General features: G+C 66.5%; 53 protein-coding genes. 15 read left to right on the forward strand and 38 right to left on the reverse strand.

The annotated features are described in order from the left end of the window. Positions 1-278 precede the first annotated feature (278 nt). Complete coding sequence (locus AB0J29_RS30145; protein ID WP_364793576.1) at positions 279-1,358, forward strand: aminoglycoside phosphotransferase family protein; 1,080 nt, start codon at positions 279-281, stop codon at positions 1,356-1,358. Between the two features lie 38 nt (positions 1,359-1,396). Here the strand turns inward: AB0J29_RS30145 and AB0J29_RS30150 are convergent, their stop codons facing one another. Further along, positions 1,397-1,753 (reverse strand): nitroreductase/quinone reductase family protein, encoded by a 357-nt coding sequence (locus AB0J29_RS30150; protein WP_364793578.1) that lies wholly within the window; start codon positions 1,751-1,753, stop codon positions 1,397-1,399. 311 nt (positions 1,754-2,064) lie between these two features. After that, positions 2,065-2,916, reverse strand: a complete 852-nt coding sequence (locus tag AB0J29_RS30155) for a GTP-binding protein (RefSeq protein WP_364793580.1) — start codon at positions 2,914-2,916, stop codon at positions 2,065-2,067. 97 nt (positions 2,917-3,013) lie between these two features. Between AB0J29_RS30155 and AB0J29_RS30160 the strand changes: the two genes are divergently transcribed. Beyond that, positions 3,014-3,436, forward strand: coding sequence for an OB-fold domain-containing protein (locus AB0J29_RS30160; RefSeq protein WP_364793670.1), 423 nt, complete (start codon positions 3,014-3,016; stop codon positions 3,434-3,436). After that, positions 3,429-4,631: a lipid-transfer protein gene (locus AB0J29_RS30165; protein WP_364793582.1), complete on the forward strand. Its 1,203-nt coding sequence runs from the start codon at positions 3,429-3,431 to the stop codon at positions 4,629-4,631. The genes AB0J29_RS30160 and AB0J29_RS30165 overlap by 8 nt, the downstream gene beginning before the upstream one ends. 63 nt (positions 4,632-4,694) lie before the next feature. On the opposite strand, the gene AB0J29_RS30170 is transcribed toward AB0J29_RS30165, so the two are convergent. Both AB0J29_RS30170 and AB0J29_RS30175 read right to left on the reverse strand, forming a co-directional pair. Further along, positions 4,695-6,695, reverse strand: coding sequence for a protein kinase (locus AB0J29_RS30170; RefSeq protein ID WP_364793584.1), 2,001 nt, complete (start codon positions 6,693-6,695; stop codon positions 4,695-4,697). A 526-nt stretch (positions 6,696-7,221) separates the two neighbouring features. Then, entirely contained in the window at positions 7,222-9,264 is a 2,043-nt protein-coding gene (locus AB0J29_RS30175) for a serine/threonine-protein kinase (protein WP_364793587.1), read from the reverse strand. A 262-nt stretch (positions 9,265-9,526) separates the two neighbouring features. Between AB0J29_RS30175 and AB0J29_RS30180 the strand changes: the two genes are divergently transcribed. Further along, positions 9,527-10,414, forward strand: a complete 888-nt coding sequence (locus AB0J29_RS30180) for a hypothetical protein (RefSeq protein WP_364793589.1) — start codon at positions 9,527-9,529, stop codon at positions 10,412-10,414. On the opposite strand, the gene AB0J29_RS30185 is transcribed toward AB0J29_RS30180, so the two are convergent. Next, on the reverse strand, positions 10,411-11,076 hold the full coding sequence (locus AB0J29_RS30185; RefSeq protein WP_364793591.1) for a response regulator transcription factor: 666 nt from the start codon (positions 11,074-11,076) through the stop codon (positions 10,411-10,413). The two genes, AB0J29_RS30180 and AB0J29_RS30185, sit on opposite strands and share 4 nt — an antisense overlap. 60 nt (positions 11,077-11,136) lie before the next feature. Further along, positions 11,137-12,327 (reverse strand): histidine kinase, encoded by a 1,191-nt coding sequence (locus AB0J29_RS30190; RefSeq protein ID WP_364793672.1) that lies wholly within the window; start codon positions 12,325-12,327, stop codon positions 11,137-11,139. A gap of 201 nt (positions 12,328-12,528) precedes the next feature. Here AB0J29_RS30190 and AB0J29_RS30195 point away from each other — a divergent pair, with 201 nt between their 5' ends. Genes AB0J29_RS30195 through AB0J29_RS30205 form a run of 3 tightly spaced genes read left to right on the forward strand, consistent with a single transcriptional unit; the run spans position 12,529 to position 15,245 of the window. Next, entirely contained in the window at positions 12,529-13,287 is a 759-nt protein-coding gene (locus AB0J29_RS30195) for a hypothetical protein (protein ID WP_364793593.1), read from the forward strand. After that, a complete protein-coding gene (locus AB0J29_RS30200) occupies positions 13,284-14,738 on the forward strand; it encodes an alpha/beta-hydrolase family protein (protein WP_364793595.1) in 1,455 nt (484 codons plus the stop codon). The genes AB0J29_RS30195 and AB0J29_RS30200 overlap by 4 nt, the downstream gene beginning before the upstream one ends. 60 nt (positions 14,739-14,798) lie before the next feature. After that, on the forward strand, positions 14,799-15,245 hold the full coding sequence (locus tag AB0J29_RS30205; RefSeq protein ID WP_364793597.1) for an SRPBCC domain-containing protein: 447 nt from the start codon (positions 14,799-14,801) through the stop codon (positions 15,243-15,245). 173 nt (positions 15,246-15,418) lie between these two features. On the opposite strand, the gene AB0J29_RS30210 is transcribed toward AB0J29_RS30205, so the two are convergent. Then, the gene (locus AB0J29_RS30210) at positions 15,419-16,006 is read right to left on the reverse strand and encodes a TetR/AcrR family transcriptional regulator (protein ID WP_364793600.1); all 588 of its coding nucleotides are present in this window, start codon (positions 16,004-16,006) and stop codon (positions 15,419-15,421) included. Between the two features lie 108 nt (positions 16,007-16,114). Between AB0J29_RS30210 and AB0J29_RS30215 the strand changes: the two genes are divergently transcribed. After that, positions 16,115-16,960 carry an SDR family NAD(P)-dependent oxidoreductase gene (locus AB0J29_RS30215; protein WP_364793602.1) on the forward strand — a complete coding sequence of 282 codons (846 nt, stop codon included), beginning with the start codon at positions 16,115-16,117 and terminating at the stop codon, positions 16,958-16,960. A gap of 57 nt (positions 16,961-17,017) precedes the next feature. Here AB0J29_RS30215 and gatA read toward each other — a convergent pair whose 3' ends face one another. Then, positions 17,018-18,544 (reverse strand): Asp-tRNA(Asn)/Glu-tRNA(Gln) amidotransferase subunit GatA, encoded by a 1,527-nt coding sequence (gatA, locus tag AB0J29_RS30220; protein WP_364793604.1) that lies wholly within the window; start codon positions 18,542-18,544, stop codon positions 17,018-17,020. Continuing rightward, the gene (gene gatC, locus AB0J29_RS30225; protein ID WP_364793606.1) at positions 18,541-18,840 is read right to left on the reverse strand and encodes an Asp-tRNA(Asn)/Glu-tRNA(Gln) amidotransferase subunit GatC; all 300 of its coding nucleotides are present in this window, start codon (positions 18,838-18,840) and stop codon (positions 18,541-18,543) included. The genes gatA and gatC overlap by 4 nt, the downstream gene beginning before the upstream one ends. A gap of 260 nt (positions 18,841-19,100) precedes the next feature. Here gatC and AB0J29_RS30230 point away from each other — a divergent pair, with 260 nt between their 5' ends. Beyond that, a complete protein-coding gene (locus tag AB0J29_RS30230) occupies positions 19,101-19,751 on the forward strand; it encodes an amino acid-binding protein (protein ID WP_364793608.1) in 651 nt (216 codons plus the stop codon). Positions 19,752-19,757: 6 nt separating this feature from the next. Here AB0J29_RS30230 and AB0J29_RS30235 read toward each other — a convergent pair whose 3' ends face one another. The 3 genes from AB0J29_RS30235 to AB0J29_RS30245 all read right to left on the reverse strand — a co-directional run bounded on the left by AB0J29_RS30235 (position 19,758) and on the right by AB0J29_RS30245 (position 22,197). Beyond that, on the reverse strand, positions 19,758-20,267 hold the full coding sequence (locus tag AB0J29_RS30235) for a GNAT family N-acetyltransferase (protein WP_364793610.1): 510 nt from the start codon (positions 20,265-20,267) through the stop codon (positions 19,758-19,760). A 254-nt stretch (positions 20,268-20,521) separates the two neighbouring features. Beyond that, positions 20,522-20,866 (reverse strand): hypothetical protein, encoded by a 345-nt coding sequence (locus AB0J29_RS30240; protein WP_364793612.1) that lies wholly within the window; start codon positions 20,864-20,866, stop codon positions 20,522-20,524. Between the two features lie 86 nt (positions 20,867-20,952). Continuing rightward, positions 20,953-22,197, reverse strand: coding sequence for an ATP-binding protein (locus tag AB0J29_RS30245; RefSeq protein WP_364793614.1), 1,245 nt, complete (start codon positions 22,195-22,197; stop codon positions 20,953-20,955). A gap of 177 nt (positions 22,198-22,374) precedes the next feature. Between AB0J29_RS30245 and AB0J29_RS30250 the strand changes: the two genes are divergently transcribed. Further along, complete coding sequence (locus AB0J29_RS30250) at positions 22,375-22,740, forward strand: hypothetical protein (RefSeq protein ID WP_364793616.1); 366 nt, start codon at positions 22,375-22,377, stop codon at positions 22,738-22,740. Here AB0J29_RS30250 and AB0J29_RS30255 read toward each other — a convergent pair. From AB0J29_RS30255 to AB0J29_RS30300, 10 genes are all read right to left on the reverse strand, one after another. After that, positions 22,727-23,872 (reverse strand): S-adenosylmethionine:tRNA ribosyltransferase-isomerase, encoded by a 1,146-nt coding sequence (locus AB0J29_RS30255; protein ID WP_364793618.1) that lies wholly within the window; start codon positions 23,870-23,872, stop codon positions 22,727-22,729. The genes AB0J29_RS30250 and AB0J29_RS30255 overlap by 14 nt on opposite strands. Next, positions 23,869-24,567: an SDR family oxidoreductase gene (locus AB0J29_RS30260; protein ID WP_364793620.1), complete on the reverse strand. Its 699-nt coding sequence runs from the start codon at positions 24,565-24,567 to the stop codon at positions 23,869-23,871. The genes AB0J29_RS30255 and AB0J29_RS30260 overlap by 4 nt, the downstream gene beginning before the upstream one ends. A gap of 85 nt (positions 24,568-24,652) precedes the next feature. Next, positions 24,653-26,752, reverse strand: a complete 2,100-nt coding sequence (gene ligA / locus AB0J29_RS30265) for an NAD-dependent DNA ligase LigA (RefSeq protein WP_364793674.1) — start codon at positions 26,750-26,752, stop codon at positions 24,653-24,655. A gap of 198 nt (positions 26,753-26,950) precedes the next feature. Next, positions 26,951-27,958, reverse strand: a complete 1,008-nt coding sequence (locus AB0J29_RS30270; RefSeq protein ID WP_364793676.1) for a methionine synthase — start codon at positions 27,956-27,958, stop codon at positions 26,951-26,953. Positions 27,959-28,002: 44 nt separating this feature from the next. After that, positions 28,003-29,118 carry a tRNA 2-thiouridine(34) synthase MnmA gene (mnmA, locus tag AB0J29_RS30275; RefSeq protein ID WP_364793622.1) on the reverse strand — a complete coding sequence of 372 codons (1,116 nt, stop codon included), beginning with the start codon at positions 29,116-29,118 and terminating at the stop codon, positions 28,003-28,005. Further along, complete coding sequence (locus AB0J29_RS30280) at positions 29,118-30,344, reverse strand: cysteine desulfurase family protein (protein WP_364793624.1); 1,227 nt, start codon at positions 30,342-30,344, stop codon at positions 29,118-29,120. Before AB0J29_RS30280 ends, mnmA begins: the two co-directional genes overlap by 1 nt. Positions 30,345-30,810: 466 nt before the next feature. Beyond that, entirely contained in the window at positions 30,811-32,280 is a 1,470-nt protein-coding gene (locus tag AB0J29_RS30285; RefSeq protein WP_364793626.1) for an alpha/beta hydrolase, read from the reverse strand. A gap of 266 nt (positions 32,281-32,546) precedes the next feature. Next, positions 32,547-33,554: a lysophospholipid acyltransferase family protein gene (locus tag AB0J29_RS30290; RefSeq protein WP_364793678.1), complete on the reverse strand. Its 1,008-nt coding sequence runs from the start codon at positions 33,552-33,554 to the stop codon at positions 32,547-32,549. A gap of 5 nt (positions 33,555-33,559) precedes the next feature. Continuing rightward, positions 33,560-34,387, reverse strand: coding sequence for a GNAT family N-acyltransferase (locus AB0J29_RS30295; protein WP_364793628.1), 828 nt, complete (start codon positions 34,385-34,387; stop codon positions 33,560-33,562). 180 nt (positions 34,388-34,567) lie between these two features. Beyond that, the gene (locus tag AB0J29_RS30300; protein WP_364793630.1) at positions 34,568-35,839 is read right to left on the reverse strand and encodes an NAD(P)/FAD-dependent oxidoreductase; all 1,272 of its coding nucleotides are present in this window, start codon (positions 35,837-35,839) and stop codon (positions 34,568-34,570) included. A 111-nt stretch (positions 35,840-35,950) separates the two neighbouring features. Between AB0J29_RS30300 and AB0J29_RS30305 the strand changes: the two genes are divergently transcribed. After that, a complete protein-coding gene (locus tag AB0J29_RS30305; protein WP_364498334.1) occupies positions 35,951-36,808 on the forward strand; it encodes a LysR family transcriptional regulator in 858 nt (285 codons plus the stop codon). 39 nt (positions 36,809-36,847) lie between these two features. Here AB0J29_RS30305 and AB0J29_RS30310 read toward each other — a convergent pair whose 3' ends face one another. From AB0J29_RS30310 to AB0J29_RS30340, 7 genes are all read right to left on the reverse strand, one after another. Next, positions 36,848-37,609, reverse strand: coding sequence for an ABC transporter permease (locus tag AB0J29_RS30310; RefSeq protein ID WP_364793633.1), 762 nt, complete (start codon positions 37,607-37,609; stop codon positions 36,848-36,850). Further along, the gene (locus AB0J29_RS30315) at positions 37,606-38,628 is read right to left on the reverse strand and encodes an ATP-binding cassette domain-containing protein (RefSeq protein WP_364793635.1); all 1,023 of its coding nucleotides are present in this window, start codon (positions 38,626-38,628) and stop codon (positions 37,606-37,608) included. The genes AB0J29_RS30310 and AB0J29_RS30315 overlap by 4 nt, the downstream gene beginning before the upstream one ends. Before the next feature lie 56 nt (positions 38,629-38,684). Further along, complete coding sequence (locus AB0J29_RS30320) at positions 38,685-39,305, reverse strand: PadR family transcriptional regulator (protein ID WP_364793637.1); 621 nt, start codon at positions 39,303-39,305, stop codon at positions 38,685-38,687. Positions 39,306-39,415: 110 nt separating this feature from the next. Then, on the reverse strand, positions 39,416-39,721 hold the full coding sequence (locus AB0J29_RS30325; RefSeq protein ID WP_364793639.1) for a hypothetical protein: 306 nt from the start codon (positions 39,719-39,721) through the stop codon (positions 39,416-39,418). Between the two features lie 623 nt (positions 39,722-40,344). After that, complete coding sequence (locus AB0J29_RS30330) at positions 40,345-40,995, reverse strand: Uma2 family endonuclease (protein ID WP_364793641.1); 651 nt, start codon at positions 40,993-40,995, stop codon at positions 40,345-40,347. A gap of 72 nt (positions 40,996-41,067) precedes the next feature. Continuing rightward, the gene (locus AB0J29_RS30335) at positions 41,068-42,024 is read right to left on the reverse strand and encodes an electron transfer flavoprotein subunit alpha/FixB family protein (protein WP_364498322.1); all 957 of its coding nucleotides are present in this window, start codon (positions 42,022-42,024) and stop codon (positions 41,068-41,070) included. A gap of 27 nt (positions 42,025-42,051) precedes the next feature. After that, positions 42,052-42,837, reverse strand: coding sequence for an electron transfer flavoprotein subunit beta/FixA family protein (locus AB0J29_RS30340; RefSeq protein WP_364793643.1), 786 nt, complete (start codon positions 42,835-42,837; stop codon positions 42,052-42,054). A 255-nt stretch (positions 42,838-43,092) separates the two neighbouring features. Between AB0J29_RS30340 and AB0J29_RS30345 the strand changes: the two genes are divergently transcribed. From AB0J29_RS30345 to AB0J29_RS30355, 3 genes are read left to right on the forward strand one after another with little or no spacing between them, the layout of a single operon-like run. Further along, complete coding sequence (locus tag AB0J29_RS30345; protein WP_364793680.1) at positions 43,093-43,833, forward strand: class I SAM-dependent methyltransferase; 741 nt, start codon at positions 43,093-43,095, stop codon at positions 43,831-43,833. Next, positions 43,830-45,353, forward strand: coding sequence for a glycoside hydrolase family 57 protein (locus AB0J29_RS30350; RefSeq protein WP_364793645.1), 1,524 nt, complete (start codon positions 43,830-43,832; stop codon positions 45,351-45,353). Before AB0J29_RS30345 ends, AB0J29_RS30350 begins: the two co-directional genes overlap by 4 nt. A gap of 11 nt (positions 45,354-45,364) precedes the next feature. Continuing rightward, entirely contained in the window at positions 45,365-46,618 is a 1,254-nt protein-coding gene (locus AB0J29_RS30355) for a glycosyltransferase family 4 protein (RefSeq protein ID WP_364793648.1), read from the forward strand. 5 nt (positions 46,619-46,623) lie between these two features. Here AB0J29_RS30355 and AB0J29_RS30360 read toward each other — a convergent pair whose 3' ends face one another. Further along, positions 46,624-47,169, reverse strand: coding sequence for a DUF1697 domain-containing protein (locus AB0J29_RS30360; protein WP_364793650.1), 546 nt, complete (start codon positions 47,167-47,169; stop codon positions 46,624-46,626). 124 nt (positions 47,170-47,293) lie between these two features. Further along, positions 47,294-48,043, reverse strand: a complete 750-nt coding sequence (locus tag AB0J29_RS30365; protein WP_364793652.1) for an acyltransferase — start codon at positions 48,041-48,043, stop codon at positions 47,294-47,296. Between the two features lie 246 nt (positions 48,044-48,289). Here AB0J29_RS30365 and AB0J29_RS30370 point away from each other — a divergent pair, with 246 nt between their 5' ends. Further along, positions 48,290-49,618, forward strand: coding sequence for a PQQ-binding-like beta-propeller repeat protein (locus AB0J29_RS30370; RefSeq protein WP_364793654.1), 1,329 nt, complete (start codon positions 48,290-48,292; stop codon positions 49,616-49,618). 43 nt (positions 49,619-49,661) lie between these two features. Here the strand turns inward: AB0J29_RS30370 and AB0J29_RS30375 are convergent, their stop codons facing one another. The 7 genes from AB0J29_RS30375 to serB all read right to left on the reverse strand — a co-directional run bounded on the left by AB0J29_RS30375 (position 49,662) and on the right by serB (position 57,429). Further along, complete coding sequence (locus AB0J29_RS30375; RefSeq protein WP_364793656.1) at positions 49,662-50,837, reverse strand: class I SAM-dependent methyltransferase; 1,176 nt, start codon at positions 50,835-50,837, stop codon at positions 49,662-49,664. Continuing rightward, the gene (locus tag AB0J29_RS30380) at positions 50,837-51,814 is read right to left on the reverse strand and encodes a methyltransferase domain-containing protein (protein ID WP_364793658.1); all 978 of its coding nucleotides are present in this window, start codon (positions 51,812-51,814) and stop codon (positions 50,837-50,839) included. Before AB0J29_RS30380 ends, AB0J29_RS30375 begins: the two co-directional genes overlap by 1 nt. Before the next feature lie 628 nt (positions 51,815-52,442). Beyond that, positions 52,443-53,219, reverse strand: coding sequence for an enoyl-CoA hydratase-related protein (locus tag AB0J29_RS30385; protein ID WP_364793660.1), 777 nt, complete (start codon positions 53,217-53,219; stop codon positions 52,443-52,445). Between the two features lie 18 nt (positions 53,220-53,237). Beyond that, a complete protein-coding gene (locus tag AB0J29_RS30390; protein WP_364793682.1) occupies positions 53,238-54,038 on the reverse strand; it encodes an NUDIX hydrolase in 801 nt (266 codons plus the stop codon). A gap of 85 nt (positions 54,039-54,123) precedes the next feature. Then, a complete protein-coding gene (locus AB0J29_RS30395; protein WP_364793662.1) occupies positions 54,124-54,957 on the reverse strand; it encodes an ABC transporter ATP-binding protein in 834 nt (277 codons plus the stop codon). Positions 54,958-55,352: 395 nt separating this feature from the next. Beyond that, complete coding sequence (locus tag AB0J29_RS30400; RefSeq protein ID WP_364793684.1) at positions 55,353-56,015, reverse strand: peptidyl-tRNA hydrolase; 663 nt, start codon at positions 56,013-56,015, stop codon at positions 55,353-55,355. A gap of 190 nt (positions 56,016-56,205) precedes the next feature. After that, on the reverse strand, positions 56,206-57,429 hold the full coding sequence (gene serB / locus AB0J29_RS30405; RefSeq protein WP_364498290.1) for a phosphoserine phosphatase SerB: 1,224 nt from the start codon (positions 57,427-57,429) through the stop codon (positions 56,206-56,208). Positions 57,430-57,528 lie beyond the last annotated feature (99 nt).

Raw genomic sequence — 57,528 nt, forward strand, 5'->3', positions numbered from 1 at the left:
GGTGGAACAGCGACCTCAGCAATCACTGAACTACCAGGAGTTCACTCAAATCTCGAGCGTCACACACGCGCAGCCGGAGTTCTCAGACGCTCACTAAGACGCCACCACTGCCGAATTCAGCCAATCGCCTAGCCACCCCGCTCACGATCTATCGGCCACGCACCAAACCAGCCCCTCGCAGCATACCCATGGCTCGCTGGCCACCGCCCGGTCCAGGAATGCTCGCCAATTCCCTTGGGATACCGAACCAACTGACAGCACCCACATCCGCAGGGAGTATGCGTTCAGTTCAGCGGTTGCCATGCCTGTCCATCACATGGTCGGCCGGTTTGGGCGAGTTCTGTTGGTGGCAAGCTCGACACCATGCAGAACGAACTGCAGCGATTGGTCGCTGCTTCGTCACGTCACCGGCGATTGAACGACATCGTGGAACTGCGCGAGGTCATCACCCGTCGATCTGCGGCGAAAGCATCGCTATGACCACCACGGCATCATCTGAGCAGGTACTCGCGAGGGCCGCCCGACGAGCTGGCCTTGACCTGAATAATCCAGAGGTTATCCGCGAGGGATCTCACGTCATCTACCGGCTTGGTGACATCGTGGCGCGGATGGGCAAGCCCGGCAGCCTGGAGAATGCCGAGCGGGAGCTGCGAGTGTCGAAGTGGCTCAACGGGTCCGGCATCCCGACGGTTGCCGCGGTATCGGAACTGCCTCAACCGATCGTTGTCGACGACCGCCCCGTCACCTGGTGGCATCTCATTCCGGACCATCGGCCGGCCACCCCTGCCGAACTGGGAGCAACGCTGCGCGCACTTCATTCCTTGGCGTCGCCAACCGATTTTGAGCTGCCGAGTTACGACCCGTTCGGTGATCTTCGCGAGCGGTTGGCGGACGCGGGTGCGGCGGACGACGATGACCGAATGTGGCTCCTGACCCGGTACTACGAGCTACGCCAGCAATATGACAAGCTGCCGGAACCGTTGCGGCTCTCGGTGATTCATGGTGATGCTTGGCAAGGCAATCTGGTCGTGCCGCCATCGGGTATCCCGACAGTGTTGGATCTCGATAAGGTGTCGCTTGGCCGACCGGAATGGGATCTCATCCAACTCGCCGTTGACTACACGGACTTCGCACGAGTCCCCGAGGCCGACTACCGGTCTTTCGTAAACGCCTATGGTGGCTACGACGTCACGACATGGTTGGCCTTCCGGCTCTTCGCCGATATCCAGGAGCTTCGGTGGGTGGGGTTCGCGTTGGGGCAAGCCGAAGCGAGCGCGGCAGCCGCAGAACAGTCGAAGCATCGGATTGAGTGCCTTCGCGGGGAGGTAACGCGGCCATGGCGGTGGGAGGCACTCTAGAGCGAAATCTGTTCATGCCATCACACCATTGCTACGGACTAATCGACCTCGTTCAAGTGCACAACGACACTGACATGACCCTGGTCATCGCGTCGGGCAACAGCATGCCCGGACCTTTCGACGCCGTCCAGCTTCAGCGAGATGGGGCCACCCGCGCCGAGAAAGTTGCGCCACCACCTCTTCTGGTCCGGCATACCGACCGCGATGGTGACCTCGTCGCCAGAGCGTCGAAAGCCCACCGGCGTGCTGATGGTGCGTCCAGAACGTCGGCCGACGTAAGTGATCTCGGTGATTGTCCGGCTCACCCGAGGACCGATCCATGGTGCCTTGGTCAACGCCGTGATGCCCGCGTTGAATCCGCGTGCAACTGGCCCGAGCACCGCTTTGAGCTCCATCGCATCTCCTGATCGCCGAACGACAGGTATCGACCACCAAACTAGCGGACCGCCGTGCGTTCGGCAGGCAGCGACGGCGGCTCGAACTCCCAAGGTTCGGTCAGCAGTGGGCCGGTTTCGGCCGCCACTTCGCTCGGCTTGCAAGAGCCGCAGCAGCATGTGGGCCATGCGTTCGGGTGTGCCGTCTGGTCGGCGAGCCGCTGTTCGTCATCGACGACGATTCGCTCGATGTGGCGGGCACGTACGCAGAGGCCCGACTATTGCTGTGTAGCTGCTGATCTCCGGAAGTCGTGGCCCTATGGCAGCGTCCGTCAATAGTCGAGGGCATGTTCCGGTTGACAGACGTGCATGGGAGACGGCAGATACCGGACGATGGCGTCCAGGAGCGGGGCGATGTCGTCACTCCATGGCACCGCATCACACAGGACTGGCACAGCGTCGCCGAGGCGCGTGCGGCCACGGATGCCCTCGTGCAACTGTTCGGGTGGGATCTCTCGCAGGCCGGGGACGGCGTCCGTATCTGCCGTGTCCCGTTCCATCACCGTGGCCACGAGGTTGCGGTACCACTGCTCGGCGACTTTCCAATGGCTGCCGTAGAACTCGACGGCCATCGGTTCGAGCGCCCACATCGAGACCAGATCGATGACGCCTTCGAACTCGGCGCCGATGCCGATAGGAATCTGCAGCGTCAACGGCACCGCCCCGCGTGTCTCGGTGATCGTGCGGACGCAGCGGTCGAAGTCGGCGGCGGGATGATCGAGTCCGGTCACCAGACACAGCCGTGCAACCTGATGGTCGTCGGCAAGCCGCAGTATCGTCCCGAGCCGCGGGGTGCTCTGCACGGCAGCGTTCACGACCGCGATCACCCCGTCGGCTACCCGGATGGACCGCTCCAAGTCCGCGATGGGCGCGTGGCTCGACAGCTCGGCGATATGGATAGTGTGATCGACGCGGCCCGTCACCCAATGGACCGTGGCCGCCGCGCCGGATCCGGTCCTGGCGAAACGGCGGAACAGGCGGTGGACGACCCGCGTCGTCTCGTCGGGGTCCCCGATGATCGTGACGTTGCGGATCGACTGCGGGTCAATGGCTTTGGTGCCCATCGGCGTTGTGGTACTCCAGGTCGACTCGAGGGTCTCGTCGCGTCCTCGATCCGCACTCACCGTACCTCCGCGCGTACATTGCCGGAGCGGATTTCCGCCCCAAAATAGAACGTGTTCCTATAGCGTCGGGTTTGTGCAGAAAGAACAACGCCCCGCGGTGGCAGATTGGTTCACTGCGGACGACGGCGCGGTACGTCTCGTGGGAAGTCGCTGCGATGTGTGCGGCACACCGTATTTCCCGCGGAACACGCTGGCCTGTCGCAACCCGCAGTGCGCGAGTCCGAAGGACGGCTCCGAGCTGGTCGAGTACCTGTTCTCCACGCGTGGCCGGATCTGGTCATATGCGGATGCCCGGTACAAGCCGCCCCCGCCCTATGTCTCGCCCGATCCGTTCGAGCCGTATGTCGTCGCGGCGGTGGAACTCGAGGTCGAGCAGATGGTGATTCTCGGGCAGGTCGTGCGCGGCCTCACGGTGGACGACCTGGCCGTCGGCATGCCGGTCGAACTGACCCTCGGCGTGCTGTACGAGGACGAGGAAGCGGAGCACACGGTGTGGATGTGGAGGCCGGTCGATGCCTGACACGAATGATCGCGACATTGCCGTCCTCGGTGCGGGCATGCACCAGTGGGGCAAGTGGGGACGCAATTTCGTCGAATACGGGCTGGTCGCGGCGCGCGCGGCGCTGGCCGATGCCGGGGTGGACCACCTCGACGTCGGCTACATCGCCGGTGCGGACACGATCCGCAACGGATACCCCGGTTTCGTCTCCGGCGCTACATTCGCCCAGGCGTTGGGCTGGTCGGGTGCGCGGATCTCGAGCAGCTACGCCGCCTGCGCCTCCGGTGCGCAGGCCATCGCCAATGCCCGTGCCCAGATCCTGGCCGGGTTGACCGATGTAGCGCTGGTGATCGGCGCGGATGCCGCCCCGAAGGGCTTCTTCCAGCCGGTCGGCGGTGAACGCCGCGACGATCCGGACTGGTTGCGCTTCCACCTGCTCGGTGCAACCAACCCCATCTATTTCGCGCTCTATGCCCGTCGCCGGATGGCGCTGCACGGTGCCACGCTCGACGATTTCGCCGCGGTCAAGGTGAAGAACGCCAAGCACGGCCTGAACAACCCGTACGCCCGCTACCGCAAGGAGGTTTCGGCCGAGGAGGTCGCGGCCTCGGCGATCGTCTCGGACCCGCTGCGGCTGCTCGACATCTGCGCGACCAGTGACGGCGGTGCGGCACTGGTGCTGACGTCGATGGAGTACGCCCGCCGCAACGGCGTCACCGACCCGGTCCGGATCCGGGCGCTGTCGACGGTCACGCCGACCTTCCCGAAAACCGTCCTCGACCTGCCCGATTTCGCGACGGACTCCGCCGTGGCCGTCGAGTCTCCGCCGCACACGTTCCGTTCCGCCATCGCGCACGCCGCGTACGAGGAGGCCGGGCTCGGGCCCGCCGACCTGTCCTTCGCGGAGGTCTACGACCTCTCAACCGCTCTGGAGTTGGACTGGTACGAGGACATCGGGCTCTGCGACACGGGCGGCGCCGAGGAACTATTGCGCAGCGGCGCAACAACTTTGGGTGGGCGTGTGCCGGTCAACCCCAGTGGTGGGCTGGCCTGCTTCGGTGAGGCGATCCCCGCGCAGGCGATCGCGCAGATCTGCGAGCTCACATGGCAATTGCGCGGCCAGGCCGACGGCCGCCAAGTGGAGAACGCCCGTGCGGGCATCGCGGTGAATCAGGGCCTCTTCGGTCACGGCTCGGCAATCATCGCCACCCGCTGAGCCGAGGCCGATCCACGCTGCGAACCCCGGGCACGGCCCGGGGTTTCGCAGCGCTTTGCTGTGTCAGTAGACGTAGACCACCGCGTTTTCGCCGCCGGTGCAGGTGACCAATTGGCCCTCTGGGATGCAGTTCATGGTGTAGGTCCGGCCGGTGACTGGGCTGGTCGCTACTACTGAGCGCGATGAGCGGGAGACGTTTGTGGCGGCGGATTCGGCGTAGGCCTTGCGGACGGCTTCGGCGAAACCGCAACTGGTGACCGCGGATCCGGTGGCGGATTGGGTGAAGCTGCCTGCGACGGGTTGGCCGTTCGCGCAGTTCGTCGCGCCGGCGGGCAGGGTGACCGAGGTCGGGGCGGCCTTGGTGGTGGAGGTCGACTGCGGGGTGGTCGCGCGGCCGGTGGTACCGGTGGCGGCCGTCGTGGTCACCTGCGCGCCCGCTTGAACATCCGCGGATTTGCCAGAACCGAGCACTTGCCAGCCGATGGCACCGCCGACCGCCAGCACCACGATGACGAAGACGGCGACCATGATCGGCAATAGGACCGATCGACCCCGATCCGCGGCGGAATCGTGTGCGTAGTAATCGTCTTCGTAGTCGGGCTCGGCATACTGCGGCGAGTATTCGGCCGGTTGTGGTGACCGGTAGGGGTTGGGCGCCGCATGGGCGGGACCACGCGGCGGTTCGAACGGCGGTGTGCCGGAGAAAGGTTGCGGTAACGGGACGCGTCGCGTTTCCGGATCGGGTGAATCCTGTTGCGCGCCATACTTTTCCGGATACCCGGCGTCTGGGTGATGCGACTCCGGATACCGCCGGGTCTGCTCGGCCCGCGACGCCTCCGGATACTGCTGCACCGCATCGGGGTACTGCGGTTGTTCCGGATAACGCCGGGTCGGCGGTGCCCCCGGATCACCCGGGTACTGCGATGACGGCAAGTGCTGCGGAACCTCCGGCGGTGACTCCTCGTACAGATGCGCATCCGGGAACGGCCGCACCGGCCGACCGGTCCGAGGCGTTCCAGGCGCCGGACCGGCGGGCCGCTGTGGCGGCAATGGCGTGAACTGTAGATCGGCGGCTGAGACCACGGTCGGCCCCGTCGGATGGATCACCGCCGGAATCGTGCCCGTCGACTCCGCGGGCGTCGACGCACTGCGGTGCACCACAGCCTGATCCGACGGTGGGCGCGATGGATCGGGCGGGCGCACGATCAATGTCGGCATATTCGCGGCCGGCGCGGTGCCGAGTGCGGCTCTGGCCGCGCGCGCAAGATCGCTCGCGGTCGGGAAGCGATCGGCGGCCGCCTTGGCCATACCGCGGGCGATCACCTCGTCCAGCGCCGCGGGAATTCCCGGTCGCTGCACGCTCGGTCGCGGCGGCGGCTCGGTGAGATGCGACCTGATCAGCACACTCATGCCCCCGGCCGGGAACGGTGTCACCCCGGTGAGGCATTCGTGCAGTACACAGGCGAGTGAGTAGATGTCGGCGCGACCGGTAACCGGTCCAGAACCGAATCGCTCCGGCGCCATGTAGGTGTAGGAGCCGATGGCCGTGCCCGCCTGGGTCATCGCGCTGTCGCCCTCGGTGTGGGCGATGCCGAAATCGACCAGATAGGCGAAATCCGCGTCGGTGACCAAGATATTGGCCGGTTTCACATCGCGGTGCACGAGACCGTCGGCGTGTGCGGCGTCCAGGGCGGCGGCGATCTGCTCGATGATGCCGATCGCGCGCTCGGCGCTCATCGGCCCCTGATGGCGGAGGATCTCGCGCAGATCGGTGCCGGGCACCAGCCGCATGTCGATGAACAGCACACCGTCGATCACGCCCCAATCGTGGATCGGGATGATGTGTGGTTCGGCCAGCCGGGCGGCCGCCTGCGATTCGCGACGGAAGCGCACCTGGTAGCTGGGATCTCTGGCGAGTTCCTCCGACAGCAGTTTGACCGCGACCACGCGGTCCTTCACCGTGTCGTACGCCTCGTAGACCTCGCCCATCCCCCCTTTGCCGAGCAGCGACCTGAGCTCATACGGCCCGAACCGACTACCGAATCTCCATCCAGGTCCGTCCACCCCGTCATTCCTCCACATCCGGGCACGATCGCCCATCACCAGCTCCGGTATGCGCGATCCGGCCGCCCGTCAATCCGTGGATTGTCCTGGTGCGACCACCCCGTGGTCAAACGCAAACACAATCGCGGCGGCTCGGTCCCGCAGCTCCAGTTTGCCGAATATTTGTCCGACATGATTCTCAACGGTGACGGGATTCCGCACCATCGGCAGCAGACCGTGTTATCACGCGCCCTCGCCACCACACCGTTGCGCCGCATATCACACACCGCACTCGCGGGAGGGCCTCCTGCTCATGTGGCGATATCGGTGGAATATTCCCGATGCTGCTGATCTACGGCACCGCCGCACTGGCATCGGCCCTGCTCGGATCAATTCCGCCCGCATTACGTGCGGCACGCTCGCCGATCGTGGAGGCGCTGGGGGTCGACTGAGTCCGGTTAGGCTGTCGCGTGGCATGCGGGCGCGACAAGTGCGCTTGTGGGCTGATTGTGCGCCAGGCGGATCCATGCAACCGTACGGCAAGTGACTACAGTGGCGCTGCGTCCCACCATGCAGTAAGTGCATCCTGGGCCGAGGGTGTCGGCGGCACGGTGTGCACCCCGCCGACGGTGCCGTGGTTGCTCACGTACACCAGGAAATTCGAGCGGACCGGATCGGCTTCGAAACTCACCACCAGTTCAGCTGTGTGATAGAAGGGCTGGAGGGAGCCGGGTGGGTCTTCCACGACCCAGCGGTGGGTGTTCATCGGGACGCCGCTCTTCTTACCAGCCGTCGCAACATTGGCAGGTAATGCCTGAACGGCGGCTCGGGCGTCGGCGGCGGAGGCGAATTCGAGGATGGTGTAGCTCATCTTCGTGGTGGTCTGGGTTTCGCGATGGCATTTCCATGCGGTGATCCATGCGCTGGATTTCAAGGGTTCGTCGTCGATCTCCAGCGGCTCACCGGCCTTTGATGCCATACAGCGCGCGTCCTGATAGGCCTCGCCGAAGTCGTCCTTGCCCTGCGGCACCAGACTCGGAAACAGCCTGCGGCTCTTGGCCAGCGCATCGGGCGGAGCGGCCACCGGTGTCGAGGTGACCGGTGGCGGTACGGCTGCATCGTGCGGGCCTTCCGAATCCCACCCTACAACCACGAGCGTCCCCACTAGGGCGAGCACCGCGACCACGATGCCGACGGCGATCCAACCGACCAGCACCGCTGTACTCCGCCCATGGTCCGGCCTCCGCTGCGGGGCAACGGTATTCGGCCCGAATGGGGGCGGCGCACCAGGCGGCAGCGCGGCCTGCGGCGATTGTGTCGGCCGGCCTTGTATCGGTGACCCCTGAGCCGGTTGGCCCGGAATCGGCGAACCCTGCGCCGGTGGTGCCTGCATCGGTTGGCCCTGCGCCGGTGCCCCCTGCTGCGGCGCAGCCGGATAGGCCGCAGCCAGGGGTGGCCCGTGCATCGCTGGTGCACCCGGCTGTGGTGCCGCCTGCTGTGCCGGTGCCGCCGGATACCCCGCAGCCTGCGCCGCCAGCGGCTGCTGTGGATAAGCCTGCGGCGCCGCGCCATATCCAGCCGGTCCGGCCGCCTGCGCGGCCTGCGCGAAGGCGGCCTGATCCGCGAATGCACCGAATCCCGGTGCGGGCGGCTCGGATCCAACGGCCTGTCCCGGATGCACCAGGGGGAAGCCGGGATTCACCTGCACGGTGGCAGTCGGCGGCGCGGTCAATGCCTTGCGGGCCGCCGCGGCGAATTCGACACAGGTCACGTACCGATGCTCGGGATGTTTGGCCATCGCCTTGGCCAGCACCCCGTCCAGCGCGGGATTCAGCCCCTGCCGCCGGGCCGCCAATGGCGCGGCGACATGCTGCAGATGCCCACGGATGATGTCGTTCGGATCGGGCGCGTCGAACGGCGCCATCCCGGTGAACAGCCAGTACAGCGCGCACGCCAGCGAATACTGATCGGTGCGGTTGTCCAGTTTGGCGCCGGTCATCTGCTCCGGCGAGGCATAGGACAGGGTCGCACTGAACATCCCGGTCTGGGTCAGGTGAGTGGAGTCCTCGCGCAGCCGCGCGATGCCGAAGTCGGTCAGGAAGACCCGCTCGCCCTGTCCGCCGCTGGACCGGGCCAGCAGGAAGTTGGCGGGCTTCACATCCCGATGCAGTATGCCGATGCCGTGCGCGTAGTCCAATGCCGCCGCGACACCCTCGATGATCTGCACCGCCCGCTCCGGCGGCAGCGTCATCGGGTCGACGGTCGCCGCGTCGACGCCGTCGATGTACTGCATGGAGATCCAGAGCTGATTGTCCTCGGAACCGCGGTCGTAGATGGCGACGATATTCGGATGGTCCAGATGCGCCGCTAGATCGGCCTCCCGCTCGAAGCGCGCACGCACCTCGGCATCGGTGAACAGCTCCCGATTCAGCAGCTTCAGCGCAGTCTGCTTACCGAGGCGGGGGTGTCTGGCCAGGTACACCGAGCCCATACCCCCCTGGCCGAGCAGCCGCTCCACAGTGAACCCGGCGAACACCTCACCGCTGTTCAGCAACGCGACCCCCTTCAGGTGACTGCGGCCCTCGGACATTGGTCGTCCGAGCGCGTAAACAGAGTTGTGAGCCTACCGGGTAGCCCTTTGGCCACGCCGTTTCGAATTCTTCGGGAAAATCGGCGAAACTATCATCAGGGCGTTAGTACCGTGTCAGCTCCTGGCAGGATCCGGTGCTGATCGCACGACGTCCGGTCACCGACCGGACGGATGTGACGAGGATGTTTTTCGCACCGCCGACGGAACACCGAGTGTCAGGTTGTGGTGGTGGGAGAACGCGGCGGTGAGGTCTACAAGAACGATGGTGAATTTTCGGGTGGCGCTGCGCGGCGCGGCACTCACGGTTTTGGTCACACTCACCTCCTGTTCCCTCCTTCCAAGCACCCACGACGCGCCCGCGCAACCGACGCTACCCGTCGAACGGCCCGGATCCTGGCACCCCGGCTGGTCGATCTCGCGGCCCGATTCGCTGGCCGCCGATTTCACCCAGGTGCAGCCGAATCTGCCGGGGCAGGTCGGGATGGCGATCATGCCGGTCGGCGGCGGCCGGATGACCATCTTCGGCGACTGGACCAGCGGTATCGCCTGGTCCACCATCAAGGTGCCGCTGGCCATCGCGGCGCTGCGGCACGACCCGATCGGTGTCGTTGGCTACGCGCACGAGGCAATCACCGTCTCGGATAACGATGCGGCCGAAGCACTCTGGGAGTCGCTCGGTGACGGCGAAGAGGCCGCGCGGGCCGTCCAGGAGGTCCTCGACGAGGCCGGCGACGCGCTGACCAATACGCACGGACCGAAAACCAGCATGGAATCCCTCGCATTCGGCGCGACCGAATGGACGCTGGCCAATCAGGTGCGCTTCGCCTCGCAGCTGCCGTGCCTGCCCGAGACCGGCACCGTGATCGGTCTGATGGAACAGATCACGCCGGAACAGCGCTGGGGCCTCGGCACTATCGAGGGCACCGAATTCAAGGGCGGCTGGGGGCCCGACGATGAAACCGGCGTCTATACGGTCCGCCAGTTCGGCATCGTGCCGACTCGGTCCGGCGGCGTCGCGGTCGCGCTTGCGGCACAGGCCGATTCGGGCACGTTCGAGGATGCGACCGCGCTGCTCGACCGGCTGGCCCGGCTGCTCTCGCGACACCTCGACGATCTCAACGGCGGTAAGTGCCAGCCGCAGCCGCGCTAACCCGGGGTGACCAGACCGGATTCGTAGGCGAGCACGACGGCCTGTGCGCGGTCGCGCAGATTCAACTTCGAAAACACCTTGGAAACATGGGTTTTCACGGTCTGCTCGGCGACGAACAGCGTACTGGCGATTTCGGTATTGGACATGCCCTTGGCAATCAACTCCAGCACCTCGCGTTCGCGCGGCGTCAGTGAGGCCAGCGCCGGTGTGGGTTTGACGCGGCTCGCGGTACGGCGGCGAGTCACATCCGCGATCAGGCGACGGGTGACCGTCGGGGCCAGCAGCGCCTGCCCGTCGGCGACCACGCGCACCGCACGCACCAGTTCCTCGGCGGGTGCGTCCTTGAGTAGGAATCCGCTTGCGCCGACGCTCAGCGCCTCGTACACGTAATCGTCGATGTCGAAAGTAGTCAGCATGAGCACCCGCACCGGTGGGTCGAAGCCGGCGGCGAGGATGGCGCGCGCGGCGTCGAGTCCGTTCATTTCCGGCATGCGCACATCCATCAGCACCACATCCGGGCGCAGTCGCTTGGCCTCGGCGACGGCGACCTTGCCGTCCGGCGCGTCACCGACCACGCTGATATCGGATTGGGCGGCGAGCAGAGCGCCGAAACCCTGACGCACCATGGCCTGGTCGTCGGCGATCAGAACAGTAATTGCCACCAGCACACCCTAATTGGGTGGCGAACGAGGCCGCAGCCCGACCACACCACACTCGGGCACTCAGACCTGGGTACCGGACCCGATCCCGGCCGTCGATATGGACCCGAGGTCGGATGAGCTGATGGGCAATCGGGCCCGGACCTCGAAGCCACCGTCCGCACGCGGGCCCGCCGATACCTCGCCGCCGACCGCGAGCGCCCGAGCCCGCATGCCGGCGAGGCCGTGACCGCCATTGCCGACCGGGCGGGCGACAGTGGCGCTCAGGGCATTGCCGACGGTCAAGTGCAGCGCGTCGGTGTCGACGACAATCGATACCTGCACCGGCGCGCCCGGAGCGTGCCGCGAGGCGTTGGACAGCGACTCCTGGATGATTCGGTACAGCGCGAGGCCGGCCGAATCCGGAACCGGATCCAGCAGTCCGTCGATGGTCCAGTCGATGCGGACACCGGCGCGGCGGGCGCCCTCGAACAGCCCGAGCACATCGGCGGCCTTCGGTTGTGGTGCGTGTTCGGGCAGTTGACCGTCACTGCGCAGTACGCCGAGCATGCCGCGGATCTCGTTCAATGCCTCGCGGGCGGTCGCACCGATGGACTCGAATTCCGCGCGGGCGGCGGGAGTCACCTCCGCGACCCGATAGGGCGCGGTCTGGGCCTGCACCACCACGAGGGACATGTGGTGGGCGATGACATCGTGCAGGTCACGGGCAATGCGGGCTTTCTCCTCCAGAATGGCGCGCCGGGCCCGCTCCAGTTCGTTCTCCTCCTCCTGGGCCAGCAACTTTTTGCGCGACTGCACCAGCCAGCGCACCAGCAGCGCGAACAGCACGACCGCGGCGAAGGCGATCGGCCAGGCCCACGCGGCGCTGGTAACAGCGCCATCGCTGGTCATCGTGGTGGCCAGCAGCAGCGAGGTCGCGCCCCAGGCGACCGCGACGATCGGGACCGCCGCGCGCAGAGCCACCGCGAACAGCAGCGCGAACAGGCACAGGATGTGCACGACCTGGATCGGGATCTCATTGCCCGGCTGATGCGGGATGGCCAGGGCGATGGGCAGCGCCGAGCCCGCTGATATCGCCCAGCCCAGCGCCGGGTTGAGCCGGATCAGCAGGATCGGGAATGCGGCGAGGGCGGCGATGAACGGCTGCACCGCGACCGGCACGTCATGGGTGACGTGCAGGGTCGGCCACGCGACGGCGTAGAAAATCACCGCGATCAGCACGGTGAACGCGTCGAACCACATTCGCGCGTTCATCCCCTTGGTCCAGCTACCACGTTTTTCCGGCATGGCTACAACAGTAGGAAGCGCAACGGTCGCGGTCCTCATACCCACGGGTGACTTCCGCTCCGATACCGGAGTGGGAGGACTCGCGCGCCCTCCCCCGGCGGCACGGGACGGGAAACCGCTCCGCGGCGTGAGGTGGCACAGCGGGATGGATTCCTAGCGTCGAGCACCATGAGCACACCGACCATCGATGCCGGCGCCCGAACCCGATCCATCCCACGACGTTGTGCCGCATTGACGGCGACCGCGCTGACCACCATGGCGGCCACCATCATGCTGGCACCCACGGCGCATGCCGGCACCGTCGGCCGGCCGGTGGAGAATGCTTCGGCCGGTGCCGCCGTGGTCGAGCTGACCTCGGGTGGGCCGGGGTCGGCCGCCGTGATTCCCGCCGATTTCGGGCAGCGGTTCGGTTATCGTCCCGCTGTTGTCGATGGGCTGCTGGTGAATCCCAAGGGGGACTGCTCGTCGCCGGTGACATTGCCGAGTGAATTCGAAACCGCCTGTAAGGCACACGATTTGGGGTATGACCTGCTGCGCTATGCGGGCGAGCGTTCGCAGCCGCTCGGCGGGTGGGCCAGGCAGGCGCTGGATACGACGCTTGCCGTGCATATGCACGAGGCGTGCGCGGCTCGCGAGGACGGGTTCTCGCGGGCTCGGTGCCATGCGATGGCGAGTATTGCCAATACGTTCGTCGATCTGAATTCGCGACGGCAGGACTATGGGGTGCCGGTCGTCGAACCGGCGCTCGAGGCAACGGGTTCCGGGGGTATCGGGTGGCTGGGTTGGGTCGTCGGCGCTGGCGCGATCGGACTGGGCGCGGCCGGGTTCCTGCCGTCGGTCCGGCGGCGGCTCGATGCGGGTGCGCGACGTCGTTGTCCGGCATCGGCGTCGAAGGTTTCGAATGGCGCTCTGGAGGTTCGGGTATGAGCACGTTGACCACGACCAGACCGGTGTCGGCCCGGGACAATGCGGGCACATCGTCCAGTCCGAGTTTTTCACCTGGTCGCGGGAATCAATGGAAGACGCTCGTCACCAAAGGGTTTCACCGTGCTGCGCATCCTCGGATCGGTACGACGCTCGGAATCGGCCTCGGCACTCTGATATCCCTTGCTCCCGGCTTACTTCCGCGCACACCGAGTGCGCAGGCCATGTTGACCGGGCTGCTTGCCGCTGCCGCGTTGGCCGGTGCGGGAATCCTTCGATTCGCGTTGCTGCGCTGGGATTTCGATATCAACCGTCGGTTGGATCGATTCCGCACACCTTTGCTCGGTTCGACTGCGCTCGTGGTCGTCGGCATGGTCGCGCAGGCAACCCATTGGCAGAACCGGTTGCGTACGGCGATGGATACGGCGCTGATCGGTCCGGATTATTGGCTGCGCTGGGCGCTCATCTCCATTGTGATCGTCGCCGTACTCACCGGGGTGGTCCGCGTGACCGGGTGGTTCGCGCGGAAGTTGGGTCCGGTGCGCAGTATCGCGGTGGGTGTCGTGGCGGCGTCGGCGCTCTACCTCGTCGGGATACCCGCGGCCGTCAACTGGCGGCAGAGTACCTATGCGGCCGCCAATGCGACGATCGATCCCGAACTGGTGCAACCGGTTTCCTACATTCGGTCCGGAAGCGCCGGATCCGCGATCAGCTGGCCGTCGCTGGGCGCCCAGGGCCGCAAGTTCGTTACCGGATCACCCTCCGGACCGATCCGGGTGTATGTCGGACTCGACTCCGCGACCGACATCGATTCCCGTGTGGCCCTCGCCATTCGAGAGCTGGAACGGTCCGGCGGATTCGAACGGTCGAATATCGTGCTCGCGGTGCCGACCGGGTCCGGATGGATCGATCCGGATGCGGCTCGCGGCTTCTACGAACGCTTCGGCAGCGATGTCGCTCTCGTCGGGATGCAGTACTCCTACGCCCCCAGTTGGGTGACCTTCGTCTTCGGACGCGACACTGCGGTCGCCTATGCGCGAGCGCTGTTCAATGCCGTGGAGCGCCGCATCGGCACGCTCGACCACAAGCCCGAGCTCTATGTCTACGGTCAGAGCCTCGGCGCGCTCGGCGGCAGCTCGATATTCGCCGACGACGCCGACCAGGACCGCCGGACCTGCGCGGCACTCTGGGCGGGTCCGCCGGCCGGTCAGGTGCATCACGCGGGGGCGACGGTATTGGCCAATAGTTCGGATCCGGTGGTGCACTGGTCGCCGTCGCTGCTGTGGCGCGCGCCCGAACTCCGCGATGTCCGGGTGGACGCCCCTGTGCCGCAATGGCTTCCGGTGGTCAGCTTCCTGCAGACCAGCGCCGATCTGCTCGCCGCGCTGAACGCGCCGGCGGGCCACGGCCACCGCTACGGCACCGATCAGGGCACCGCCATGGGCACCTGCTGAACGGCGATTTTGCTGCTGAGAGGCTTGATCAGCTATAGAACATGTTCTAATTTGCTAACCATGCCCTTTGTCATCGATGCCACCGTCGAGATCGACGCCCCCGCCGAACTGGTGTGGCAGGTGATCACCGACCTCCCCCGCTACGGCGAGTGGAACCCCTTCTGCATCGAATGCCGCAGCACCCTCGTCCCCGGCGAACCGATCGATATGCTGGTCGCGCTGTCCGGCTCCAAGCCACGCCGCCAGCGCGAATGGATCGTCTCGCACACCCCGGGCACCGAACTCGGCTACTCGATGAAGGCGGTCCCCCTCGGCACCCTGCACAGCCTGCGTACGCACCGCGTCACCCCGCTCGGCCCCGACCGCGCCCGGTACGAATCCCACTTCGAACTCGGCGGCTGGCTGCACCCGCTGGTAGTGGCCACTCTCGGCAAAAACCTCCAGCGCGGGTTCGCGGGTATGACCGAAGGCATCCAGAAGCAAGCCGAATCCCTCCGCGCCCACTGACCGCGAGCCGCGCCGGTCCGGAACCTGCCCGACTGCCGCACACCATGACACAGGCGACGAGCCACGCGATGGTCGGGACGTGCGGTGCGCCAGGGTGGTGGCGTCGGCGTACCGGCGAGGTCGAAGTCGTTCGAATACGACCGCGGTGCGGCCACCTACGACGAGGCACACGGTCAGGCCCGGAGGTGAGCCAGGGCGGCCTCGAGGGTGGCGTCGGCGTAGGAGTCGGTCAGGCCGGGCAGGCCCAGCGACCACCGGGATTGGATGGGGCCGAGGAGCAGATCGATGGCGAATTCCGGATCGAGGTCGGAGCGGAGCTGTCCGGCTCGGACACCGGCGGACAGGCGTTCGGCAATGGCGACCCGCTGCGGCAGCAGTAGTCGCTCACGGTAGGCGACGGCTAGTTCCCGGTCCTGTTGGATCTCGATGTACATCGCGCGCAGGAAGGCCTCGAAGCTCGGATCGGTGAGTTCGGCGATCGCACCGCGGAGCAATTCGCGCAGGTCCGCGCGGATGTCGCCGGTATCAGGAAGGACGAGACCGTCCGGACCCGAATGGAGCTCGAGCATCGCGTCGAAGACGACCGCACCCTTCGATGGCCACCAGCGGTAGATCGTCTGCTTGCCGACGCCGGCGCGGGACGCGATGGCCTCGACGCTCAACTTCGGGTAGGGCATCTCACGAATCAGTTCGGTGGCCGCGCCGAGAATCGCGGCACGGGCACGTTCGCTGCGCCTGGCTGCGCTGGGTGTTTCGGACATGACGAGACGATACCAAAAACGAGACGCAACGTCTCGTCTTGACAGGGCTGGATTCGATTGACATCCTCATCAAACGAGACGGAGCGTCTCGCGACGAAAGGATCGACAGTGACCAGAACCTGGTTCATCACCGGCGCGAACCGCGGGCTGGGGCGGGCGTTCACGCTCGCCGCACTCGCCTGCGGCGACCGCGTTGTCGCGACCGCTCGCGACCCGCAGTCGATGGCTGATATCGACGACGACCGATTGGCAGTGCTGCCCTTGGATGTTCGCGACCGTGACCGCGCGATCGCCACGGTGCGCGAGGCATTCGCGATCGCGGGCAGCATCGATGTGATCGTGAACAATGCCGGATACGGTTTGGTCGGCGCGGTCGAGGAACTGACCGAAGCCGAGATCCGCGCCCAGATGGACACCAATTTCTATGGTGCGCTGTGGATTTCGCAGGCCGCGGTGCCGCATTTACGCAAGCAGGGCTCGGGGCATATCGTGCAGATCTCCACCGTCGGCGCGGTCGGCAGCCTGCCGCTGTTCAGCATGTACAACGCAAGTAAATGGGCGCTAGAGGGTTTCGGTGCATCACTAGCGGATGAGCTGCGCCCCTTTGGAATTCACGTCACGCTGGCACAGCTCGGCGGGTTCGACACCGATTGGGCGAAGTCGAGCATGAAGTTCGCGACGGCACTGCCGGCGTACGACGAACTGCGCACCGGCATCCTGGGCAGGCCGGACTACCCGGACCCGACCGCCGCACCGCCGGTGACCGATGCCGAGCCCGAGTGGGCGGAAGCAGCCCCGGAAGTCGCCGCGGCGGAACTGATCGCGCTGGTGAATATGCCGAACCCACCGGTGCGCAAGGTAATCGGACCCGGTGCACACCAGATGGTCGCGATGGCGTTGGACCAGCGGCGCCAGGACTACCTCAGTGATCCGGAGTTCGTCTGGCCCGCATAGGGATGCCCTGAGCGCCCATTCCCGCATGACGGGGATGGGCGCTCAGGCCAACACTTCTCAGGCGATCGGCCCGCGCGCCGCCTCGTACGCCGCACCGACGCGGTACAGCCGATCATCGGCGAGCGCGGGAGCCATGATCTGCAGACCCACCGGCATCCCGTCGTCCTTGCTCAATCCCGACGGCACCGACATCGCCGCATGCCCCGCCAGATTCGTGGGCAGCGTGCACAGATCGGACAGGTACATCGCCAGCGGATCGTCGACCTTCTCCCCCAGCTTCCACGGGGTGAACGGGCTGGTCGGGGAGACCAGGACATCGACCTGCTCATAGGCATTGTCGAAGTCGCGGGCGATCAGCGTGCGCACCTTGAGCGCCTGACCGTAGTAGGCGTCGTAGTACCCGGCCGACAGCGCGTAGGTGCCGATCATGATGCGGCGCTTGACTTCCGGGCCGAATCCGGCGGCACGGGTCGCGGCCATGACCTGCTCCGCGCTGTGGCTGCCGTCGTCGTCGACGCGCAGTCCGTAGCGCATGGCGTCGAAGCGCGCCAGGTTGGAGGACACCTCGCTCGGCAGGATCAGGTAGTAGGAGGCGAGCGCGTATTCGAAGTGCGGACAAGACACTTCGACGACCTCGGCACCCAAATCCTTCAGCACGCCGACGGCCGCATCGAAGGATGCGATGACGCCCGGCTGATAGCTGTCGGAGCGCAGTTCCTTCACCACACCGACTTTCACGCCGCGCAGATCACCCTTGGCGCCCTCGTGCGCCGCGGCGACCACCGGCGGCACCGGCACATTGCGGGAGGTGGAATCGCGCGGGTCGTATCCGGCGATCACCTCGTGCAGCAGCGCGGTATCGAGCACGGTGCGGCCGCACGGTCCGCCTTGATCCAGCGAGGACGCGCACGCGACCAGACCGAACCGGGAGACGGTGCCGTAGGTCGGCTTGGTGCCGACGGTCGCGGTCACCGCGGCGGGCTGCCGAATCGAGCCGCCGGTGTCGGTACCGATCGCCAGCGGCGCCTGATGCGAAGCCAGCGCAGCCGCCGAGCCACCGCCCGAACCACCCGGAATCCTGGTGGTATCCCACGGATTCCGGGTCGGGCCGAAGGCCGAGTTCTCGGTGGAGGAGCCCATCGCGAACTCGTCCATATTGGTCTTGCCGAGAATCGGGATGCCCGCGGCCCGCAACCGAGCGGTCAGTGTCGCGTCGTACGGCGCGACCCAGCCATCGAGAATCTTCGAGGCACAGGTGGTCGGCATATCCGTGGTCGTGAAAACATCCTTGAGCGCCAACGGAACTCCGGCCAGCGGCGAGGCGGGCGCGTCGCCCGCGGCGAGCGCGGCATCCACCGCGGCGGCCGCGCCGAGCGCCTCGTTCCCGGCCACGTGCAGGAAGGCGTGGTACTCACCATCGACGGCGGCGATCCGATCCAAATGCGCCTGGGTGACCTCCACCGAGGTCACCTCGCGGCTGTGGATCTTCGCCGCCAATTCGGCGGCCGACAGCGCGGTCAGGTCGGGCTCACCCGTCGCCCGACCGCCGCCCCCTAGGGAATCGCTACGCGATGCTGAACTCATTCGCCCTCTCCCAGAATCTGCGGAACCAGGAACCGCTGGTCCTCGACCGCCGGAGCACCCGAGAGCGCCTCCTCCGGGGTGAGGCACGGGACGACCTGATCCGGACGCGTCACGTTGGTCGCCGGATTCGGCGAAGCGGTCGCCGGCACATCGGCGGCGGCGACCTCGGAGATGGTCCGCACGTGACTCAGGATCGAATCCAACTGACCGGCGAACTGATCCAGTTCGGCTTCGGACAGAGCGAGCCTGGACAGCCGGGCGAGGTGTGCGACCTCGTCGCGGGAGATGGCGGGCACCGCGGACCCCTTTCGGCATGATTGAGCTTGGTGAACGGCCACCGAATAGCCTAGCGACTCCCACCCAGGTACCTTGCACAGGAGCCACGGGAGCGACGACACACCCCATCCGCTAGCGCGACACGCCGCGCCCGCACAAATTCGCGCTGTGACATTCGTCACTGACCGGACTCCGAGTCGATAACCGGGACTCAGGGGTGTAAGTATTGCGTGACCCGGGTATCCGTTCATAACCTCGGCCGTCAAGGAAAGGAACGCGCGTGTCTTACCTGCTCCGCGTGCAACTTCCGGATCGACCGGGAAGCCTCGGTGCGCTCGCGCTCGCACTGGGCTCCGTCGGCGCCGACATCCTCTCCCTCGACGTGGTCGAGCGGGGTGCGGGATTCGCCGTCGACGATCTCGTCGTCGAAGTGCCGCAGGGTGCGTTACCGGACACCTTGATCACCGCCGCCGAATCGATCGGCGATGTGCACGTGGACTCCATCCGCCCGTACTCCGGCGTGCTGGATACCCATCGCGAACTCGAATTGATCGATCAGGTCGCCAGCGCCCGCGACGATCGGATGCAGGTGCTCGTGGATGGAGTGCCGCGAGTGCTGCGGGTCGGCTGGAGCACCATCATGAATTTGGGGCCGCAGGGCGCCTATCGCGTCGTCGGCAGCCAGAGTGCACCGCAGACGCAGGCGGGCTCGGCACCGTGGATGCCGCTGGAGAAGCCCGCCGTCCTGGACCCCGAGGGCGATTGGGTGCCGCAGATCTGGCGCGATATGGACACCAAACTGGCCGCCGCGCCGCTCGGCAATGCCGGCAAGGTGCTGCTGCTCGGACGACCCGGCGGCCCCGACTTCCGGCCCTCGGAGGTCGCGCGGCTCGGCTATCTCGCCGGTATCGTCGCAACCGTATTGGGCTGAGACCGATCAGTCGGTGAGATCCAGCCGGAGCACCGACAGCCACTCGCCCACCTCGGTCCGCCAATCCCGTTCCGGCGCAGGGACGAAACCGAATCGATCATAGATCCGCCGAGCATCGACCATGGCGGGCATCGTGGTGAGCACCACTGCGGCAAAGGATTCGGCGCGTGCGGTCTCGATGACGGTGCGCACCAACGCCGTTCCCGCACCGAGCCCGCGCGCCGACTTCGATACGGCGAGCATCCGGAACTCCAACTCCCCCGGTCGGGCGATCTCGGCATACGGCGTGCCGGGCCGGGCCACCGCCAGCGAGCCGACCACTCGATCGTCGTGCACGGCGACCAGCACCTGCGCCACACCCGCGCGATGGGTGATATCGGCGAGTTGGGTGACATACGGGCTGCCGGGGCGAACGTAGCCCTCGCCGACGTAGACCTCGACCGTCAAGTCACCGACCGCGTCGTATTCCTCCGGGCGAGCGTTCCGAATGACGACCTGGGAGTCCTGCAAAGCCATACCGGCATCCTCCCACCGCCCGAGTGGCCACTCCGCAACACCCGGTCGGTCGACCGACCGACGCGACTCGGCGCAGGGCCGCCGACTCGAGGCGTGCTCGCCGCCGAGACGGTCAGTCGGGTCGCTGCCGGGCGGGATGTCGTAGGTGGCGGCCTCAGGCGCGGACTCCGGTCACTCGGCCCATGGTCCGGCGCACGGCAGGGAGCTCCGGGGTGGACACTGCCCATGCGACCGTGTGCGGACATCGCGGCCGGTCAGGACCCGAGGCCCGGACGCGCGCCCGGGTTCGAGACCTGCCAGCGTTCCGGCCTACCGGAGGGGTAGACGACCGGGATCAGATCCCCGATGGCGGGCCAGTTGTGCACGTCCCACACCAGGCGGCCGTACACCACAGTGCCGGGCACCGACGGGCCGGTCAGATTGCCGGTGATGGTCACGTACTGCTCACCCATCGCGTCGGGCCGGGGGCTCACTCCGGTGACATACAGCGTCCCCGTCTCCGGATTCGCCAGCCGGACGCCACTGCGCCCACGCAGGTAGAGCATGACCATCGCCACCAGCGCGCCGACCATGATCACCAACATCCCGAACTGCACCATGGCACCCATGCTATTGGTCCAGGCCCGCATACCGCGGCGCCGCTCGGCACGACAGCGACCATGGCAAAGGTGGCCGATGCCGCGGACTACAGCGCGGCGAGTTCGCTGGTGCCGTGATCGGTGCGGCGGATCTGCCAGACGGCGGTGCGGGTGCGCTGCGAGCGGCCGTTCGTCCGATCGATCAGTGAGCGGCTATTCGTGGTGAAGATCAGTTGCGCGCCACGGGAGTTGGTCTCCGGATTCTGAAACAGCTGGATCAGCCGATCGGTCTCCTCGACCGGCAGGTGCGCGCCGATATCGTCGATCGCGAGTACCCGGCCGGAGTCCAGCGCGTCCAGCATGGTCGGCAGTAAGCGCAGCATCGAGAGGGTGGCGGCGGATTCGTCGGTGATATCGAAGGCGGAGTCGATTCCGGCGTGCACCAGGCCGAGACCGACACCGCGACGCTCGACCATCCGGGTGTAGAGGGCATCACGTGCCGCCTTCAGATTGCTCAGTTCGCGTTCGAGCATGACCTCGGTGATGCCGCTTTCTCGCAGCAACTGGTCAGCATGTCCTGGCGAGGTCGCACACAACTCCACCTGTTTGGCCGTCCCCGCGATATCGGCGTCGAGTTCGCGCAGATAGTCCGCGTACATCGGATCCGGGTCGGCGATCAGCAGATCGGTAATGCCGAGTTCGGCGGTGCGCAGCAGCATGAGCAGCCGCACCGCATGGTCCGGTGCCGCCGACAGATGACTGCCGAGGCGATGCGCGACGGCCGTCGCATCCGTCGCGCCGTGCTGCACCTCGAGCATCGCGGAGAACCACCGATATGCGGGCACCAGCGCCTCGGCATACATCTGCCCGGCGAGACTGAGCAGCAACGCATTCGGCCGCACCAGCGGCAACAGTGCCGCGATACCGTACCGCGCGGCCTCGAACATCGGACCGATCTTGATCTGTTCACCGTTGCGCTCGAACACAATTCGCTTGCGTGAGCGCGGATGTGTGTGGAGCCATTCGGCCGCCACATCCGCATTGTCCAGGCGGAACCCATAGGTGTACGGCACCCCCTCCGCGACGAAGTTTGCCACGAATTCCGAAGGGCGATCCGGGAATCCGCGGTGCGGCGCGCGCAGCGGTCCCGCGTAGGGATCCCAGCCGGTCACCGAATTCAGTACGGCATCGCGCATCTGCGCCAGCCCATCGATCAGGCTCGTCTTGCCCGCCGCACTCGCACCGTGCACCGCCGTCACCGGTACCGCGACCGGTCCGCTCCCCCGGCTCAAACGCAAGTCCTGCCGTTCGGCCAGCGATCTGTGATTCGTCACCTGAAAACTGCGCAGCATCCCGCCATCCTGTCGGTTCGCCCGCCGGACCGCGACACCGCACCCGCGGCACGGGCCGGAACCGGCACTGCCCGTGGGCTTCCGGCGGACAAATGCGCATGTCACGCGATACCATGCAGGCGCCGCGGCTATCCGCTGGCATCTGCCGGAAATGTTTTGATGAGGGATGGTTCACCGATGGAATCGACGATTCGTCGCCTAGTGGCCCGCAGCTCCGTAGCGGCCGCGCTCGCACTCGGCCCGCTGGTCGTACTCGGCCCGCCGCAGGCCACCGCCGAGGCGCCCTGTCCGGACGGCACCGCCCGGATCTTCTTCCACGACGAGACCAACACCTGCCAGAGTGGCGGCACCTACGGTTTCGACGGCAAGCCCGCGTTGGTGAAGGTGTGCTCGGTGGGCCGGGTCCAGGTCATCGTCGACACCACCATCCAGAAGAGCCGGACCAAGACCAGGACCGCCCATCTCGATCTCCGCAATGGTCAGTGCGGCCGGATCGAGGTCGGCGGCCAGCTCGACTCCACCGTGAACATCAGCCCCTCCTAGCGTCGGGACCGAACAGCAACGCGCTGTCGCCGAACTCGTGCCAGAGATAACCGGTACCGAGGGCGGTGATATACGCCTCGTGGACGGTGGCCTCACCCGCGACCGCGACGAGTAGATCCAGATGCGATGCGCCGGGTGCGTGCCAGCCGGTGATGATGCCGTCGACCACCCGGGCCGGATGTCGCGTTCCGAGGACCAGTTCGGTCCACCCCCGGGCCGGATGCACGACTCCGTGCTGATCGGCGGCGGTCTCCAACGCTCGCGTCACGGTGGTGCCGACCGCGATGATGCGCCCGCCCGCCGCCTTCGTGTCGTTCACCAGACGCGCGGTCGTCGCCGGTACCGCGAACCGCTCCGGGCTCGGGGGTTCGCCCGCCTCCGGTGAGGAGACCCCGGTGTGCAGGGTGATCGGTGCGATCGCGACGCCCGAGGTCACCAGATCGAGCACTAGTCTTTGAGTGAACGGGCGTGCCGCACTCGGCATTTCGGCGCTGCCGGGAATTCGACCGAAGACGGTCGTGTAGTACGACGGCGACCAGCGTTGTGGCACATACGCATAGGTGATCGGATAGCCGTGGGTCGCCAGCAGCCAAGTGGGATCCGCGCTGAGTTCGGCGATCCAGAGTCGGCGCGCACCCGGCAGCCAGGGTTCCCGCAGGGTGGCTGCGCCACGTCCCGGCAGCTGAATCTCGCGGCCCGGGTGCAGGTCACGCGGGTAGGGCATGCGTTCGCGGGTGCGCACCTCAACCACCCACAGTCCATCGCAACCGCCGAAGGTGTCCGGTGGACCGCTCGCCCCGTCGACGGACGCATTGAGCCAGGTGGACAGATGTAGCGTGACCGGCATGCCGTCGAGGGTGCCGTCGACCGCCGCGGCCAGGGTCGCCGAATTGTTGACCACCACAAGGTCACCCGCCTGCAATTGTTGTGGCAGTTCGCGGAATGTGTTGTGGGAGATGCGATCCGCTGCCACCAGCATCCGGACCTCGTCGCGAGCCAGGCCACGCGCTTCCGGTGGGGCGGCGGCATTGCGCTCGGGGGGCAGGATATCGACCCATTCGTTCAACGCGGTCGGCCCACCCGTCTCTCGGCCACCACCCCTGATCGAATCGCTTCGCGATACTGCCTTCATCTGCCGACCCCCGCGGCGAAATCGGCGACGGTATAACGGCCGTTCCTGGGTCGCTGCTCGATCAAACGCAGCAGCGCGGGCACGACGGTCTCGGGTTCGGGGCGATCGGAGATATCGTCGCCGGGAAATGCCGCCTGATGCATTTCGGTGCGCATATCGCCGGGATCGAAGGCGTAGATCGACAGCTCCGGATGTTCGGCGGCCAGGATGGCGGTGAGTTGATCCAGGGCCGCCTTCGAGGAGCCGTAGCCGCCCCAGTCCGGATACGGTTCGACGCCAGCGTCGGAGCTGATATTTACCGCAACACCATCTGGATCGAGCAGCGGCAGCGCGAACTGCAGGACCGCGAGCGGGGCAATGACATTGGTCCGATAGACCAGTTCGAGCTGATCGAGCGGATAATTCGCCAGGCGCGGCAGCGGACTGGGCCCGAGCCTGCTCGCATTGTTCACGACCAGGTCGAGGTGTCCGAATTCGCCCGCGGTCTCGGCCAGTTCGGCGCGGTGCGCCGGATCGGCGATGTCGCCCGGCACCGCGAGAAATGCTTCGCCGAGTTCGGATCCCGCCCGAACGAGCCGGTCGGCGCGGCGAGCGGTGCCGATCACCCGCCAGCCGCGCCCGATGAGCGAACGCGCAAGAGCCAGCCCGAATCCCGCCGAAGCACCGGTGAGCAGAGCGGTAGAGCGGTGAGTCATGTCGAATCTCCTGATAGTTACCTACCAGTCGATCGTCATACCTGAAGTTGGGTTCAGGTCAAGGGATCGTTCACCGACGGCATATCTACTCCTCGGCCTCGGCATCCCCCGCGGCTGTCTCCGGCGTCACCGCCGCCGGGCCCTCCTCGAGCAGCGTGCGGAATCCGTCCTCGTCGAGGATCGGCACACCGAGTTCCTCCGCCTTCGCGGCCTTGGAACCCGGCGCATCACCGATCACCACGAATGCCGTCTTCTTCGAGACCGAACCCGCGGCCTTACCGCCGCGCACCAGGATCGCCTCCTTGGCGCCGTCGCGGGAAAATCCTTCCAACGACCCGGTTACCACGATCGACAGCCCCTCGAGCGTGCGCTCGATGGACTCGTCGCGTTCATCGGCCATCCGCACGCCCGCGGCGCGCCATTTGTCGACGATCGCGCAATGCCAATCGACGGTGAACCATTCGGCGACGGCGGCGGCAATGGTCGGGCCGACACCGTCGGCGGCGGCCAGTTCCTCGACGGCGGCATCCTGGATCCGATCGATACTGCCGAATTCCCTGGCCAATACCCGCGCCGCGGTGGGCCCGACGTGCCGGATGGACAACCCGACCAGCACCCGCCACAGCGGCCGATCCTTGGCGATCTGCAGGTTCTCCAGCAGTCGCTTACCGTTCGCCGACAGGCCGCCGTCTTTATTGGCGAACAAAGTGGTGGTGAGCAGCCGCGCCTCGTCGAGGTCGAACAGATCACCCTCGTCGGTGATCGCGCCCGACTTCAGCAGATCATTGGCGGCCTCGTAGCCGAGCGATTCGATATCGAACGCACCGCGGCTGGCCACATGGAACACCCGCTCCCGCAGCTGCGCTGGGCAGAACTGCTGGTTGGGACAGCGGATATCGGCATCGCCCTCCTTCTGCGGCGCCAGTTCGGTGCCACATTCCGGACAGTGCGTTGGCATGACGAATTCGCGTTCGGCACCGGTCCGTGCGTCGACCACCGGGCCGAGCACCTCGGGAATCACATCACCGGCCTTGCGGATGGTGACGGTATCGCCGATGAGCACGCCTTTGCGCTTGACCTCGGAGGCATTGTGCAGCGTCGCCATGGCGACCGTGGAGCCCGCGATGAACACCGGCTCCATTACCGCGAACGGGGTGACGCGGCCGGTACGGCCGACATTGACCTCGATATTCAGCAGCTTGGTCGTGGCCTCTTCGGGCGGGTATTTGTAGGCGATGGCCCAGCGCGGGGCGCGCGAGGTCGAGCCGAGCCTGCGCTGCAGCGCCATTTCGTCGACCTTGATGACCTGGCCGTCGATTTCATGCTCGATATCGTGACGGTGTTCACCCCAATAGTTGACGCGCTCGATCACCGCATCGATGCCCTGCACCAGTTTGGTGTGCTCGGAAACCGGCAGACCCCATGCGGCAAGCGCGCGGTAGGCCTCGTGCTGTGAGGCCGGGGTGTAGCCCTCGATGCGTCCGAAACCGTGACAGATCATCCGCAGCCGCCGCCGCGCGGTGACTGCCGGATCCTTCTGGCGCAGCGAGCCCGCCGCGGTATTGCGCGGATTCGCATAAGGCGGTTTGCCCTCGGCCACGATCGCCGCGTTGAGGGTCTCGAAATCCTCCAGCCGGAAATAGACCTCGCCGCGCACCTCGAGCAGCTCCGGGACCGGGAACTCCGCGGTCGCGGTCAGCTCGCTCGGAATGTCCTCGATGGTGCGCGCGTTGAGCGTGACATCTTCACCGGTGCGCCCGTCGCCGCGGGTCGCGCCGCGTACCAGCCGCCCTTTCTCATAGACCAGGTTCAGCGCGACACCGTCGATCTTCACCTCGCACAGATAGTGCAGATTCGGCCCGGTCTCGGCCTCGACCCGGCTCGCCCAGGCGCGCAGCTCGTCGAAGTCGAAGACATTGTCCAGTGACAGCATTCGCTCGAGGTGGTCCACGGCGGTGAAATCCGTCGCGAATCCGCCGCCGACCAGCTGCGTCGGCGAATCGGGCGTGCGCAGATCCGGATGTGTGTCCTCGAGCGTCTGCAGTTGCCGCAGCAGCTTGTCGAACTCACCGTCGGAGATGATGGGCGCGTCCCGCACGTAATACCGGAACTGGTGCTCCCGAACCTCGTCCGCAAGCCGCTGCCACTCCACCCGCTGCTCCGCCGTCGCCGGGTCCGCCGCAATGTCGCTGTCACTCACCCATCGCACATTAGTCGAGCCCACCGACAAGTTACCGCCACATTCCCGCACGTCGCGACGGACTATCCGGCAGCGGATCCGGTCCGAGGCGACGTTGCCCATTGATCGCCCCCGCGAATCCGTAGTCGATCATCGCCGTTTCATCCGCACACAACGCGGTGCTCGGATCGGCGTACCGGGGTGTCAGGAGAAGTCGAGCGATTCCGGGTCTTCGGCGTAGGCGCGGGCCACTTCGGCGGCGAGGCGCAGGGCTCGGCGGGCCCATTCGAGTGGGGCACCGGCCAGGCCGCAGGCGGGGGCGACCAGGATCTGGGTGGCCAGCACGGAGCGACGCAGGCCGAGGCGGTCGATCAGGCGGACCCCGGGTTCGGCGATTTCGCGCCAGGTCGGAGGCTCGTCCGGCGGCGTCGTCGGAACCAGACCGAGGACCAATTGCTTTCCCGCGTCCAGGGTTTCGCCGATATCGTCGAGTGCGCGGGTAGTGATGGTGGCCATATCGAAGCCGATGGCGGTGGCCGCGCTACCGCGCAGGAAGGATAGGGCGGGCGTGTTCGGGCAGGTGTGGACCAGGACAGGAGCGGACTGAGCGGTAATGACCGCATCCAATACCGCCAGTGCCTCCGGTTCGGGGACCGCGCGCACCGTGTCGAGCACGCTGACACCGCGCAGCGAGCCGTTCAGCACATCGGTCAGCGATGGTTCGTCCAGTTGCAGAACGACTTCCGCCCCGAGGCGTTTGCGCACCTCGTCCACGTGTTGGGCCAGACCTTCGGCGAGCGATTCCGAAATATCGCGCACCGCACCGGAATCGGTCAACACGCGGTGCCCGACGGGGAGTTCGAGTCGGGCCGCGAGCGTCAACGGACCGGTGGCCTGCAGTTTGACCGTGCCCGTCGAACCCGCTGTCGCCCAGGCCTCTTCGAGCGCGTCCAGATCCGACCTGAGCAGATCGCGCGCACGCCGCGAGACCGCGCCGGGCCGGGCCGTCAGTCGATAACCCCGCGTGGTGGTATCGAATCGCATATCCACCAGGAGCGCCGAGACACGGCCGATCATGTCCGAACCCACACCGCGCCCCGGCAATTCGACCAGATGCGGCAGATCCGGCAATTCGCCGATAATGGTGGCCGCGGCCTCCCGCGAATCCGTACCCGGCCACGATCCGACCGCCGACGCGATCCCTCCGGGGATGCGCGTCTTCGCCTCGATCGCGCCCGATTCCGCAGCGAATTCGGTCACTGCGCGGTGCTCGCGCTCGGCACCGATTCCGACGCCGCGCGCAACGTACCGGAGATGGTGCCGCTGCCGATCACCTGATCTCCCAACGCATCCGGGCGATACAGCACAACGGCCTGGCCGCGCGCCACTCCGGTCAGCGGCTCGCGCAGCCGCACGATCAGCCCTTCGCCGACCGCCTCGGCCACCGCCGGTGCGGTACCGCCGTGCGCGCGCACCTGCGCCACGCATTCGATCGGCCCCTTCGGCGTGGCACCGGAGGTCCAGATGGCGCGGTCGGCCTGGACGGTCCACACCTGCAGATCCTCGGCCGAACCGACGCGGACGGTGCCGGAGTCGGGATCAATCTCGGTGACATAGCGTGGCTTACCGTCGGCGGCCGGACCGGGCAGTCCGAGCCCCTTGCGCTGGCCGATGGTGAACCCGTGCACGCCTTCGTGATTCGCGAGCACCTGCCCGTCGGCATCGACCACCGCACCCGGCCGGATGCCGATCTTCGCGCCGAGGAAGGCCCTGGTGTCACCGGACGGGATGAAGCAGATGTCATGGCTGTCGGGCTTATTCGCCACCGCGAGCCCACGCTCGGCAGCCTCGGCGCGGATCTGCGGCTTCGGGGTGTCACCCACCGGGAACATGGCCCGCGACAGCTGCTGCGCGGTCAGCACCGCGAGCACATAGGACTGGTCCTTGTCGGCATCGACGGCACGGCGCAGCACACCGTCCTCGAGCCGCGCGTAATGACCGGTGACCACGGCGTCGAAGCCGAGTGCCACCGCGCGGTCGGCAAGTGCGGAGAACTTGATCTTCTCGTTGCAGCGCAGACACGGATTCGGGGTCTCCCCCGCGGCGTAGGCGGCGACGAAATCGTCGATCACATCTTCGGTGAAGCGGTCCGCGAAATCCCAGACATAGAAGGGGATGCCGAGCACATCGGCGGCCCGCCGGGCGTCGCCCGCGTCCTCCTTCGAGCAGCAACCGCGCGAACCGGTACGCAGGGTGCCGGGTGTCGCGGACAGTGCCAGATGTACGCCGACCACCTCATGACCGGCGTCGACGGCACGCGCCGCCGCCACGGCCGAATCCACACCACCACTCATCGCGGCGAGTACCCGCATCAGACACCTCCCTTCGCACCGGCCAGACCCGCGGCCCTGGCCCTTTCCACAATCTGGGGCAAGACATTCAGCAACGCGTCCACATCGGCGCGAGTCGAGGTGTACCCCAACGAAAAGCGCAGTGAACCGCGGGCCTGCCACGGCGGCACGCCCATGGCGATCAGCACGTGACTCGGGGTGGCCACACCCGCATTGCAGGCCGACCCGGTCGAGCATTCGATCCCCGCCGCGTCGAGCAGCATCAGCAGCGAATCACCTTCGCAGCCGGGGAAAGTGAAGTGCGCATTGCCAGGCAACCGTCGCTCGCCGTCCGGACCGTTCAGCACCGCATCCGGAACGGCATCGCGGATGCCCTCGATCAATTCGTCCCGCAGCGCGCTCAATTCCTTTGTGCGCGCGGGAAACTCGGTCACCGCATAGTTCAATGCGGCGGCGAGGCCGACGGCCGCGGCGGTATCCGAAGTCCCGGAGCGCAGATCGCGCTCATGTCCGCCGCCGTGCAGGAGCGGCACACACGGCACCTGCCGGCCGAGCAGCAGCGCACCGACACCGTGCGGCCCACCGACCTTGTGTCCGGCGAAACTCGCCGCTGAAAGCCCACTGGCCGCGAAGTCGATCGGCAGCTGCGCGGCGGCCTGGATCGCGTCACTGTGCATGGGCACGCCGAATTCCTGTGCCACCGACGCCAATTCGACGATCGGCGCGATGGTGCCGACCTCGTTATTGGCCCACATGATGGTCACCAGCGCGACCTCGTCGATCTGTTCGGCCAGCGCCGCCCGCAGCACCCGCGGCGACACCACACCTTCGGAGTCGACCGGCAGCCAGGTCACCTGCGCGCCCTGGTGCTGCTCCAGCCACTCGACGGCGTCGATGACGGCGTGATGTTCGGTCGAACCCGCGACAATCCTGGTCCGGCGCGGTTCGGCAGCGCGGCGGGCCCAGTAGATGCCCTTGATCGCCAGATTGTCGCTCTCGGTCCCGCCGGAGGTGAAGATCACCTCCGATGGCCTGGCGCCCAGATCGGCGGCGATCGACTCGCGCGCCTCCTCCAGCATCCGCCGGGCGGCACGTCCGGAACCGTGCAGCGACGAGGCATTGCCCGTCATGCCGAGGGCGGCCGTCATCGCCTCGATCGCGGCAGGCACCATCGGAGTGGTCGCCGCATGATCGAGGTAGACCGTCCGGGGCGCCCCATGGACCGAACCCGCAAAAGCCGACTTCATGACTGATCAAGCCTATCCCATCGTTGACCTGCGCATCCTTGGGGTATCACCCGGCCGGCTACGAAATCTCTACGATTCTGCGCACGACTGCGGCCAACGACCGACCGCTGACCGATATTCCCTGAGGCCACGTTCAGGCATGTAAACGTGCGGACGGACGGTTCATCGAGACACCGCCCCGAGCCGCCGACCCGTCTCGCCTCGGTACCAACCGGCGCTCGGCCGACATCACTGCGACTGCACTCGCCCTGGCGGATATCAGGAAATCGGGCGAAGCCGAGGGTGCAGCCTGCCCATCTCGTTGAACAGTTCCTCGTCGGTCAGGGCACTTTCTTTGAGCTGTCCGAAGTCTCGCAGTTACTGCTGGCGATACCGGATTCGCCGGGTATGCCCGCGACCGTCTGGATTTGCGACGGCAACGGCGACCGGCTGGTCCGCTTGTTGGGGCAGCGGTAGGTTATCGAAATCACTCAGCGCGACAGGTGAGATCAGCGGCAGGCAGACCACCATCGCGAAGATAGGTATCGACAACCTGGCTCACACAGCTGCTCGGGATGGTGAACACACCGTGGACGATGACGTCTTGAAGTGTCACCAGCCGTGACCCGGTCATGGTTCGGTGCAGACCGACGCCTTCTTGGTACGCCGCGATGGGATCACCAGTGGCCTGCAAGATGAGCACGGGCGTGGCATTGTGCACCTCTACACGTGGTTCGACGGGCGCGGGCCAGAACGCGCACGGGGAGATGTTGTTGACCAGTGGCCCGAACACCGGCTGGCCGGCGCGGCTGGCTTCGACGTTGCGCCAGTACCACGCGGGGTCACGCGGCGCGCTGACGTCACCGCACACCACAGCGGTCGAGGATTCCACGGATGCGAGGGCGTCATCCTTTGTTGCGGTCAATAATCCACTCAGCATCTGCTCCAAGTCAGCGCTGGGCTCGGCCAGCTGTCCCGCGGCGGCGTCCGCGATCTGCCGAATAGCATTCGCCGCGTCCTCGAAGTGGCGGGAGTCCTGCACGTAGCCGAACAACACGGACGGCAGCCAATGATCGTCCACGCCGTAGGCGCCGACCCGGATCGGTTGACGGGCAGCCTGTTCGATCAGGCCGGACACTACTGCACGAACATCGGAACGAGTAGTTCCCAGCCGATACTGATCGGCTCGGGCGGCGGTCCAGTCGGCCAACGCGTCGAGCGCTTCCTCCAGCGGCGCTCCCTGATCCTGGATCATCACGTCGCTGCCGTAGCGTGCCGGATCGACCGCGCTGTCCAACACCATTCGGTCGGTGCGATCGGGAAACATCTGCGTGAAGACGGCTCCCAGATAGGTGCCGTAGGACATCCCGAAATAGTTGATCCGGTCTTCGCCGAGCAACGTGCGGATGAGGTCGATATCCCGTGCTGTGTTGCGAGTCGTGACGTGCGGCAACATACCGTTGTCGGTGGCGAGGCACCGTGCCGCCAGATCGGCTTGGGTAGCAACGGATTCGCCGAACCTGGCCAGATCCGCTCCCGCCGATTGAAACGAGTCTCCGATCGGCCATCCGCAGTCGACCGGCGTTGATCGACCGACTCCGCGCGGGTCCATGCCGATCAGGTCATAAAGCCCCCATGGATAGGACGGCGCTGCTCGGCTGAGTCGCACCGGCAAGTCGAGGCCGCGGCCGCCGGGCCCACCCGGATTCGACAGCAAGATCCCACGCCGGTGGGTCGGATCGGTCGCCCGCACTCGTGAGATCGCAACGGAAATGGTGCGTCCCCGCGGCTCGGCGTAGTCCAACGGCACCGTGACATTCGCGCACTGCGCGCCGGCTCGATCCAAGAGATCGCTTTCGCAGGGACCCCACTCCAACTGTTGCTGGGTGAAGCGATCCAGCGCAGCCGCAACAGGCGGATCTTTCGGCGCAGTTCTGGCGATACCGATTCCAGCCACGGATCCGATCAGAACTACCGCAGCAGCGAGCACCAGAACACCGCTACGCCTGTCGGTACTCGCCGCAGTCGGTCGTCGAAATCTCTTTGCCAACAGGATGTTTCCCCTCGTCACCACTTTGATCACGTTGCCCTCGCGATCATGATAGGCAGGCAGTGCACCCGCGCCTATCCGGCAAAACCCCGATTTCCCTGAAGTTTCTCTCGGGGTCGGCAAAGAGGTGGTTTGTTGTAGATTCGACCTGCCGTCCGGCAGCGCGTTCTGAGTCAGCGCGCGATCGGCTCGCGGCGGCGCCCGCGCAGCGTGATCGGGCGCAGTCGCCGCGCGGGCCGTCGAGCCTGCGGTCCGACGGTCGCGGTCGCATCGGGGTCCTGCACCCGGGTGGTGGTCGCCGCGATCCACTGCTGAGCGTCCACTGCGCCGTGCCGCGACAATTCCGTACCACGCACGGCGCGTTCGCATCGCAGTGCCAACTCGCGACGATCGGCACCGGGTTGTTCCTGCGGTTCCAACACGATCTCGACGACCAGTCCCCGGGACCGCAGCACCCGGCCCGCCGATGCGGCGAACGAGTCCGCACCGACGAATCCCGGCACGGTGCACTGGATCCCGTGCCGATCGCGATACCGCAACCGCACGGGCTGCACCGGGGTTCCGGTATCCACCGCCGCCTGGAAGAGTGCGGGCCGCATGGTGCCGTAGGCGCGGCCACACCAGGTGGTCCCCTCCGGAAAGACCGCCACCCGGTCCCCCGCCGCCAGTCGTTCACCGAGACGCGCCACCACACCCGGCAATTCGCGCAGCCGTTCACGCTCGATCGGAATGACCCGCAGCAATTTGGCCAGCCCACCGAGCAACGGCCAATCAACCATATCGGCGCGGGCCACGAAGCCGAGTGGCTGCACCGCGGCCATGACGACCACATCGGTCCAGCCGATATGTCCGGCCACGATCAGCAGCCCCGCACCCGAAGCGCCGAAGCGCGCATCTGCCGACTCCCCGGCATCGGCTCGGTTGTCGACAATGCGCAACCGAATCCCGAGACAGCCCAAAACCGTTCGCGCATACCGCCGCTGCAGCTGTTCGCGCCGTCCGCGCGGGGTCACGACATTGACTACGGGAAAGCTGATCAACAACCCGGCCACTCCGAATAGTCGGCCGATCACCCGCGCGGTGCCGATCTCATCGACCGGATCGATACAGCCGGACCCACAGGGACTCGATGGCATCCAGGCGTGCGCGGTGCGCTGTGCGGGCGGCGCGTCGAACACCATCTGATTCACCGTCCTCCGTCGAATGCATTGGCAGCGTCTTGTAATCGGTTGAGGTAGCGAGTGTTGATCGTGTCCAGGCCGAGCAGCGCGACGAAATCGGCGACCGCGAAGTCCGGATCGTGCGCGGGCTCACCGCAGATCTCCGCGCCCAGGCGCAGATAGCCGCGCAGCAGCGGGGGCAGCTTCGGGCGCGCGGGGGGTGTCAACTCCGCCAGCGTCAGTCCGTCGACCACCACCGGGCGGTGCGGGTGCACCCGCCGCTCGGGATCGGATCCGTGCCGGCCGAGCAGCATATCTCGCACGCCACGCACATTCACCCCGGGCGGATCGGCCGGGGTGTCCTGCATGGGCACCGAAACGCAACCCATCACCCACTCGTATCCGGTGAGCTGGATGTAGTGCAGGATGCCCGCCCACATGAGGGTCAGCACCGAGCCGTTGCGGTGGTCGGGCACCACACACGCACGACCCATTTCCACGATCCGGTTGCCCTCCGGATCCAGTTGGGCCAGATCGAATTCGGTGGCCGTGTAGTAACCGCCCGCGGCAGTCACCTTGTCCGGCGGCAGCATTCGGTAGCAGCCGACGAATTCCTCGGTCCGGTCGTCGCGGACCAGCAGGTGATCGCAGTGCTCGTCGAAGTGGTCCGCGTCCAGACCTGTTCCGTTGTCGGGAATGTGGAAGCCGGGCTCACTGGCGAACACGCCATAGCGCAGGCGCTGCGCGGCCAGCCGGTGCGCCGAATCGGACGAGACGACCAGCGAATACCGAGACCGTTCCGCCCCGGAGTCCGTCGGCCGAGCTGGGGCTGTCAACACGGACGAAATAGTCATATCCGTGATGAAGCCAGCCCGAAACTGCGCTGGAGCGACCTCGAAGTGTCGCCTCGATGCCGGTTCGGTGAACGAGACGATGATCACACCGAGCGTTCACCGAACTGTCGCGTCGCGTTCCGTGTCCCGCATCGCTACCGCCGTCATTTGCCTGATCCGTTACCTTTTCGCGGCAGTAACTCAGGCGGCGTCGCGCTCCGATACCCGCACGGGATCCCGCACTGCGTCCGCCTCGTCGAAACCGGGACGACCCGTGCCGATGAAGGCGATGAGCCACGAGGCGACGGCGGCGAAGCGATTGCGGAACCCGACCAGGTACAGCAGGTGTACGGCAAGCCACATGGTCCAGGCGATGATGCCACGGAAGGTGATGTGCTCGTTGAGTTTCACCACCGCGCTGAACCGGCTGATCACCGCCATGCTGCCCTTGTCCCAGTACGTGAACGGGGTGCCGGGCCGCTTCTTGCGGCGAATGATGTCGGCGGCGTGCCTGCCCTCCTGCATGGCAACCGGCGACTGGCCCGGATAGCCGTTGAGCGAGGTCATATCGCCGATGGCATAGATATCGGCGTGCCCACCGACGGTCAGGTCGGGATTGATCAAAAGCCTGCCGGCCCGGTCGGTTTCGCAGCCGGTGGCCTCGGCCAAGAGCTGCGCGAATCCACCCGCCTGCACACCCGCCGACCAGACCACCGTCTCGGCCGCGATCCGGCGCTCGATGCCTTGCTTGTCCTTGACGGTCACCTTGCCGAATTCGATATCGGTCACGAAGGTGCCGAGCAGCACCTCGACGCCGCTCTTGGTCAGCGATTCCTTCGCGTATTCCGACAGTCCGCCACCGAAGGGCGGCAGCACCTCGCCCGCGCCCTCGACCAGCGTCACCGAAACCTCTTGGTGGTAATGCCGTTTCGCAAGTTCCTCGAGCTGACCGGCCACCTCGACACCGGTCGCACCCGCGCCGACCACCACAAAGCTGAGCAGTCGCTTGCGGGTCTCCGCGTCCGCGCCCTTGGCCTCGGTGAAGACGCGTTCGATCTGTGCGCGCAGCAGCTTCGCATCATCGATCGTCTTGAGCGAGAACGTCCTATCGGCGAAATCGTCGCGGCCGAAATACGACTGCGAGGCGCCGGTGGCAGCGATCAGCGAGCCGTAGCGGATCTGCGTATGCGCGCCGTCGTGCTCATAGGTGAGCACCGCATTATCGGCGTCGATGGCGACGACCTTGCCGAGCCGGACGTCGGCCTCCTTATGCCTGCGCAGTACCGAGGCGATCGGCGGTGCGATCTCGTGTGAGGCCAGCACACCTGTCGCGACCTGGTAGAGCAACGGCTGGAACAGATGCTCCGGAGTGCTCGAGATGAGAACGTAATCAATGCCCGATTTGGCCAACTGCTTAGCGGCGGCAAGCCCCCCGAATCCCGATCCAACGATAACAACATCTGCGTGTTCCATAACAGCCTCCTTCTCTCATTACTAACCGTCATTCGAACCGCAGATATTTCAGGTGTTCAGGCGCATAATAGATATGACTATTATCTGGATTGCTCATGAATTGGAGATCACGTGGAGCTTCGCCAGCTCACCTACTTCGTCGCGGTGTGCGAGGAGCTGAGTTTCAGCCGGGCCGCAGCCCGCTGTTACATCTCCCAATCGGCGATCAGCCATCAGATCGCCCGGCTGGAGCGTGACCTCGGCGTGCCCTTGTTCGAGCGCTCTACCAGGGCCGTTGTACCGACCGACGCGACCATGCGGCTACTTCCCCTGGCTAAACAGATGCTCAGTCTGGAATCCGCCATCCGAGCCACCGTGCGCACCTCCGGTCACCGCATCCGGCTGGCCGCCAATATGTCCTTCGCGACCCGATCCCTCTCCGCGATCGCGGGCGCGCGCGCCACGCATCCGGACGCCGAGATCGAATTCGTCATCAAACCGTTCCGGCAGCGGATCACCGCGGTGGCCGACGGTGACTGTGATCTCGCGCTCATCCGCGGCAGTGTCGACGAGCCCGGTCTCGCGGTCGAGAAGCTATGGATCGAGGACCTCGTCATCGCCACCTCCGCCGCCCATCCGCTGGCCACGCGCGAGCAGGTGACGCTGTCGGATCTGAGCCAGTATCCGCTGCTGCTCCCGCCCGAGCAGGAACAGGTCCTGCTGCACAATGTGATTCGGGCAGCCTTCGCCGATCTGGCCGCGGGCCCCACCTTCGGTCCACCGATTCCACCGGACCACACCGCGACCATGGAACTGATCAATCGGCCGGACGCCTGGACCGTGCTCTACGCCGACAGCCCGACCGAGGGCCTGGTCGTGCTGGAGCTCGCCGAAAACCGACTGCGCATTCCGGTCTCCGCGGTCTTGCGCAGCGATACCCGCCGCTCCCCGATCCTCACCACCCTGCTGTCCGGACTACACCGCCGCTGAGATCTGCCGCGACCCGAGCAGATCCCAGCGGCCCGGATGTCAGGCGTTCTCGCGGGTGAAGCTGCGTGCGCCGATCACCATCGCCACCGCCGCGACGGCCAGGGTGAGACCGGTTCCGAGGTACACCTCGGACGCACCGTAGTCACCGCGGAACAGCGCCCGGGCCGCATCGACAGTGTGCGAGAACGGATTCACTTTGCCGATCGTGCGCAACCAGCTCGGCCCGACGCTCAGCGGCAGCAGAATGCCGGACAGCAGCATCAGCGGCACCGCGAGACTATTGAGCATCGAGGCGAGCACATCCTCGGATTTGGCCCACAGCCCCAGCGCATAGGACGCGGCGGCCAAACCTGCCGCCATGACCGCGATCAACAACACCGATAGCACCACGCCGAGCGGATCCGGCCGAACCCCGAAGGCGGCCATGGCAACCCCGACGAGCACCAGCGCTTGAACGACCAGCACGACCATATCTTTGAGCACACGCCCGGTCAGCAACGCACCTCGGCTCGCGGGCGTGACCCGCTGCCGTTCGACGACCCCGGCGCGCAATTCCGCCACAATGCTGAATCCGACATAGATGGCACCGAACAGCCCGGTTTGGATGACCAGCGCAGGTGTGAGCAGCTTCCACGGGTCGGCATCCGCGCCGAGCGCCGGTGCGATGCCTTTGACCAGCGGCCCGAACAGCACCAGATACAGCACCGGCTGGGACAGACCGATCAGGACCCAGACCGGATTTCGCAGGTTGGCCCGCAGTTGGGACCAGAAGATCAATCCGGTCTCGCGCATGAATCTCATGAATGACTCGCCTCCCGCAGCGAACGCCCCGTAATGGTGAGAAACACATCGTCGAGGCTGGGACGTTTGACAGTGAGCGCACCCGGCACGAGACCGCGCTCGTCCATGGCACGCAATAAGGGGACGACCGCGGCGTCGCCGCGATCCACGGTGAGATGCACCAGCGTCGCCCCGATCCGGCCCGCACCCGCATCCTCCGAGCGCACCAGCGAGCGCACCTCGAGCACCGACTGGGCGACCTGGAGTGCGAGATCGGCATGGCCGTCTTCGATTTCGAAGGTCAACACGTCACCGGAGATGCGGCGCTTGAGTTCGTCGGGTGTGCCCTCGGCGACGATGCTGCCGTGGTCCATGATCAGCAGGCGGTCGCACAGCGCATCGGCCTCGTCCAGATAGTGGGTGGTGAGCACGACTGTGGTGCCCCGCGCACGCAGGCGCCGGATGTGCTCCCACAGATTCGCGCGGCTCTGCGGATCCAAGCCGCTGGTCGGCTCGTCGAGATAGATCAGCGTCGGCCCGTGCACCAGGCCGAGCGCGATATCGACGCGGCGGCGCTGGCCACCGGAGAGCTGGTTGCATGTGCGCCGACCGAGTCCGTCCAGGTCGAGCGCGACGAGCAGTTCTTCGGCATTGTCGGTCGCCTGCGCCTTGCTCAGCCCGAAAAGCCTTGCCTGCAGTACCAATTCGTCGATTACCAGGGCATCGTCATTGGTCATTCCGCCCTGGGCGACGTAACCGATGCGGGACCGCACGGTCCGCTGCTCGGCCCGTAGATCCGCGTCGGAGATGACTGCCTCGCCCGCGGTCGGGGCGATGAGGGTGCTGAGCATGCGCAGCGTCGTGGTCTTGCCCGCACCGTTGGGACCGAGCAGACCGAGGATCTCACCCTCGTACACATCGAAGTCGACGCCCGTAACCGCTTGGACAGGGCCGCTTTTGGTTTCAAACGTCCGCGCCAGCCCGCGCACCCGGATCACCGAGGTGCTGGTGCGATCGCGAACAGAGTCGATCGTTTCCACCTGGACAACGGTAGAAACGATCAACCAAATAGTCAAGCTTTACTATTCAGACTTGATCAATCGATGATGACACTCCGGCCGTCCAGCCGCTTCGGGAACCGATCCCAGACCTCCAACTCGCCACTTTCGATGCGCTCCAACGTTTTCTGCGACCACCGCAGATCGGCCCGGATATGTTCGGAGGCCAACCGGATCGCGTCGGCGACATGATGCGGTTCGGTCTCCGCCGGATCGCCGCTACCGGCCATGATCCGGCGCTCCTCCCGATCGAACTGGTCGAGTTCGGCCTCGAATTTCTTGATCCGGCTGCGCAGCGCGGCGATGACTTCTTCCCTTGGCGCCTGCGGCAGCAGCGCGACCGCCGCGGCGTACGGATGCTTCGGCTGCTCGGCATCCCACAGTGCGTCGCGCAGCATCTGCGCAAAGACCTTCTCCCCCTCGGCGGTGAGCCGGTAGGTCGTGCGCTCCGGCCGCGCCCCGTCCTGTCCGACGCCCTCCACCGCGATGAGCCCGTCGCGCTGCAAGGTATTCAGCGCGCCATACACCGAGCCCGGCTTCACATTCGCCCAATTGTCCGCCTGCCAGGACAACAACTCCCGCCGAACGTCGTAACCGTGCACCGGCGCCAGCAGCCGCACCACGGCAAGTACCAGCATCCGAGTCGAAGGAACAGCCATATCCGCAGGTTATCCCAATCGGACGCGGCCGCATGAAGACGCAAGTGGCCACGGTAGTTACCAGCCGTGGCCACTCGAGCAGTGCTGGGCTCTGTCGGCTCTTACGAGCTTCATCCCCGGCAGCCCGGCGGGCAACCTCGAACAGCAATGATTCGTTCGGCTAGTTGCGCCGGGTCCGAATCGTAAATCGTGGCCAGAGCCACGAGTGTGTCACGAAAGCGTCCGGGGAAGTCGACATAATCGGTGGCCAGGGGCAGCATGATCCGCCCGAGTAGGCCGCCTGGATACGGAAGTCGCCAGATCTCTTTGATGTCCCGGTCGCGGGTCTCGAGCTGCCAGCCATACACGGCGAGGTACTTGGACATGAAAAATGGATCTGGCACACATTGCGTGACGCGCCCCAAAGGATCACTCACTCAACAGTATCCGCCTCCACATCAGATCACGCCCTGCGCCGTTGGTCGGCCGATCAGGTGGAACTGGTGGCGGCATCGGCCGAGAGATGCCACCGTCAGTTCCACGTGATCACTTGTCCAGTAGTGCATCTCGGGCTGACCGCAGCGGCCGACGATCACCGAATATGTGCGAGAGCCCGGATTAGCGTGCCGTTGACACACTTCTCCGCGATCCGAAGCGCCTGGGAGCGGTGAGCGGCCGGGGCGCTACGCCGCTAGGGTCTTCACTCGTTCAGCCATTCCTCGATCCGATCAAGGGTCGGCGCGGAGTACGCGTACTCACCATCGGATGCGTCCAGCAATGACCAGACCTGCGGATCCGCCGCATCTGCGCGATTCCAGCCGTCTGTCTCAGGCGCTTGTCCCTCCCTCATTGCATCGGCCCGCCAAAGTCGTTGCCGCCGTGGGCCTCTCCGATGCGAATGGCCTCGGACCGTAGTCCGAGCGTTCAACCGCCGCGGTGAGGATCAGCCCTTGTGCGCCTGATCTTATGTCACCGTCATCGAAGTCGATCGGCAGGCGAAGTCGACCACCAAGCGCGGTCGCATAGCGGGCGAGCGCATCCCGACCGAAGACCGTCCCCGTCAGTAGGCGAGTGCGGTCCACGGAATATCGATCGGGAACGGGTGCGTGAACGACACTCGCTCATCGCCGTCGTTCACCCATTCACCGACGAGCCGATATTCAACCGGATGCAACGGGGTGACCCGATCAGGCAAAGGCCCGTACCCGGTCTCCAGGCCATATGCGCGAATCCTCGCAATGGCACTGACATCGGAATCGAGCTTCACCTCCCAGTACCACGGGATCCCGGCCTTCGCATACCGGCCTTTCTTGGCCTCCATATCGGGCCCGGAGTTCGACGGTGAAAGCACTTCACCGACAAGCAGTGTGTCGGCGGCCCGTATGTCCTGGTAGGGCGGGAGGCAACGGAACACGAGGAAGTCTGGGGTGAGGAAGTCAGATTTTCCGCTCGTTCCGAGGAAAACGTTGGTCTCGAACTCCGCCTCCCAGCAGGCTCCAGGGCGCTCCGACATGGTTTCGCGCGCACACCGCTCGATTTCGTGAACGATACGGCGGCTGAACCGCTGATGTTCCCGAGGACCGCGGCGCATCCACACCACGCGCCCTTCCCAGAGCTCGATCTGTTCCGCAATCTCTTCGGGCAGACGCTCCAGTTCCTCCCATGTCATGTGCTCGGGCAAGTCTGGACGCTCGATACGGGGCAGCGACATGCCGCAATGATAGCCGTGGAAACACCCGTGGCCTCGGCTGTTTCCAGCCGAGGCCACTCGAACAGCGCGGGATCAGCCCTTGTGCGCCTTCACAGCCTCGGTCAGCTGCGGGGCGACATTGAACAGGTCGCCGACGATGCCGTAGTCCGCGATCTCGAAGATCGGGGCCTCTTCGTCCTTGTTGACCGCGACGATGGTCTTCGAGGTCTGCATACCGGCACGGTGCTGGATGGCGCCGGAGATGCCGAGGGCGATGTACAGCTGCGGGGATACCGTCTTACCGGTCTGACCGACCTGGAACTGGCCCGGGTAGTAGCCCGAATCGACCGCGGCACGCGAGGCGCCGACGGCGGCACCGAGCGAATCGGCGAGCGCCTCGACGACCGCGAAGTTGTCGGCGGACCCGACACCGCGACCACCGGAGACGACGATGCTCGCCTCGGTGAGCTCCGGACGGTCACCACCGACGACCGGCGCGCGGGAGATCACCTTCACGACGCCCTCTTCCTGCGCGGGCACCTCGACGGTCACCTTCTCGCCCGCACCGGCCGAGGCGGTGGCCTCGACGGCGCCCGGACGCACCGAGATCACCGGCACATCGCCGGTGGCCTTGGCGTCGACGGTGAACGCGCCACCGAAGATGGAGTGCACGACCGAACCGTCGGACTTGACGTCGATGACATCGACGAGCAGGCCGGAGCCGATGCGCGCGGCGAGGCGGCCCGACACCTCCTTGCCCTCGGCGGTGGCGGCGACGATCACGGCGGCCGGGGACACCGACTCGACCAGACCGGCGAGCACGTCGACCTTCGGGGTCACCAGGAAGTTCTCGACATCGTCGGATTCGGCGATGTAGATCTTCGCGGCACCCGCGGCGGCCAGCGCGTCGGCCAGCTTCTCGCCGGTGCCGGCCGGGCCGGTCACGACGGCGGCGGGCTCACCCAGTGTGCTCGCGGCGGTGAGCAGTTCGGTGCTGACCTTCTTGATCGCACCGTCGGCGTGCTCGACGAGCACAAGTACTTCTGCCATTTGTGTTCTCTCCTAGTCCGAGCGGGATCAGATGATCTTCTGACCGACCAGGTACGCGGCGATCTTGGTGCCGCCGTCGCCCTCGTCCGCGATCTTCTCGCCCGCGGTGCGCGGGGGCTTCGGGGTGGCCGCGGTGACGGCGGTGCCCGAGTTGGCGACACCGACGGTCGACGGGTCGACGCCGAGGTCGGCCAGCGTGAAGGTCTGCACTTCCTTCTTCTTCGCGGCCATGATGCCCTTGAACGACGGGAAGCGCGGCTCGTTGATCTTCTCGGTGACGCTGACGATGGCCGGGAGGGTGGCCTCCAGCTTGAACACACCCTCGTCGGTCTCCCGCTCACCGGTGATCTTGTCGCCGTCGACGGTCAGCTTGCGCAGGTGCGTCAGCTGCGGCAGGCCGAGGTATTCGGCGATGATCGCGGGGACAGCACCGGAACGACCGTCGGTGGCCTCGTTGCCCGCGATGACCAGCTCGACGCCTTCGACCTGGCCCAGCGCGCTGGCCAGCACCCAGGCGGTCTGCACGGCGTCGGAGCCGTGGATCGCCGGATCGTTGATGTGGATAGCCTTGTCGGCGCCCATGGACAGCGCCTTGCGGATGGCATCGGTGGCCCGGTCCGGACCGGCGGCCAGCACGGTGACCTCGCCGCCCTGGGCCTCCTTGATCAGCAGCGCTTCTTCGACGGCACGCTCGTTGATCTCGTCGAGGACGGCGTCGGCGGCCTCGCGATCGAGGGTGAAGTCACCGTCGGTCAGCTTGCGCTCGGACCAGGTGTCGGGTACCTGCTTGATGAGTACGACGATGTTCGGCATCGGTCTTCGTCGACCTCCTGTTCTGGTTACACGTGTGTGGTGGTCGCACGAGCTCGGCCGTACGTCCTTGTTAGTAGCTCAGGGCGTGACACTACCCTACGTTAAGTTACCCATGGGTAACTTAGTTGCTACTCTCTCACAACGGTGGTCCTGGCGATAATGTGCGCCCGCCGTACCAGTAACGTCGGAGCGATGAGCGAGGCTGTGATCCCTGCCGCAGTAGGCCCAACCCCGGGCATTATTGCCGAGTCGGCCATGGAGCCGTTGCCACTGACCGGCGAGCGGACCGTACCCGGCATCGCCGAGGAGAACTACTGGTTCCGTCGGCACGAGATCGTCTATGCGCGCCTGCTCGAGCGATGTGCCGGAAAGACCGTGCTGGAGGCCGGATCCGGGGAGGGGTACGGCGCGAACATGATCGCCGACGTGGCCACCAAGGTGATCGGTCTGGACTACGACACCAGCGCGGTCGAGCACGTGCGCGCCCGCTACCCGCGCGTCGAGATGCTCCAAGGCAACCTCGCCGCGCTGCCGCTGGAGGCCGAGTCGGTCGACGTCGTGGTGAATTTCCAAGTGATCGAACACCTTTGGGACCAGGGCCAATTCATCCGGGAATGTCGGCGAGTGCTGCGCCCCGGTGGCGAACTGCTGATCAGCACACCCAACCGGATCACCTTCTCGCCAGGCCGCGATACTCCGCTCAACCCGTTCCACACCCGCGAACTCAACGCCGATGAACTCACCGAACTGCTCGTCGACGCGGGTTTGCGGGTCACGCTCATGACCGGCGTGCATCACGGGCCGACCCTCGAGGCGTTGGACGCCAAGCACGGTGGTTCGTTCATCGATGCGCAGATCGAGCGCGCGCTGGCCGGGGAACCGTGGCCCGCCGAGCTGACCGCCGATGTCGCCGCGGTCGCGATCGACGATTTCACCCTGCGCACCGAGGATATCGATGCGAGCCTCGATCTGGTCGCCATCGCGGTGAAGCCGTGAGTGTTCCCGGCCAGTTCACACTGGTCCTGCATTCCCATCTGCCCTGGCTGGCCCACCACGGCCGCTGGCCGGTCGGCGAGGAATGGCTCTACCAATCCTGGGCCGCCTCATACCTTCCGGTCGTCGATGTGCTGAGAACCCTTGCCGCGGAAGGTCGTTCACATCTGCTCAGCCTCGGCATCACGCCGGTGCTCGCCGCCCAGTTGGACGATCCGCATTGCCTTGCCGGCATGCATCATTGGCTCGGCAACTGGCAGCTACGCGCCGACGAGGCCGCGATGGCGGGCAATATCGCCCTCGGCAGACATGAGCACCGGCTGGCCGCCGCGGGGCTGGCGGAATTCGAACAGCACTGGCGCCACGGCGCGGCACCGGTATGGCGACAGCTCATCGACGCCGAGGCCATCGAACTGCTCGGCGGTCCGCTCGCGCATCCGTTCCAGCCGCTGCTGCACCCGCGACTGCGCGCCTTCCAGCTCACCGAGGGCCTCGTCGACGCCCAGCAGCGCTGGGGCCACACCCCGACCGGCATCTGGGCGCCCGAATGCGGTTACACCCCCGGTATGGAGACCGAATACGCGGCCGCGGGTGTGACACATTTCATGGTCGATGGACCGGCACTGCGCGGCGATACCACCCTGGGCCGCCCGGTTCGGGAATCGGATGTGGTGGCCTTCGGGCGGGATCTGCAAGTGAGCTACCGGGTTTGGTCGCCCAAGTCCGGCTATCCAGGCCAGAGCGCCTACCGTGACTTCCATCACTATGACCACGCGACGGGTCTCAAGCCCGCCCGCGTCACCGGCAAAACGGTAGCCGGTCCGGACAAGGCCCCATACGACCCGGAGTTGGCGGCCGCGGCGGTGGTTCGCGATGTCGACGATTTCGTGCGTACCGTGCGCGAACGGCTCATCGACGAATCCGCGCGTATCGGACGTCCGGCCCTGGTCGTCGCCGCATTCGATACCGAACTGTTCGGGCACTGGTGGCATGAGGGTCCGCAGTGGCTCGCTCAGGTGTTGCGGGCACTGCCCGAGGCGGGCGTCACGGTCGGCACCCTGGCCGATGCCAGGGCGCGCGGATTCGTCGGCGAGCCGGTGCCGCTGGCCGATTCGTCCTGGGGTTCGGGTAAGGATTGGCGCGTGTGGGCCGGTGACCAGGTCAAAGATCTGGTAGAACTGAACGACGATATCGTCCGGCTCGCCCTCGATACGGTCGATAAAACGCGGGCCGCGAACAGCGGTGCCGCGCTGCGCGACCCGGTTGCCGATCAGCTGCTGCGCGAGGCCATCCTCACCGTTTCCAGTGACTGGGCCTTCATGGTCAGCAAGGACTCCGCGGCCGGCTACGCACGCGACCGCGCGCACCGACACGCCCACGCCGTGCGGGAAATCGCGGCCGCCATCGGTGCGGGGCATGTCGCCAAAGCACACCAATTGGCGGCAGGATGGGGGGCGGCCGACGGGTTCTTCCCGAGTTTGGACGCTCGGCGACTGGCGATCGCGGACCGAGACTCCGCCTGATAAGGACATTCATGAAGATCTTGATGGTGTCGTGGGAGTACCCACCGGTTGTGGTCGGTGGGTTGGGCCGCCATGTGCATCACCTGGCGGTCGAACTGGCCGCGGCCGGTCACGAAGTGGTCGTGCTCGCCCGCCGCCCCTCCGGCACCGACTCCTCGACCCACCCCACTCATTCCTTCATCGCCGAGGGCGTGCTGGTGGTCGCGGTCGCGGAGGATCCGCCGTGCTTCGACTTCGGCGAGGACATGCTCGCCTGGACGCTGGCCATGGGCCACGCGATGGTCCGCGCCGGTGTCGCGCTCGGCAAACCCGGCATCGGCGACGGCTGGGTCCCGGATGTCGTGCACGCACACGATTGGCTGGTCGCGCATCCGTCGATCGCGCTGGCCGAGTACTACGACGTGCCGCTGGTGTCGACCATCCATGCCACCGAGGCCGGGCGGCACAGCGGTTGGGTCTCGGGTCGGGTCAACAAGCAGGTGCATTCGGTCGAATGGTGGCTGGCCAATGAATCGGATGCGCTGATCACCTGCTCGACGTCCATGCAGGACGAGGTGGAGCGGCTCTACGGGCCCGAGCGGATTCCGATGACGGTGATCCGCAATGGAATCGATGTGGGCGCGTGGACCTTTCGGCCGCGCGCACCGCGCACCGGTCCACCGCGGCTGCTCTACGTGGGTCGGCTGGAGTACGAGAAGGGCGTGCAGGACGCGATCGCCGCGCTGCCGCGCATCCGACGCGCCCACCCCGGCACCACACTGACCATCGCCGGTATCGGCACCCAGTTCGAATGGCTGCGGGAACGCGCCAGGGTGCATCGGGTCGCGCGGGCGGTGACCTTCGCCGGTCAGCTCGATCATGAGGAACTGCTCGGCTGGTTGCACGGTGCCGATGCCATCGTGCTGCCGAGCCGCTACGAACCCTTCGGCATTGTCGCGCTCGAGGCCGCCGCCGCAGGCACCCCGCTGATCACCTCCACCGCGGGTGGTCTCGGCGAGGCCGTCATCGACGGCGTCACCGGCGCATCCTTCGAACCGGCCGATGTGGACGGCATCGTCGAAGCCGTGCGCGCCACCCTCGACGATCCGGCCGCCGCCCAGGACCGCGCCTACGCGGCGCGGGAACGGCTCACCGCCGACTTCGCCTGGGATGTCGTGGCCGCCGAAACCGCCCTGGTCTACTCCTCGGCCAAACGCCGCGTCCGCAACCCCCTCGGCCGTCCCACCATCGTCGAACGCCCACTCCCCGAGCGCGATCCGAAGTAACGCGCCTAGCTCCCCATCTTCTTGACGATCTTCTGGATGGTGAGCCAGGTCCGGGTGGTGATCTCCTTGCCGTAGGACTTCTCCAGCCAGGCCATGAAGTTCGGGGTGCGCGGTTCGGTGTTGTCGATAACCGAGAGGACGACGCGGGCGGCGGTGTCATAGCCGACGATCCGGACGCCGGGTTCGGCGTGCTTGCGCAACTCTTCGGCGACATTCGGCGGGGCCTGTTTGAGGAAGGTCCCGATGAGGTAAGTGCCGCGACCGTGGGTGAGGCCAGGAAACGGATCGGTGTCGAGCAGGTCTAGCAGTTCGTCGTGGGTGCGGACGATGGTGCCGCCCGGAATACCGAGTTCGCTGTTCAGCGCGTCCTGGATGCGGGCTTCCAGCTTCGCGATATCGGTGTCCGCGGTACGGAAGACGACATTGCCGCTGGCCAATACCGTGGCGACCTTCTCGAATCCGAGCCCCTCGAACACCCCGCGCAGCTTCTCCCCCTTCATATTGGGGTTCGTCGGCATGATCCCGCGCAATAGCGCCGCGTAGCTGTTCATGCCGTGACCGTACCGACTGACACCGACGCGCAGCGGCCGACTCGACGTCGGAGATGGCACAAGCCCCGGGTCCATGCCAGATCTCGGGTCGGTGGCGCTCACGCCTGCGCCTCGCTGCGTTCGCTTATGCCGACTGCGTGGCGCCGTTCTTCTTGCGTTCGATATCTTCCAGCGCGGCAATGTATTTGGCGCGCTCCTCGGCACCGGCCTCCCAGGTCGCCTTGCGATTCTTGACGACCTTGGCGGGCGCGCCGACGGCGATGCTGTAGTCCGGGATCTCGCCCTTGACCACCGCGTGCGCACCGAGGACGCAGCCGCGGCCGATGCGGGTTTCTCGCAGCACGGTCACCTTCGCGGCGATCCAGGTATCCGGGCCGATGCGGACCGGGCTCTTGACGATGCCCTGGTCCTTGATCGGCATGGTGATGTCGTCCATGCGGTGATCGAAGTCGCAGATGTAGCACCAGTCCGCGACCAGCGTGGATTCACCGATCTCGATATCGAGGTAGGTGTTGACCACATTGTCCTTGCCGAAGACGACCTTGTCGCCGATGCGCAGCGAACCCTCGTGGCAGCGAATGGCATTGCCGTCGCCGATATGGACCCAGCGGCCGATCTCCATCCGGCTCAGTTCGGGTGTCGCGTGGATTTCGACACGTTTGCCGAGGAAGACCATGCCGCGCAGCACGATATGCGGATTGGCCGCCTTGAATTTGAACAGCCGGTAGTACCGCACCAGGTACCAAGGCGTGTACGCCTTGTTCGCGAGGACCCAGCGCAGCGACGCCAGCGTCAGAAATCGCGCCTGCTGCGGATCCCGGCGGCGCGAGCCGCGCCACCGCGAGCGCAACGGTGCGCCCCACATGCTCGTCACGAACTCATCTCCTGTCGTGGTCCTTCCGTCGCGACCGGCCCGGTCGCGATGGCTTGAGCTTATCCCGTCGGAAAACACCGCCGGGACCCGTACAACGTCGACCGACCCTCCCGTACAGTGACTGCTGCGCCGCCGACGGCGGCGGCGAACCTCCACGCGGGCAACCCGACTTGGGTGGTGCGCGTACCGGGGACGACACGCTTTCGGTCACGTCCCGAGCGGGCGACGACGACAGGAGTGCAGCAGGTGCGAAGCGGCGGCGTACTGGCCAATCCGGCGCGCGTGTCCCGGCTGCGGGCGGCGGCCGTGGCGGCGATCGGCGCACTGGCATTGACGGGCTGCGGCACCGACGTCGACGACATCACCGTCGGATCGGGCAATGGCTGGACCGCGGCACACAACGATGGCCGCAACAGTGGTGTCAGCCCGGTCGCCGGCTCGCGCAAAGTGTCGTTGAGCTGGTCGCGACCGGTCGGCGGGCCAATCGAGGAAGGCGTGACGATCGGCCCGGACGGGCAGTTGTTCGTTACCACCCTGACCGCCGACAACTGCGCCATTCTCTCGCTGCAGATGCCGACCGGCCGCAAGCGCTTCTGCAACCCGCTGGGACCGAACGCGATCTCCGCGCCCTCAGTGGTCGACAGCGGCACCAACGTCTACGTCGGCGATGACAGCGGGGTCAATGCGTTCAACTCGATCGGGCAGCCGCGCTGGCGGACTCCCGTTGCGGGCGTACCGGTTTCGATGCAGTTCACCGGCGACGGGAACATCCTGACCGTCACCCAGTCCGGTCAGATGGACGTGCTGAGCCGCCAGACCGGTGAGCGCGTCGTCAGTACCACCCAACTGCTCGGCGATCCCGATTTCCTCGAGTACCCGAATCTCACCCGCCCCGCGTCGGCGCAGGGGCTCGACGACTGCGCGGTCGGCGGACCGCAGTGCCCGGTCGCCAATATCTCACCGATCGAGGTGTCCAGCGGCCGCTTCTTCGTCACGTTGTGGAAGCCGGGCAAGCCGACCGCCGCACTGGTCGCATTGCGCTACGCCGACAACAAGATCCGGCAGGAATGGAGCGCGGACCTGCTCACCGAGGGCAGCGCGACCAGCCCGACGCTGTCCACGGACGGCAGCACCGTTTATGTCGGCGATAACTCCAAGCGCCTCATCGCGGTCGACGCCGCCAACGGTCGAACCAAATGGGTGCAGCCCCTGGACTGGGCGCCGCGCGGCGGCATCTCGGTCTCCAGCGACGGCCTGATCATCCCGGCCGGTGACGACGGCCATCTGCTCGCCCTGCGCGATAAGGGCGACGCCGCCGAAATCGTCTGGGAGCGTAAGGATCTCACCCTGCGCGGCACTCCCGTCCAGTCCGCGGGCGATATCGGCTACACCGCCGCTGCCATCGGCGACGGGATCAACCTGATCACGTTCGACACCAAGACCGGAACAACCGTCGACTCCGACGTTCTCCCGAATGCCAAGGGCACGACCACCGGCACCTCCATCGGCCCCAAGGGGGAAGTGGTCCTCGCTACCCGCATCGGCGAGGTCTTCGCTTTCAAGCCCGAGCGGTAGCCTCCTGATCGGCAGCGGCGCCGCGAGCAGTTCGCCGGCTCGACTACCGCGCGGGTGGGGTTGGAGCGCAGAGGAAGGCGGCGGCAGTGCGGGACAGGCGGGTGAGGATGAGGGTGTAGGGGTGGGTGCCGCGGAGTTTGAGGCGTTTGCGCAGGGCGTCGGGGTCGATATCGAGGCCACGGACCCGGATTTCCAGAGTGCCGCAGTTGCGGCGGGACAATTCCTGACGGAGGGTTTTCTCGCGGAATTCCAGGCGTTCCAGGATGCGAAAGCCGCGGACACCGTCGGGGACGGTATTGCCGGTCAGGTAGGCGATCTGCGGATCCAATTGCCAGAGGCCGTGTTCGGCGGCGTAGTGACGGACCAGACCGGCGCGGACGATGGCGCCGTCGGGGTCGATGATCCACTCGCCGGGCGGCTGTTCCGGAATCTGGTCGGGGGCGGCATCGGTGTAAGCGACGGATTTACCGCGGGCGGTGAGGACGGTCGCGCGGCGGGTGACGCCGGTGTCGGACAGGCCCGGCGACCACAGGCAGGCCTCGCGGACCGCACCGTCGAGAGAGACAACCTCGACTTCACCCGGCCAGTTCAGGCGGTCGAAGTCCAGCCCGGGAGCGCATTTCACGGCCAGGTCGCGGCCGGGATAGGCCGCAAGCAGATCCGGCAGCGGGGGTTGCAGTTTCGCCGGATCATGGGTGCGCCGGCCGTCCGCGCGGCGAGCCGGATCGGCGATGACGACGGTGCCGGTGCTGCACGGGACGAGAGCATCGGCCTTGGCCAGCAGGACATTCCGGGATGCTGCGAGGTTGTGTGCGGCCATGGACAGGCGCACATCATCGAGATCGCTGCCGAGTACCGACGGGCAGGTGCGAGCCAGCTCGGCGAGTTCCGCGCCGATCGAGCAGGTTACATCGTGCACGGCGCGTCCGGACAGCCGCACGGCGCGGTGGCGGGCCACCAGCGTCGGTGTCGCCTGTTGCAATGCGTCATCGGTGAACAACCACTGCTCGGTATCGATGAGTTTGGCCGCGGCGCGACGGCGCAGGCGCACCGTTTCCACGAGTGCGCCGGAGCGCTCGCCGAATTCGCGCCGCACCCGCTCCACATCGCGCAGACGTGTCGCGGGAGTCAGCTCCAGCCGGTCCACCTCGGTCAGCGCGGCGCTACCCGCCGCGCTGCCGAGGAAGACGACATCCTCGCGGCCGAAGCGGTAACTCACTACTTGCCGGCAGCGCCCGGCTTCACGCCGGTGATCATGGCGTTGTAGAAGAACTGGCGCGGCACCACCCGACGCATCACGTTCTCGTCCAACCAGCTCAGCCGCAGCCACGCGCGGTACATGGCCATCCGGTAGCCCATGGTCAACTTCTCGTCCGGCACGGCCGCCTCGAAGGTGCGCACCGGCCAGCCCCACAGCGCCGCCGCGAATTCCTCGGTGTTCGCCTTGACCTCGGTGGCACCCGCGCGCCGAGCCATGGCCTCGAGGTCGCTCGGATCGAAGGTGTGCAGGTCGACGACCGCCTCCAGCGCCGCGGCGCGCGAAGACTCGTCCAGTTCGGCCTGCGGCCGCCGCCACCCCGACAGTGCCGGCAGCTTGGTCACCGTGGTGGTGGCCTTCCAGGTGATGCGACCGAGCCAGCGGGCATAGAAGTTGCCGGCGGTGGTCGGTTCACCGGCGAAGACGAAACGCCCGCCTGGCTTCAGCACGCGCAGGCACTCCTTGAGCGCCAGTTCCACATTCGGGATGTGGTGCAGCACCGCGTGGCCGACGACAAGGTCGAAGGTGTCGTCCTCGTACGGTATGGTCTCGGCGTCGGCGACCCGGCCGTCGACATCGAGTCCGAGGTTCTCGGCATTGCGCAGCGCGACCTTCACCATGCCCGGTGACAGGTCGGTGACCGAACCGGACTTCGCGACGCCACCCTGCATGAGGTTCAGCAGGAAGAAGCCGGTGCCACAGCCCAGTTCCAGCGCACGCTCGTACGGCAGCGGCGCGGGCCCGACCGCGGCATCGAACCGACCACGGGCATAGTCGATACAGCGCTCGTCATAGGAGATCGACCATTTGTCGTCGTAGGTCTCGGCTTCCCAGTCGTGATAGAGCACCTGAGCGAGCTTCGTATCCTTCAGCGCTGCTTCGACCTCGGCCTCGGTGGCGTGCGGGTTCGGCGCCGGGTCATCGGGGTGGACCGTCATGGTGGGCAAGCCTAGCCAACCCTCGACCACACGTTTGCAGCGGACCGGTGCGTTGGAACCAATTTCGCCTCACCGCCCCTTCCCTCCGAGACTCGTTCTGGTTCTGGACCTGCCGACTGGTCTCGCCGCACACCCCGATCTCACTGGATGCAGCCAGCGAGCTGGGGCTCGAGCCGCACGCACCATCATCGAATGCCACGGAAGTCCCATCACTCGCCACTCAGGAACGTGTTCCTGTTTATGGTTCCGATCCCGCTCGGACTCACCAATCCCACCGATCCGATCGCAGCGACGCAGGTCCTGGGCTACTGCCCAGTAACCGACAAGCTGGGCGCACCCGAACCGTCAGCCGGACAGTTCGACACCGATGTACCGGCGGTCCAGCCACGGTTCGATCGAGTCCGGCTGGCGGATCGGCCGCAAGCCCGACGAACGCCACGTTCCCGATGCCTGTCACCGCAAACAACAGGCGGCCCGCGCGCGGATCGACCCGGTCCAGCTCACCCGGCAGAACCAGACACGGCCCAATGAACGCGTCCGCCCACGACAGCCGGGCCGGAAACGACTTGCTACCCATGCCGCCGCATCGACCGGTCCAGCCACGGCGCCATCGAGCAGGTCCGACCTGTCAACGCCCAGCGAAAGCCGCCGAGCCAGGACCGTCGGCCAGATAGGACTCCGTGCCGATCTTGCGGTCTTCGGTGCTGAAGAGGGCGGTCCATTCGGTGCGGGCGCGGTCGAGGCCGTGCGGGCCTGCTTCGAAGACGGCCTTGGCGGCGGCTATGGCGCGGGTGGGGCCGTCGGTGAACTGTTGGGCCCAGCGCAGCGCTGCGGTGTAGACATCGTCGGGGGCGACGACCTCGTCGACCAGGCCGAGGGCGCTGGCCTCATCGGCGTCGACGAAACGGCCGGTGTAGACGAGATCTTTGGCCGGGCCCGTGCCGATCAGCAGTGCCAGGCGGCGAATGCCCGCGAGCGGGATGAGACCGGCTTTGATCTGCGGCAGACCGAGTTTGACGTTGTCGCCGATGATGCGGCGGTCGGCGGCGAGGGCCAGTTCCAGGCCACCGCCGAGGCAGTAGCCGCTGATCGCGGCGACGGTGGGTTGGGGCACCTCGGCCAGGCAGCCCAGTGCCGCCTGCAGATCGGCGGCCATGGCTTCGGCCTGATCCGGGCCGAGACCGGCGAGTTCGGCAACGTCGTCGCCCGCGCAGAAGACCCGCTCGTCGCCGTAGACGACCAGTGCCGCGACCCCGGGCCGCGCGGCGACATCCGCCGCCGCCTCGGCCACCTCCCGCACCAGCTGCGCATTCAGCAGGTTCAAGGGCGGGCGGTCGATCCGCAGGACAGCGACGCCACGGACGGCGGGATCCTCGGGCAACTCCAGGGTCACGAATTCGGCCATGGCAGGAAACCTACTGCCTCACGGACGCGCGGATCCCCGGAGCCGGCTGGTATCCGGCAGTCCGGCGAAATATCGCTGGTTGTCCGGGAACTGGAGCAGCTGCCGCCCGTTGTCACCGGCGAGCACCGGCATGATCGGTTCGATCACCCGGTCGACGGCCAGAATCTCCGCGGTGGAAGCGAATTCGGCAATGGCATCCAGCTGCGACCAGGTCGGCGGCAACAGCACGTCGGTACCCGCGCGCCAGCGCTCGAGTTCCTCCGCCGCGGTGCGCCACTGCACTTCGGCGGCCTCGGAGGTGGCGCCGTCGGCGAGCTGCCCCTGCGGCAGCACCGCGACGAAGAATCGGGTGTCATAGCGCCGCGGCTCGATCACCGGGGTGATCCAATTCGCCCACGGTCGCAGCAGATCCGCGCGCAGCACGAGCTTCTCCTCGGCGAGGAAGGTCGCAAGCGACACCTCACGCCGCTCCAACCGCCCCCGGGCCTCGTGATAGCCGGTGGTATCCGAGACGACGGTTTCGGCGGTGGGCCCAGCCAGCAGCACCCCACATTCCTCGAAGGTTTCGCGCACGGCGGCGGCGACCAGCGCCTTGGCCCTCGGCTCGGTGGTGCCGAACTTCACTGCCCACCAAGCGGGTTCGGGTCCGGCCCATTCGATATCGGCGGTCCCGTCCGACGGATCGACACCGCCGCCAGGGAATACGGTCATACCAGCGGCGAAGGCCATGGCCCCGACTCGGCGCTGCAGGAACACCTCCGGCGCGGTGGCACCGTCACGCACCAGCATGACCGTCGACGCGTCCTTGGGCGACAGCATCGGCTGCGGTGCGTCCTTCGTCTCACTCACGACTGCACCCTAACCCGCGTTTGGTTTACGGCGTAATCCAGCTCACGGACCCAGCTCAGCGCGAACGGTGCCGCCCCAAGCGCCGCGCGCGCCGCGCGAAGTACCGACCATCGACGCGATCCAGCGCAATCGACTGGCGGAAGGCCTCGCTCAGGTTCTCGGCGGTGAGCACATCCGGCAGCAGACCCTGTGCGACCACAGCGCCCTCATTCAGCAGCAGACCGTGGGTGAAGCCCGGCGGAATCTCCTCGACATGATGGGTCACCAGCACCATGGCGGGTGAATCGGGATCCGCGGCCAGATCGCCGAGGCGTTCCACCAACTCCTCACGACCACCCAGATCCAAGCCAGCGGCGGGCTCGTCGAGCAGCAGCAGCTCCGGATCGGTCATCATGGCGCGGGCGATCAGCACCCGCTTGCGCTCGCCCTCGGACAGGGTCCCGTAGGTGCGATCGGAAAGATGTTCGGCGCCGAGGCTTTCGAGCATATCGATGGCGCGGTCGGTATCGACATCGTCGTAACGCTCGCGCCAGCGACCGAGGACCGCGTAACCGGCGGAGACCACCAGATCGCTGACCTTCTCCTCGCGCGGAATCCGGCTGGCCACCGCGGCCGAGGACCAGCCGATGCGCGGTCGTAGCTCGTTGACGTCGGTTTTACCGATCACCTCACCGAGCAGATGGGCAATGCCCGAGGTCGGATGTACTTCGGCGGCGGCCATGCGGAGTAGCGAGGTCTTGCCCGCGCCATTGGGTCCGAGGACCACCCAGCGTTCGTCGAGCTCGACCTGCCAGGTGACCGGGCCAACGAGGGTGTGACCCGAGCGTCGGATGGTCACGTCGGTGAAATCAATTAGCAGATCGGGATCCGGTTGCGGCACGGGCTCCATCTTGGCTCAAATGCCCGGTCTTTGTATGACCGCCCCTGGCCGGTAGCCACGACGTGGCCATTCGGCCGCGACGACGCGCCGCCGCAGACGGTGCGCGCAGCACTCCCGGTGGATTCTTCGGCGGCTCGTCGGTCCAGCGGAAAGTCTGCGCGACGATGAGCGCCAGCGGAATCGAACGACCTACCCAAGCGGCGAGTATCACCAGCAGCGTCGTCATCATGCTGGCATCCGGCGGGTGGCGTGCGGACAGTCCTCGTGCGTCGAACGTACCCAGATCGGCCCGGGTGAATCCCCGTATGCCGAACAGCGAAACATCGACACCGCGTAATCGCTTGTGGGACCGGCAATGTGAATCGGATGCGAGCCAATTCACTTGGGGCGCGGCGTCGGCGCGGTCAGTATTGTCCCAATTGTCCGGGTACCGCAATCACGGTTATCGAACCGGGCGCGACCTCGGTGAAACCGGCGTCGCGCACCGCGACCGCCTGTCCCCGCGTCACCTGCTCGCACAGCGACGCCCACCGCTGCGGTCCGGATTCGCGTACCGCGCAGCGGAACTCACGCTGTGACCACCGTAGGGCCTCGTCCGCGGTGAGCGCGCCGGCGAGCAACATGCTGGCGTGACCGACCTGGGCCGCGGCCTTGCCGAGCGTCATGCCGAGTTTCGCATTCACCCACAGCACCGGCAGGTCGGGATCCGCGGGTCCGGGATCGTCGTGTTCGAGGTCGGTGCCGTTGATCTGCAGCCGCCTGATCCGTGGATCGACCTCGCCGACCGGTCCGGGCACGAATGCCCGCGCCTGCGCACCGTCCACCTCGACGGTCACCCCGTCGATCTCGTTGACGGCCAGCCACTGCGCACCGCGCGCCCGCCGCGCCACCTTACGGATCCGCGACCGCTTCCAGGCCAGGAACCGCTGCTCCCAGACCCCCTCGGGCCCGACTCGCTCATCCAGGCACAGCGCCACCGTTGCCGCCGCCGCGGCCTCCAGCAGCGCGCTGCGCCGTGGCGGATCGACCTTGGGAATGTGCAGCACCATCTGCATGGCCTGCACCATGGCGGGGTCTTCGGGATCACCGAGACCGCCGTAGCCGCGCGCCAGCTCGACCTGCCGAATGCGGAATCCCTCGACACCCGTGGACAATTCGGCCTCCGGGATACTCGACATCACGCCACCTCGATCGTCAACGAAAACCGCCGCGCAGGCGCGACACCACCGGCGAGCCTACCGACCCCGCCGCCGTCACTCAGCTGCCGACGAGCGGGACGCGGCGGATTCCGCCGTCGCGGGCATCGGCGGCCTCCACCTCGTCGCGGGTCACGCCGAGGATGAACAGCACGGCGTCCAGGTAGGGGTGCGACAGGGCCGCATCGGCGACCTCGCGCAGCGCGGGCTTGGCATTGAAGGCGACGCCGAGTCCGGCCGCATTGAGCATGTCGATGTCATTGGCGCCGTCGCCGACGGCAACGGTCTGCTCCATCGGCACCCCTGCCTCCGCCGCGAATTTGCGCAGCGCGGTGGCCTTGAAGGCACGGTCGACGATCTCCCCGACCACCCGGCCGGTCAATTTGCCGTCCACGACTTCGAGCGTATTCGCCTGCACGAAGTCCAATTCCAGTTCATGCGCGAGCGGTTCGATCACCTGACGGAAGCCGCCCGACACCACACCGCAGCGGAATCCGATGCGGCGCAAGGTCCGAATGGTGGTGCGCGCGCCCGGGGTCAGCTCGATCCGGTCGGCGACCTCCTCGATCACCGATTCGTCCAGACCCTCGAGTGTCGCCACCCGCTGACGCAGCGATTCCGCGAAGTCGATTTCGCCGCGCATGGCTGCCTCGGTGACCTCGCGGACCTGATCCTCCACCCCCGCGTGCGCGGCGAGCATCTCGATCACCTCGCCCTGGATCAGGGTCGAATCGACATCGAAGACGATGAGCCGCTTGGCCCGGCGGGCCAGTCCGGCTCGCTCCACCGCGACATCCACCTGTTCGGCGACCGCGACCTCGGCCAGCGCCGTGCGTAGCCGAGCATCGGAATCGGGTCCGGTATCGGTCGCGGTGACCAGGAGTTCCATACCGGTCACCGGATAGTCGGCGATGCCGCGGATGGTGTCGATATTGGCACCGAGCGCGGCGAGCTGACGAGAAACCGAACTGAATGCGTGCGCGGTCACCGGTGCGCCGAGGATGACCACCGCATGGGTGGACATCGGCTGCCTGCCGATCTGCGCGTCGACCTCGACGTCGACATTCATGCCGACGGTATTCATCGCCTCTTCGAGCTCGTCCTGCAGCGCCTCCGGATCGCCCGGGCAGGTGACCAGCACGCCGAGGGTCAATCGGCCACGGATGACGACCTGCTCCACATCCAGCAGGCTCACGTGATGCCGTGACATCGCCGCGAGCAGCACGGAGGTCACACCGGGCCGGTCGGGCCCGGTGACGGTGACGAGGACGGTGGTGTCGGCCAACTGAAGTGCTCCAAGTTAGTTGTGTGCCGTAGCTGTGCTGGACCCCGATGTCGCAACGCTTCGGTCGGTGCTTCTCCCACAAATGAGTGTGCACCCACT

The organism is Nocardia sp. NPDC049707 (assembly GCF_040674855.1).
Lineage (GTDB): Bacteria > Actinomycetota > Actinomycetes > Mycobacteriales > Mycobacteriaceae > Nocardia.

Excerpts from the sequence above, each read along its gene's own strand:
- AB0J29_RS30145 (WP_364793576.1), top strand. The coding sequence starts at position 279 with ATGCGTTCAGTTCAGCGGTTGCCATGCCTGTCCATCACATGGTCGGCC.
- AB0J29_RS30150 (WP_364793578.1), bottom strand. The coding sequence starts at position 1,753 with ATGGAGCTCAAAGCGGTGCTCGGGCCAGTTGCACGCGGATTCAACGCG.
- AB0J29_RS30165 (WP_364793582.1), top strand. The coding sequence starts at position 3,429 with ATGCCTGACACGAATGATCGCGACATTGCCGTCCTCGGTGCGGGCATG.
- AB0J29_RS30175 (WP_364793587.1), bottom strand. The coding sequence starts at position 9,264 with ATGTCCGAGGGCCGCAGTCACCTGAAGGGGGTCGCGTTGCTGAACAGC.
- AB0J29_RS30180 (WP_364793589.1), top strand. The coding sequence starts at position 9,527 with ATGGTGAATTTTCGGGTGGCGCTGCGCGGCGCGGCACTCACGGTTTTG.
- AB0J29_RS30190 (WP_364793672.1), bottom strand. The coding sequence starts at position 12,327 with ATGAACGCGCGAATGTGGTTCGACGCGTTCACCGTGCTGATCGCGGTG.
- AB0J29_RS30195 (WP_364793593.1), top strand. The coding sequence starts at position 12,529 with ATGAGCACACCGACCATCGATGCCGGCGCCCGAACCCGATCCATCCCA.
- AB0J29_RS30200 (WP_364793595.1), top strand. The coding sequence starts at position 13,284 with ATGAGCACGTTGACCACGACCAGACCGGTGTCGGCCCGGGACAATGCG.
- AB0J29_RS30205 (WP_364793597.1), top strand. The coding sequence starts at position 14,799 with ATGCCCTTTGTCATCGATGCCACCGTCGAGATCGACGCCCCCGCCGAA.
- AB0J29_RS30210 (WP_364793600.1), bottom strand. The coding sequence starts at position 16,006 with ATGTCCGAAACACCCAGCGCAGCCAGGCGCAGCGAACGTGCCCGTGCC.
- gatA (WP_364793604.1), bottom strand. The coding sequence starts at position 18,544 with ATGAGTTCAGCATCGCGTAGCGATTCCCTAGGGGGCGGCGGTCGGGCG.
- AB0J29_RS30235 (WP_364793610.1), bottom strand. The coding sequence starts at position 20,267 with ATGGCTTTGCAGGACTCCCAGGTCGTCATTCGGAACGCTCGCCCGGAG.
- AB0J29_RS30240 (WP_364793612.1), bottom strand. The coding sequence starts at position 20,866 with ATGGTGCAGTTCGGGATGTTGGTGATCATGGTCGGCGCGCTGGTGGCG.
- AB0J29_RS30245 (WP_364793614.1), bottom strand. The coding sequence starts at position 22,197 with ATGCTGCGCAGTTTTCAGGTGACGAATCACAGATCGCTGGCCGAACGG.
- AB0J29_RS30250 (WP_364793616.1), top strand. The coding sequence starts at position 22,375 with ATGGAATCGACGATTCGTCGCCTAGTGGCCCGCAGCTCCGTAGCGGCC.
- AB0J29_RS30255 (WP_364793618.1), bottom strand. The coding sequence starts at position 23,872 with ATGAAGGCAGTATCGCGAAGCGATTCGATCAGGGGTGGTGGCCGAGAG.
- AB0J29_RS30260 (WP_364793620.1), bottom strand. The coding sequence starts at position 24,567 with ATGACTCACCGCTCTACCGCTCTGCTCACCGGTGCTTCGGCGGGATTC.
- mnmA (WP_364793622.1), bottom strand. The coding sequence starts at position 29,118 with ATGCGGGTACTCGCCGCGATGAGTGGTGGTGTGGATTCGGCCGTGGCG.
- AB0J29_RS30280 (WP_364793624.1), bottom strand. The coding sequence starts at position 30,344 with ATGAAGTCGGCTTTTGCGGGTTCGGTCCATGGGGCGCCCCGGACGGTC.
- AB0J29_RS30290 (WP_364793678.1), bottom strand. The coding sequence starts at position 33,554 with ATGGTGTTCGACGCGCCGCCCGCACAGCGCACCGCGCACGCCTGGATG.
- AB0J29_RS30295 (WP_364793628.1), bottom strand. The coding sequence starts at position 34,387 with ATGACTATTTCGTCCGTGTTGACAGCCCCAGCTCGGCCGACGGACTCC.
- AB0J29_RS30300 (WP_364793630.1), bottom strand. The coding sequence starts at position 35,839 with ATGGAACACGCAGATGTTGTTATCGTTGGATCGGGATTCGGGGGGCTT.
- AB0J29_RS30310 (WP_364793633.1), bottom strand. The coding sequence starts at position 37,609 with ATGAGATTCATGCGCGAGACCGGATTGATCTTCTGGTCCCAACTGCGG.
- AB0J29_RS30320 (WP_364793637.1), bottom strand. The coding sequence starts at position 39,305 with ATGGCTGTTCCTTCGACTCGGATGCTGGTACTTGCCGTGGTGCGGCTG.
- AB0J29_RS30330 (WP_364793641.1), bottom strand. The coding sequence starts at position 40,995 with ATGTCGCTGCCCCGTATCGAGCGTCCAGACTTGCCCGAGCACATGACA.
- AB0J29_RS30335 (WP_364498322.1), bottom strand. The coding sequence starts at position 42,024 with ATGGCAGAAGTACTTGTGCTCGTCGAGCACGCCGACGGTGCGATCAAG.
- AB0J29_RS30340 (WP_364793643.1), bottom strand. The coding sequence starts at position 42,837 with ATGCCGAACATCGTCGTACTCATCAAGCAGGTACCCGACACCTGGTCC.
- AB0J29_RS30345 (WP_364793680.1), top strand. The coding sequence starts at position 43,093 with ATGGAGCCGTTGCCACTGACCGGCGAGCGGACCGTACCCGGCATCGCC.
- AB0J29_RS30355 (WP_364793648.1), top strand. The coding sequence starts at position 45,365 with ATGAAGATCTTGATGGTGTCGTGGGAGTACCCACCGGTTGTGGTCGGT.
- AB0J29_RS30360 (WP_364793650.1), bottom strand. The coding sequence starts at position 47,169 with ATGAACAGCTACGCGGCGCTATTGCGCGGGATCATGCCGACGAACCCC.
- AB0J29_RS30380 (WP_364793658.1), bottom strand. The coding sequence starts at position 51,814 with ATGACGGTCCACCCCGATGACCCGGCGCCGAACCCGCACGCCACCGAG.
- AB0J29_RS30385 (WP_364793660.1), bottom strand. The coding sequence starts at position 53,219 with ATGGCCGAATTCGTGACCCTGGAGTTGCCCGAGGATCCCGCCGTCCGT.
- AB0J29_RS30390 (WP_364793682.1), bottom strand. The coding sequence starts at position 54,038 with ATGCTGTCGCCCAAGGACGCGTCGACGGTCATGCTGGTGCGTGACGGT.
- AB0J29_RS30395 (WP_364793662.1), bottom strand. The coding sequence starts at position 54,957 with ATGGAGCCCGTGCCGCAACCGGATCCCGATCTGCTAATTGATTTCACC.
- AB0J29_RS30400 (WP_364793684.1), bottom strand. The coding sequence starts at position 56,015 with ATGGTGCAGGCCATGCAGATGGTGCTGCACATTCCCAAGGTCGATCCG.